Origin of the sequence: Acinetobacter sp. AS5 (assembly GCF_048957595.1) — a bacterium.
GTDB lineage: Bacteria > Pseudomonadota > Gammaproteobacteria > Pseudomonadales > Moraxellaceae > Acinetobacter.
On record NZ_JARDAL010000004.1, the window covers coordinates 1 to 57,671 of the forward strand.

57 protein-coding genes (1 of these 57 running past the window's edge) are annotated in these 57,671 nt (G+C 43.3%); 44 read left to right on the plus strand and 13 right to left on the minus strand.

What is annotated here, in order from left to right; genetic code table 11:
* Positions 1-335: 335 nt before the first annotated feature.
* From PV763_RS02435 to PV763_RS02445, 3 genes are all read left to right on the plus strand, one after another.
* Positions 336-2,342, plus strand: a complete 2,007-nt coding sequence (locus tag PV763_RS02435; protein ID WP_314136471.1) for a hypothetical protein — start codon at positions 336-338, stop codon at positions 2,340-2,342.
* Positions 2,343-2,432: 90 nt separating this feature from the next.
* Complete coding sequence (locus PV763_RS02440; protein ID WP_314136468.1) at positions 2,433-4,148, plus strand: AAA family ATPase; 1,716 nt, start codon at positions 2,433-2,435, stop codon at positions 4,146-4,148.
* A gap of 30 nt (positions 4,149-4,178) precedes the next feature.
* Positions 4,179-4,505 carry a gamma-glutamylcyclotransferase family protein gene (locus PV763_RS02445; protein ID WP_314136466.1) on the plus strand — a complete coding sequence of 109 codons (327 nt, stop codon included), beginning with the start codon at positions 4,179-4,181 and terminating at the stop codon, positions 4,503-4,505.
* A 259-nt stretch (positions 4,506-4,764) separates the two neighbouring features.
* Here the strand turns inward: PV763_RS02445 and PV763_RS02450 are convergent, their stop codons facing one another.
* Positions 4,765-5,217: a DUF441 domain-containing protein gene (locus PV763_RS02450; protein ID WP_004645490.1), complete on the minus strand. Its 453-nt coding sequence runs from the start codon at positions 5,215-5,217 to the stop codon at positions 4,765-4,767.
* Between the two features lie 140 nt (positions 5,218-5,357).
* On the opposite strand from PV763_RS02450, the gene PV763_RS02455 reads away from it, so the two are divergent.
* Positions 5,358-6,065 carry a pseudouridine synthase gene (locus PV763_RS02455; RefSeq protein ID WP_085064975.1) on the plus strand — a complete coding sequence of 236 codons (708 nt, stop codon included), beginning with the start codon at positions 5,358-5,360 and terminating at the stop codon, positions 6,063-6,065.
* Between the two features lie 43 nt (positions 6,066-6,108).
* On the opposite strand, the gene PV763_RS02460 is transcribed toward PV763_RS02455, so the two are convergent.
* From PV763_RS02460 to PV763_RS02470, 3 genes are all read right to left on the minus strand, one after another.
* Positions 6,109-6,552 carry a GNAT family N-acetyltransferase gene (locus PV763_RS02460; protein ID WP_004278907.1) on the minus strand — a complete coding sequence of 148 codons (444 nt, stop codon included), beginning with the start codon at positions 6,550-6,552 and terminating at the stop codon, positions 6,109-6,111.
* A 97-nt stretch (positions 6,553-6,649) separates the two neighbouring features.
* On the minus strand, positions 6,650-6,997 hold the full coding sequence (locus tag PV763_RS02465; RefSeq protein ID WP_114542513.1) for a type II toxin-antitoxin system RelB/DinJ family antitoxin: 348 nt from the start codon (positions 6,995-6,997) through the stop codon (positions 6,650-6,652).
* Between the two features lie 114 nt (positions 6,998-7,111).
* Positions 7,112-8,020, minus strand: coding sequence for a pseudouridine synthase (locus PV763_RS02470; protein WP_314136463.1), 909 nt, complete (start codon positions 8,018-8,020; stop codon positions 7,112-7,114).
* Positions 8,021-8,146: 126 nt separating this feature from the next.
* On the opposite strand from PV763_RS02470, the gene tsaE reads away from it, so the two are divergent.
* The 4 genes from tsaE (at position 8,147) to hfq (ending at position 12,151) form a co-directional block, all read left to right on the plus strand.
* Positions 8,147-8,626 carry a tRNA (adenosine(37)-N6)-threonylcarbamoyltransferase complex ATPase subunit type 1 TsaE gene (gene tsaE, locus PV763_RS02475; protein ID WP_004645485.1) on the plus strand — a complete coding sequence of 160 codons (480 nt, stop codon included), beginning with the start codon at positions 8,147-8,149 and terminating at the stop codon, positions 8,624-8,626.
* On the plus strand, positions 8,616-10,583 hold the full coding sequence (gene mutL, locus PV763_RS02480) for a DNA mismatch repair endonuclease MutL (RefSeq protein ID WP_314136461.1): 1,968 nt from the start codon (positions 8,616-8,618) through the stop codon (positions 10,581-10,583). Before tsaE ends, mutL begins: the two co-directional genes overlap by 11 nt.
* Before the next feature lie 6 nt (positions 10,584-10,589).
* Positions 10,590-11,534 carry a tRNA (adenosine(37)-N6)-dimethylallyltransferase MiaA gene (gene miaA / locus PV763_RS02485; protein ID WP_314136458.1) on the plus strand — a complete coding sequence of 315 codons (945 nt, stop codon included), beginning with the start codon at positions 10,590-10,592 and terminating at the stop codon, positions 11,532-11,534.
* 92 nt (positions 11,535-11,626) lie between these two features.
* Positions 11,627-12,151 (plus strand): RNA chaperone Hfq, encoded by a 525-nt coding sequence (hfq, locus tag PV763_RS02490; RefSeq protein ID WP_213687419.1) that lies wholly within the window; start codon positions 11,627-11,629, stop codon positions 12,149-12,151.
* 118 nt (positions 12,152-12,269) lie between these two features.
* Here hfq and PV763_RS02495 read toward each other — a convergent pair whose 3' ends face one another.
* Together PV763_RS02495 and PV763_RS02500 are read right to left on the minus strand one after the other, a co-directional pair.
* Complete coding sequence (locus tag PV763_RS02495; RefSeq protein ID WP_314136455.1) at positions 12,270-13,577, minus strand: peptidylprolyl isomerase; 1,308 nt, start codon at positions 13,575-13,577, stop codon at positions 12,270-12,272.
* A complete protein-coding gene (locus tag PV763_RS02500; RefSeq protein WP_314136452.1) occupies positions 13,577-16,030 on the minus strand; it encodes an LPS assembly protein LptD in 2,454 nt (817 codons plus the stop codon). Before PV763_RS02500 ends, PV763_RS02495 begins: the two co-directional genes overlap by 1 nt.
* Before the next feature lie 121 nt (positions 16,031-16,151).
* Here PV763_RS02500 and PV763_RS02505 point away from each other — a divergent pair, with 121 nt between their 5' ends.
* The 28 genes from PV763_RS02505 to pyrF all read left to right on the plus strand — a co-directional run bounded on the left by PV763_RS02505 (position 16,152) and on the right by pyrF (position 38,106).
* The gene (locus PV763_RS02505) at positions 16,152-17,165 is read left to right on the plus strand and encodes a phosphotransferase (protein ID WP_314136449.1); all 1,014 of its coding nucleotides are present in this window, start codon (positions 16,152-16,154) and stop codon (positions 17,163-17,165) included.
* Entirely contained in the window at positions 17,166-17,855 is a 690-nt protein-coding gene (gene murU, locus PV763_RS02510; protein WP_314136447.1) for an N-acetylmuramate alpha-1-phosphate uridylyltransferase MurU, read from the plus strand.
* Positions 17,856-17,940: 85 nt separating this feature from the next.
* Positions 17,941-18,573 carry a 16S rRNA (guanine(527)-N(7))-methyltransferase RsmG gene (rsmG, locus tag PV763_RS02515; RefSeq protein ID WP_004278890.1) on the plus strand — a complete coding sequence of 211 codons (633 nt, stop codon included), beginning with the start codon at positions 17,941-17,943 and terminating at the stop codon, positions 18,571-18,573.
* A 25-nt stretch (positions 18,574-18,598) separates the two neighbouring features.
* On the plus strand, positions 18,599-19,381 hold the full coding sequence (locus PV763_RS02520) for a ParA family protein (protein WP_004278889.1): 783 nt from the start codon (positions 18,599-18,601) through the stop codon (positions 19,379-19,381).
* On the plus strand, positions 19,378-20,265 hold the full coding sequence (locus PV763_RS02525) for a ParB/RepB/Spo0J family partition protein (protein ID WP_191112507.1): 888 nt from the start codon (positions 19,378-19,380) through the stop codon (positions 20,263-20,265). The genes PV763_RS02520 and PV763_RS02525 overlap by 4 nt, the downstream gene beginning before the upstream one ends.
* 33 nt (positions 20,266-20,298) lie before the next feature.
* Positions 20,299-20,937, plus strand: coding sequence for a MotA/TolQ/ExbB proton channel family protein (locus PV763_RS02530; RefSeq protein ID WP_314136444.1), 639 nt, complete (start codon positions 20,299-20,301; stop codon positions 20,935-20,937).
* Positions 20,938-20,947: 10 nt separating this feature from the next.
* On the plus strand, positions 20,948-21,370 hold the full coding sequence (locus tag PV763_RS02535; protein ID WP_004278885.1) for an ExbD/TolR family protein: 423 nt from the start codon (positions 20,948-20,950) through the stop codon (positions 21,368-21,370).
* A complete protein-coding gene (gene msbA / locus PV763_RS02540; protein WP_216986163.1) occupies positions 21,370-23,097 on the plus strand; it encodes a lipid A export permease/ATP-binding protein MsbA in 1,728 nt (575 codons plus the stop codon). Before PV763_RS02535 ends, msbA begins: the two co-directional genes overlap by 1 nt.
* 3 nt (positions 23,098-23,100) lie before the next feature.
* Entirely contained in the window at positions 23,101-24,105 is a 1,005-nt protein-coding gene (gene lpxK, locus PV763_RS02545) for a tetraacyldisaccharide 4'-kinase (RefSeq protein ID WP_253111992.1), read from the plus strand.
* 12 nt (positions 24,106-24,117) lie between these two features.
* Positions 24,118-24,879, plus strand: a complete 762-nt coding sequence (kdsB, locus tag PV763_RS02550; protein ID WP_314136439.1) for a 3-deoxy-manno-octulosonate cytidylyltransferase — start codon at positions 24,118-24,120, stop codon at positions 24,877-24,879.
* Positions 24,880-24,893: 14 nt separating this feature from the next.
* Positions 24,894-25,874, plus strand: coding sequence for a DNA polymerase III subunit delta' C-terminal domain-containing protein (locus tag PV763_RS02555; protein ID WP_314136437.1), 981 nt, complete (start codon positions 24,894-24,896; stop codon positions 25,872-25,874).
* 15 nt (positions 25,875-25,889) lie between these two features.
* Positions 25,890-26,231 (plus strand): PilZ domain-containing protein, encoded by a 342-nt coding sequence (locus PV763_RS02560; protein WP_004645468.1) that lies wholly within the window; start codon positions 25,890-25,892, stop codon positions 26,229-26,231.
* Between the two features lie 27 nt (positions 26,232-26,258).
* Complete coding sequence (locus PV763_RS02565; RefSeq protein ID WP_005106566.1) at positions 26,259-27,032, plus strand: TatD family hydrolase; 774 nt, start codon at positions 26,259-26,261, stop codon at positions 27,030-27,032.
* A 41-nt stretch (positions 27,033-27,073) separates the two neighbouring features.
* The gene (locus PV763_RS02570) at positions 27,074-27,688 is read left to right on the plus strand and encodes a TetR/AcrR family transcriptional regulator (RefSeq protein WP_004278873.1); all 615 of its coding nucleotides are present in this window, start codon (positions 27,074-27,076) and stop codon (positions 27,686-27,688) included.
* Between the two features lie 9 nt (positions 27,689-27,697).
* Positions 27,698-28,249, plus strand: coding sequence for a type II secretion system protein (locus tag PV763_RS02575; protein WP_216986160.1), 552 nt, complete (start codon positions 27,698-27,700; stop codon positions 28,247-28,249).
* The gene (gene gspI, locus PV763_RS02580) at positions 28,239-28,790 is read left to right on the plus strand and encodes a type II secretion system minor pseudopilin GspI (RefSeq protein ID WP_373687389.1); all 552 of its coding nucleotides are present in this window, start codon (positions 28,239-28,241) and stop codon (positions 28,788-28,790) included. The genes PV763_RS02575 and gspI overlap by 11 nt, the downstream gene beginning before the upstream one ends.
* Complete coding sequence (gene gspJ / locus PV763_RS02585; RefSeq protein WP_216986159.1) at positions 28,787-29,428, plus strand: type II secretion system minor pseudopilin GspJ; 642 nt, start codon at positions 28,787-28,789, stop codon at positions 29,426-29,428. Before gspI ends, gspJ begins: the two co-directional genes overlap by 4 nt.
* A 6-nt stretch (positions 29,429-29,434) precedes the next feature.
* Positions 29,435-30,406, plus strand: coding sequence for a type II secretion system minor pseudopilin GspK (gspK, locus tag PV763_RS02590; protein WP_216986158.1), 972 nt, complete (start codon positions 29,435-29,437; stop codon positions 30,404-30,406).
* Between the two features lie 152 nt (positions 30,407-30,558).
* Complete coding sequence (locus PV763_RS02595) at positions 30,559-31,155, plus strand: 6-pyruvoyl trahydropterin synthase family protein (RefSeq protein WP_044109536.1); 597 nt, start codon at positions 30,559-30,561, stop codon at positions 31,153-31,155.
* 46 nt (positions 31,156-31,201) lie between these two features.
* On the plus strand, positions 31,202-31,915 hold the full coding sequence (gene ung / locus PV763_RS02600) for a uracil-DNA glycosylase (RefSeq protein WP_004731474.1): 714 nt from the start codon (positions 31,202-31,204) through the stop codon (positions 31,913-31,915).
* Positions 31,912-33,033: an enoyl-CoA hydratase/isomerase family protein gene (locus PV763_RS02605; protein WP_216986157.1), complete on the plus strand. Its 1,122-nt coding sequence runs from the start codon at positions 31,912-31,914 to the stop codon at positions 33,031-33,033. Before ung ends, PV763_RS02605 begins: the two co-directional genes overlap by 4 nt.
* A 7-nt stretch (positions 33,034-33,040) precedes the next feature.
* A complete protein-coding gene (gene tadA / locus PV763_RS02610; protein WP_114541085.1) occupies positions 33,041-33,556 on the plus strand; it encodes a tRNA adenosine(34) deaminase TadA in 516 nt (171 codons plus the stop codon).
* A gap of 60 nt (positions 33,557-33,616) precedes the next feature.
* The gene (locus tag PV763_RS02615; RefSeq protein ID WP_216986156.1) at positions 33,617-34,048 is read left to right on the plus strand and encodes an SRPBCC family protein; all 432 of its coding nucleotides are present in this window, start codon (positions 33,617-33,619) and stop codon (positions 34,046-34,048) included.
* Positions 34,049-34,065: 17 nt separating this feature from the next.
* Complete coding sequence (gene cmk, locus PV763_RS02620) at positions 34,066-34,749, plus strand: (d)CMP kinase (RefSeq protein ID WP_216986155.1); 684 nt, start codon at positions 34,066-34,068, stop codon at positions 34,747-34,749.
* 110 nt (positions 34,750-34,859) lie between these two features.
* The gene (gene rpsA / locus PV763_RS02625; protein ID WP_004278854.1) at positions 34,860-36,536 is read left to right on the plus strand and encodes a 30S ribosomal protein S1; all 1,677 of its coding nucleotides are present in this window, start codon (positions 34,860-34,862) and stop codon (positions 36,534-36,536) included.
* Between the two features lie 163 nt (positions 36,537-36,699).
* Positions 36,700-37,005 carry an integration host factor subunit beta gene (locus tag PV763_RS02630; RefSeq protein WP_004278853.1) on the plus strand — a complete coding sequence of 102 codons (306 nt, stop codon included), beginning with the start codon at positions 36,700-36,702 and terminating at the stop codon, positions 37,003-37,005.
* 24 nt (positions 37,006-37,029) lie between these two features.
* The gene (locus PV763_RS02635; RefSeq protein ID WP_004278852.1) at positions 37,030-37,389 is read left to right on the plus strand and encodes a lipopolysaccharide assembly protein LapA domain-containing protein; all 360 of its coding nucleotides are present in this window, start codon (positions 37,030-37,032) and stop codon (positions 37,387-37,389) included.
* Between the two features lie 36 nt (positions 37,390-37,425).
* Positions 37,426-38,106 (plus strand): orotidine-5'-phosphate decarboxylase, encoded by a 681-nt coding sequence (pyrF, locus tag PV763_RS02640; protein ID WP_216986153.1) that lies wholly within the window; start codon positions 37,426-37,428, stop codon positions 38,104-38,106.
* Positions 38,107-38,541: 435 nt separating this feature from the next.
* Here the strand turns inward: pyrF and PV763_RS02645 are convergent, their stop codons facing one another.
* Positions 38,542-39,450, minus strand: a complete 909-nt coding sequence (locus PV763_RS02645) for a lysine exporter LysO family protein (RefSeq protein WP_216986152.1) — start codon at positions 39,448-39,450, stop codon at positions 38,542-38,544.
* Between the two features lie 68 nt (positions 39,451-39,518).
* Positions 39,519-41,015: an NAD(P)/FAD-dependent oxidoreductase gene (locus PV763_RS02650; RefSeq protein WP_314136423.1), complete on the minus strand. Its 1,497-nt coding sequence runs from the start codon at positions 41,013-41,015 to the stop codon at positions 39,519-39,521.
* Between the two features lie 144 nt (positions 41,016-41,159).
* Between PV763_RS02650 and PV763_RS02655 the strand changes: the two genes are divergently transcribed.
* From PV763_RS02655 to PV763_RS02675, 5 genes are all read left to right on the plus strand, one after another.
* On the plus strand, positions 41,160-42,167 hold the full coding sequence (locus PV763_RS02655) for an AraC family transcriptional regulator ligand-binding domain-containing protein (protein WP_314136422.1): 1,008 nt from the start codon (positions 41,160-41,162) through the stop codon (positions 42,165-42,167).
* A gap of 84 nt (positions 42,168-42,251) precedes the next feature.
* A complete protein-coding gene (gene zapE, locus PV763_RS02660) occupies positions 42,252-43,403 on the plus strand; it encodes a cell division protein ZapE (protein WP_005252217.1) in 1,152 nt (383 codons plus the stop codon).
* Positions 43,404-43,769: 366 nt separating this feature from the next.
* Positions 43,770-45,935, plus strand: coding sequence for a malate synthase G (locus PV763_RS02665; protein WP_004278846.1), 2,166 nt, complete (start codon positions 43,770-43,772; stop codon positions 45,933-45,935).
* Positions 45,936-46,063: 128 nt separating this feature from the next.
* On the plus strand, positions 46,064-47,512 hold the full coding sequence (locus PV763_RS02670; protein ID WP_005247307.1) for an aldehyde dehydrogenase family protein: 1,449 nt from the start codon (positions 46,064-46,066) through the stop codon (positions 47,510-47,512).
* Between the two features lie 92 nt (positions 47,513-47,604).
* On the plus strand, positions 47,605-48,267 hold the full coding sequence (locus tag PV763_RS02675) for an SOS response-associated peptidase family protein (RefSeq protein WP_071850115.1): 663 nt from the start codon (positions 47,605-47,607) through the stop codon (positions 48,265-48,267).
* Positions 48,268-48,345: 78 nt separating this feature from the next.
* Here the strand turns inward: PV763_RS02675 and PV763_RS02680 are convergent, their stop codons facing one another.
* Positions 48,346-48,810 (minus strand): MarR family winged helix-turn-helix transcriptional regulator, encoded by a 465-nt coding sequence (locus PV763_RS02680; RefSeq protein WP_004278843.1) that lies wholly within the window; start codon positions 48,808-48,810, stop codon positions 48,346-48,348.
* Positions 48,811-49,551: 741 nt separating this feature from the next.
* Between PV763_RS02680 and PV763_RS02685 the strand changes: the two genes are divergently transcribed.
* Positions 49,552-51,075 carry a TerC family protein gene (locus PV763_RS02685; protein WP_314136417.1) on the plus strand — a complete coding sequence of 508 codons (1,524 nt, stop codon included), beginning with the start codon at positions 49,552-49,554 and terminating at the stop codon, positions 51,073-51,075.
* A gap of 570 nt (positions 51,076-51,645) precedes the next feature.
* Here the strand turns inward: PV763_RS02685 and thiM are convergent.
* From thiM to PV763_RS02700, 3 genes are all read right to left on the minus strand, one after another.
* On the minus strand, positions 51,646-52,494 hold the full coding sequence (gene thiM / locus PV763_RS02690) for a hydroxyethylthiazole kinase (RefSeq protein WP_005263322.1): 849 nt from the start codon (positions 52,492-52,494) through the stop codon (positions 51,646-51,648).
* 32 nt (positions 52,495-52,526) lie between these two features.
* The gene (locus tag PV763_RS02695) at positions 52,527-53,687 is read right to left on the minus strand and encodes a hypothetical protein (RefSeq protein WP_314136415.1); all 1,161 of its coding nucleotides are present in this window, start codon (positions 53,685-53,687) and stop codon (positions 52,527-52,529) included.
* A 160-nt stretch (positions 53,688-53,847) separates the two neighbouring features.
* On the minus strand, positions 53,848-54,105 hold the full coding sequence (locus tag PV763_RS02700; protein WP_005263317.1) for a hypothetical protein: 258 nt from the start codon (positions 54,103-54,105) through the stop codon (positions 53,848-53,850).
* Between the two features lie 361 nt (positions 54,106-54,466).
* On the opposite strand from PV763_RS02700, the gene pepN reads away from it, so the two are divergent.
* On the plus strand, positions 54,467-57,073 hold the full coding sequence (pepN, locus tag PV763_RS02705) for an aminopeptidase N (RefSeq protein WP_253158793.1): 2,607 nt from the start codon (positions 54,467-54,469) through the stop codon (positions 57,071-57,073).
* A 215-nt stretch (positions 57,074-57,288) separates the two neighbouring features.
* Entirely contained in the window at positions 57,289-57,498 is a 210-nt protein-coding gene (locus PV763_RS02710; protein ID WP_004278836.1) for a hypothetical protein, read from the plus strand.
* Positions 57,499-57,531: 33 nt separating this feature from the next.
* Here PV763_RS02710 and PV763_RS02715 read toward each other — a convergent pair whose 3' ends face one another.
* Positions 57,532-57,671, minus strand: partial view of a universal stress protein gene (locus tag PV763_RS02715; RefSeq protein WP_253158795.1) — the end only. The gene runs 307 nt beyond the window's last position; only the last 140 of its 447 coding nucleotides appear in the window; its start codon lies beyond the right edge, outside the window; its stop codon occupies positions 57,532-57,534.

A 57,671-nucleotide genomic window follows, 5' to 3' on the forward strand; every position in this document is an offset into this window, starting at 1 on the left:
TGGTTGATCGACTCAGTCGATGAGTTATTTCGAGTTTTTTTCGAATCTTGTATGAATAATAAAGTAGTTTGACTATAGCTTGCAACAGCATATTTATACGGGTTTGGCAGCGCTCACTGTGCAGCGTCAGCAAGATCAGCAGGCAAACGAATCCTCGTTGTAAATCCAAGTTATGACATATTGAGATGCGCTATATTTAGAAGTCATCCTACAGTGCTGTTTTATTGTGCAAGTGATGCCATAATGTATTTTTAAGTGTTCATTGATTGGCGATCAAGGACTCAGCATGATCCAATATAAAAATAAGATGATTCTAAGATGACCGAGGTGTACGTATGGAACAGGAAAGCTTGGTAGCATCTTTAAGGTTATTGGCACAACAGTGTTTACGGATTTCTCCAGAGCTGAACCAACTTTATCTTGATCAGATGGCGATGATTGGTCATTTGAATGCACAAAATTTAATAAAAATTCAGCAGGATCAGTGCCGGATTGAATTGCTGGATGGTCTGTTTTATATCCAGTTTCATACTCCCTATGCACTAGACTCTGGAGCTGCACCTGCTTTGGTTGACAGTCATTTTTATTTTCAGCAATGTAAGGCAGAAGCCCTGGAGGAATTCTTTTTACAGGATATCTATTTCCTGACTGGCGATTTAAAACCACAGCATTCGCTGTATTTACGCGACAAAGCCAAACAGTTACGTCAGCTTATCCTGGCTCAGGTTTATGCGTGGGTTAATGGCCTGGAACGGGTGTCCGAATTTTTGCAGCAAATGTCGATTGTTCAAGCTGAGATTATCGACCAGCAGCTGATCAAGGCCGGGTTGTATACAGCACCTGTCATGCAAAACTTTATTCAGGATGAACAAGAGATTCCACAGCAGATTCTTGAAAGCTTGCAACAGGCTTTTTCTTTGGAGTGTCTACAGCAGGATGAATTCCTGTCGATCCAGTCATTGATGGACAGTCTGGATGAGTTCTGTTTTAGCGCCGCACAGTTTTTGCCTCCGGCACTGTTCCGGATTATGTCGCTGTCTTTTGAAGAGCGCTTTAATCTGCATGAATTGAATGATCATACTGATGATATCTGTTTGCTATATCGGCATGCTGAGGAGCAAAGTAATTTGCTCGGTTTTGTCCGATTGATGAACCGGGACGTGCGGCATCGGGATGATTTATTATCCAAACGGAATTTCCTGGAAAATCATCCGTATTTATGGCAGAAAAAAGTAGCCCGATTGCCACTATTTGATTGTCATCGTGCCGTGAACTGGATCTTCAAGCAACCGGCCGAGGTACTGGACTGGATCAGTAATAATATCCAGCATAGCAGTGTACGCGTTGCAGTAACTGCCTTAAGTTTTGTAGACAGCCATCATATTCATCCCCAGATTATTTTGGCGACTTTGCAATATTTTCAATATGTCTCGGCGCGACTGTTTATTCATAGCATGCATGAATATGCAATCCAGCATGACTGGTTTCAGCATCAGTATAATCAGGCGGTGGTATTAAAAGGCACACGCCAATCGATTGAGGATCAGCGGATTGCGATTAGCCCTTCAATTCTGTATCTGGACGAATGGATGGAGCTGCTGCGCAATGTGGTTAAAATGGATGATCAGCTGACTAAAAAGGTTTATCTGAACTTGAGCCGGATGATGCAGGCTTATATGCAGCATTTATATAAAATTACGGCGCATTTACCCGATGAGGTTCTGGTGTATATTCAGCCTCAAAGCCAGCAGAACCGTGATTTCTATAATGTTCTGCACCGCTATCGAATTCCTTTTACTGAGTTCAGGCAGCTATTTTATTTGCAAAGCGGGCATGTACGGGAGTCGCTCTTTGACAGTTATGTGCGTGACTATCTGGTAGAGTATTTTTCCAGCCATACAGAAATACCGAAAAATCTGAGCTGGACCAGTTTGTTTAATCAGGCGGTCGTCTGGCATGATCAGATTCAAAAGCAGGAAATGATCGCCAAGCTGAAAAAACAGTTTGCACTGGTGAACTGGACGCCAATCACTCAGGTTTCATTTTTACTGTATTTCAACTGGCGTTTTGAAGAGCTTAAAACTTTGGATCGGATTTTAGAGGAATCTAAAATTTTCAGGAACTGTCTGGCGGCAAGCTATGCTCAGCAAATTGTGGAAAGGCAGTATGTGGCCTTTCGTATGTCTCATCCTGCTGTGCGCCTACCCTTGATCTTGGGGTGTCAATTGGTCAATGGACAGGTGATCTTTGATCAGCTGGAATATCCGAACAATCAGAAAGCAGAAGCTGAATACAGCAATATCGCCATGCATTTTATTAACTGGCTCAACTTGCAAGCCTGACAGTTCAATACAGCTTGTTTTCCTCCATGATGCTTAACTTTTCCGCTAAAAATCGTTAGGCTATAGCCGTTCTTTTACGGTATTGCTCTTATGAAACAGGAAACTGCCCTTAAGTTACTCAAAGCAGGAGAAAATGTCTTTTTAACCGGTTCTGCCGGTGCAGGAAAAACCTATACGCTGAATCAATATATTAATTATTTAAAGGCACGTAAGGTCGCCGTCGCGATTACCGCATCGACCGGTATTGCAGCCACACACATGAATGGTATGACTATTCATACCTGGGCAGGCATTGGCATTAAAGACTTTTTGTCTGAAGAAGACTTAAAGCGGATGAAAGAGCGCAAATACTTAAAAGAACATCTGGAAAATGCGCAAGTCCTGATTATTGACGAAATTTCAATGCTGCATGCCAAGCAGCTGAATCTGGTCAATCAGGTATTGAAATATTTCAAAGAAAGTGATGAAGCTTTCGGTGGTATTCAGGTGATTGTAGCAGGGGACTTTTTCCAGTTACCGCCAGTCGGTAAAAATGATGAGCGCAACCGCGACAAATTCTGCTTTATGTCGGATGCCTGGGTCGAAGCCAAGTTTCGCGTTTGCTACCTAACTGAGCAGCATCGTCAGGGCAATGATTATTTGAATGACATTCTGAATGCGATCCGTGCGCAGGCGATTAGCCATGAACACCGCACTGCTTTACAGGCCACGCGACATCAAGAAATTGGTGATACCTATACGCGCCTGTATACGCATAATATGGATGTGGACAGTATTAACTTTAAACATCTGAATGAAATTGACAATGATCCGCGCCAGTTTGATGCGCAGTGTGATGGCAATGAAAAGCTGATCGAGACTTTAAAATCGTCAGTGCGAGCGCCTGAAGCCTTAACCCTGAAAAAACATGCCAAAGTCATGTTTGTGAAAAACAACTTTGATATGGGTTATATCAACGGCAGTTTGGGCGAAGTGATCAGTTTTGAAGAAGATGATGAATATGGTGTGCTGCCTAAAGTCAAACTGACCGATGGCACTACATTGGTGGTTGAGCCTGAAACCTGGTCGGTAGACAATGAGGCCGGTAAAACCATTGCCAGTTTCCAGCAGATTCCATTGCGTCTGGCCTGGGCGATTACCATTCATAAATCACAAGGCATGACCCTGGAAGCTGCCGAGATTGACCTGAGCCATACTTTTGAAAAAGGACAGGGCTATGTCGCGTTGTCCCGTTTGAAAAGCTTAAATGGCCTACGATTAAAAGGTTTTAATGAGCAGGCTTTGGAACTCGATAGTCTGGCAATTAAAGCCGATCGCCGTTTTCAAGAACTTTCTGATGAAGCCGAAGCGAATTTTGAAAATGTCGATTTGACGGCACAGCATAAGGCCTTTATCCGACATTGTGGCGGGACTTTGAATGAAGTTGAAATCCAGCGCAATGAGAAGAAAATTTCCAAGAATGGGGGTAAGCAAAGCTATGCCGCTGCAACGCTAGACGAAACGCGTGAACTGTTTGAAGAAGGTTATGAAATTGCCGATATCGCGACTGAACGTGGTTTGACCCCGGCAACCATCATCAATCATTTGGGGCGTTTGCATAAAGAGCAGGGGCTGGATATCTCGCTGGCACATCCGGGTGAGGAAGTGGTGGAACAGGTGCGCAAGATTTATAAACGCCTAACCAAGCGTCAAAACTTGGAACATTTTAATGATGACGGTTCAATTAAGCTGCGTCCGATTGTGGAATTGACCACGCCTAAAATGGCTTATGACCAGGTGCGTCTGGCTCTACTATTTGTAGAATAATCATCAAAATGATGTTTAAGAGTTCTTAAGATGCACAGTTTATTCGTATACGGCACGCTTCGTCCCCAGCAACCCAATGCCCCCGTTATGGAACGGATTGGAGGAAGCTGGAAAGCTGGTTATATTCGTGGGTATTTGCAGCAGCGTGGTTGGGGTGCTGAACTGGGTAGCCCGGGTATTCAGCTCAGTGATTCGGGAGAGATTGTTCCGGGTTATGTATTCATATCCGAGAATCTTCCCCAATATTGGAATGAGCTGGATGCATTTGAAGGCGATGAATATCAACGTATCCCGGTTAAAGTATATTTGGAAAATGGTCAGACGATAGAAAGTTTGGTCTATGCTTTGAAAGATTAGACTGGGGTGTGTCATTTATTGAATTTCAAATTTTTATCAGGTCAGAGCTTCAAAGATCATAACTTTCCTTTGACTTGGTTTCAAAAGATTGAATTAATAAAGTATTCCGTTGATCTGATAGTATCTTCTGAGCAAGCCTGAAGCATTGCTTTAGAGCTTAGCGCAAGATAATCAACGGGTGGTCTGCATATTTCCGGTCATGTGATGTATTTTTGAGAAATTATTGCATACTGGGAATACGCGCTGATGATTTGTACATTTATTGTGTACTAATCAATAACGATAAAATCCCAGCCGCAATTAAAGGACCGACTGGAACACCGCGTAATACTGCTACACCAGCCACTGTGCCTAATAACAGTCCGGCCACCACATCTGGCTGATTTGACATCAGCTTCACTCCACGTCCGCCCAGCCAAGCAACAAAAACCCCAATCGCGATTGCCAGCAAAGACTTCCAGCTCAGGAAAGATTTGAGAATACTTTCTCCTGAAATTTTGCCACTGGCAATCGGTGTCAGAACACCAATGGTCAGAATAATAATGCCGATATTTAAACCATGCGCCTGTACATAAGGCAATAAACTGCTGAGAGGCGTGATTTTCAAAACGATTAACACCGCTGCAGCAATGGTGACGGCGCTATTGTGACTGAAAATACCGCAAGCCAGTAAAACCAAAAGAACAATCAGATTCAGATCAAGTTGCGACATAAGCGGGAGAGAAAGAATGAAAAATAAAGCTATTGTAGAGCTTTTCAACGCATGATACCTAGAAAACAGCGGAAGAAACCAAATTCATGACTGTTTCAGGATAGAATGCACAGGTCTTCACTCGATACAGGTATAAACAGATGCTATTGGAAAAAATGTTGCAGTCACAAGGTTTCGGCTCCCGCAAGCATTGTCAGCAACTGATTAAAAATGGTGCTGTTTCAATTCAAGATGAAGTGGTTGACAATCCTAAATATAACCTGGATTTAAATCATTTAAATTTCGAGGTTTATGGTAAAAGTCATACCTATCGGGAAAAAGTGTATATCGCCTTAAACAAACCACAAGGCTACGAGTGTTCGCATCAGGCGACGCATCATTTTAGTGTATTTGACCTGTTTGATGACATTTTGCTGAATCGGGGGATTCAGTGTGTAGGCCGTCTGGATCAGGATACCACCGGACTATTATTGCTGACCGATGATGGACAGTTTCTGCAAGCGCTCACCCATCCGAAAAAGCATGTCGCCAAAGTTTATCAGATGCAAACTGCGGATGCCGTCACGGATGAACAGATTCAGCAACTAGAACAAGGTGTTGAATTAAGAAATGAAAAAGGCATTTTTTCAGCTACCGAAGTGACACGATTGGCTGAAAATCGTCTGCAAATGACCATTCATCAAGGCGTCTATCATCAGGTGAAGCGTATGCTGGCTGCAGTAGGTAATAAAGTTGAACAGCTACATCGTGCACAGATTGGTGCTTTGGCCTTACTTGAACTGGTTGAAGGGGAATGGCTGTATTTAAATGCAGAACAGGTGGCGCAGGCCAAATTCCGCTCAGAATAATAAATTTTTTATTCGCTTGAAATATGATTAAAAAGACTGGTGTTTATTTCAGGAAACAGTGATAGGTCTGAAATTCATCATCCTTGATAAATCCCATAGATTCGTACAATTTATGCGATTGATAATTATTTTTTTGGGTTTCCAAGGTAATTCTTAAGGCCTGTTCATGTTTGGCAAATAAAATCGCGGTATCAATCAGTTGTTTGGCTGCGCCCTGACGCCGAAAAACCGGCGTGATATAGACATCATCCAGAATATAATAGGTCGAGCAGGCCACTGAAGAAAAACCCAGATACAGGATAATAAAGCCGGTAAAAGTATCATCTTTGGTATTAATGAAAATGACAGTCTGCCCATCTTCAAAACGCTGTTTTAAAAATTGGTAAGAGAGTTCAGGGTTGGAAGACGTACCATAAAACTGTCGATATTCATCAAATAATACCGCCAGCTGATTCAGGTCTGCTGACTGGGCGCGTCGTACAAGCATTGCATACTCCATGCTAATTTTTTATTGATTATCAGCATCAAGCATAGCGAAGTTTATGAGTGGCAGGCTTTAGAAATTGTTCGGAAATGCAACAATGTTAAATTTTGTCGCTTTCACCCAAAATGGCATTCAGTTCTTCAAATAAATCAAGATGATCATCATCCAACTGGATATCCTGATCATCCAGCAGATTCAGGGCAGAACTGGAAAGCGCATTTTGCTCGGTTTTCGCTTCATTTTGTTTTAGCTTGCGCAGGCGAATCAGTTGTTCTAGGTTGATATTCTGGTTTTCAATCGAGAAGGGGATCGATTTGGTAATCACCACTTGCTTGAAAAAAAGACGCACGGCCTGAGCTGGCGTAATCCCCAATTGCTTAAATACTGCAAAGGCTTGTTTCTTCTCTTGCGAGTCCAAGCGAATTTGATAAACTTCAGTTTTTCTCATAATATTTTTAAAGCTTTAAATTACTTAACTTTTCGCCTTTATTCTAATCAATTACGTTTGAAATTCAATCTTAAAGCGACCGATTTTAGAAAATAATCTGTAATGACAAGCGATTTACAGTGTCAATTCAAGTTGCGAGCTGAAATTCATGCTTTTCTGCGTGATCGGATCGATGAATTGAATATGTTTGGCCAATAAACTTAAAGGGGCAGAAAAATCATCTTCCGCCTTGTGTGCTACCTGTGGATAAAAGGGATCATGACGGATCGGAATACCCAGATGATTCAAGTGCACCCGTAATTGATGCTGCTTGCCAGTATGCGGTTTCAACTCGTATTTGGCCCATTCTGTGTTGTGTTCCAGCAGGTCAATCGCTGTCTCGCTATTTGGCGTTCCGTCTAGCACGTGCATGATATAAAAAGGCTGTCCCTTTTCCATTCTTAATCGCGTGATCAATGGAAATTTTAAATCAGGTTGATAAGCTGCAATCGCATGATAAGTCTTCTGCACTTGACGTGTAGCAAACATCTGCTGATATAGGCCACGCGATTCCACGCATTTGGAAATTAGGACCACACCTGCCGTTTCACGGTCCAGTCGGTGAATAGGCGTTAAATGTTCATTACTAGTTTGTTTTTTAAGACGAACCAATAGCGTTTCCTGCACATATTGTCCGGTCGGATTCATGGTCAAAAAATGCGGTTTATCGACCACCATGAAATGCTCATTTTCAAATAAAATCTGATGTTGAAAAGGCACATGCACTTCATGTGCCAAAAAGCGGTAATAAAAACAGTGGCTATTGGGCTGAAATGGACTTTCTGTGGTTAATTGATTGCCCTGAGCATCATAGACCAGACCTTCGTTGAAACGGGACTGCCATTCATCTGCTGTGATATGCGCGAATTGTGTGCATAAATAAGCAAAAACTGTCAGGGACGCATCCGGACTGGCTGGCAAAAATACTTTACTGGCACTGACCCCATTGAGCATGGTCGGGTTAAATTCAACAGTTGGTTGCATGGCAGGCAGATTAACCTCTTAAGGAACAGATGCTGTGAAAAAATACAGTTTCTCACACGGGTGAATAGGCTTTTAAAGCGTGGCGATGCTATCATATTTATTCTTTTGCATCATGTCGTGAGTAATATGCCTTATTCATTTAATGTCACTTTAAATCATGAAGACGATACCCAAAAACTAGCCAAGGTTCTGGCGGAGAATTTCCCTGCGGGGGTCGTGTATCTGATTGGTGACCTAGGGGCAGGAAAAACGACGTTAACACGTTATTATTTGCAACAGCTGGGTCATAAAGGTTCAGTGAAAAGTCCAACTTATACACTGGTCGAACCCTATCAAATTAATGGTCAGGATATTTTTCATTTTGACTTGTATCGTCTGAATGATCCGTATGAACTGGAACTGATGGGCATCCGGGATTACCTGGAAACACCGAATGCGCTATTTTTATTTGAATGGCCATCTAAAGGTGGTGATGAAATTCCGCAAGCTGACCTGATTATTGAAATTTTAAAATCTGAAGATGAACTTACCCGTACTGCAAGCCTGATTTCATCGAATCTTGCTTTACGAGAGGCTCTGGAGCGTCAATTTTCACATGTCGAATGATTTAAGTCTGCGCCGTATTCGTGCCCTTGATCCTGCACTTGCCAACCAGATTGCCGCAGGTGAGGTGATTGAACGTCCGGCTTCTGTGGTCAAGGAGTTACTGGAAAACTCGATTGATGCGGGGGCGACAGAGCTGATCATTCGGGTCGAACAGGGCGGCAGTACTTTAATTGAAATCATCGACAATGGACGCGGAATTCATCATGAGGATTTACCGCTGGCCGTGATGCGTCATGCCACCAGCAAAATCCAGAGTGCTGATGAGCTGTATGCGATTAGCAGTCTGGGCTTTCGTGGCGAAGCACTGGCGTCGATAGCAGCAGTTTCACGCCTGACCATGATCAGCAGTCAAAGTGACGAGGGCATCGGTTATCAGGTCGAAGTCAATGGCACGGCTTTTGATCATCAGGAAATTCAGGCTGTTGCGGCCTCAAAAGGGATGCATATCCGGGTTCAGGATTTGTTTTTTAATGTGCCTGCACGGCGTAAATTCCTGAAAAAACCGGGCACTGAATTTGGTCATATCGAAGAAATTGTGCGCCGTATGGCACTGACGCATTTTGATATCCGTTTTGTGCTGGAACATAATGAAAGCATCAAACTGAATTTACCTGTAGCGGATAGTGGCGCTTTACGTTTTCAACGTGTACAGCAATTGCTTGGCCGCCAGTTTACTGAAAATGCCTACTGGATCGATGCAGACAGTATCAACATGCGGTTGTCTGGTTGGCTTGGCCATCCTTCAGATGCACGTGCGCAGGCTGATTTGCAGTATGTCTATGTAAATGGCCGGATTGTCAAAGACAAAACGATTTCCCATGCCTTGCGTATGGCCTATGATGGTATCTTGCATGGCCATCAGCATGCGGCTTATTTACTGTTTTTGGAAGTTGATCCGGAAAATCTTGATGTGAACGTTCATCCGACCAAGCATGAAATTCGCTTCCTGAATCAACGTGAAGTACATGAGTTTGTGCGGCATTATGCCAAGGAAACGCTGGCACAATTCCAGACTGCGACTGCGGATCTGGCCGAGGCGATGAAACAGGATCAACAGCCTAATTTTGTGGCGCCACAACCACGCTATCAGGAGCAGTTTAGCCTGCATCAGGCTGCGCATTCGCAGCAACAGGTAGCTAGAACGACATCTACTGCAGATGAAAACGAAGCTTCGGATGTACTGACCGATTTTGAATCTTCACATCCACAAGCTGTGAATTATGCCCGAGACTACAGTACATCCTATGCAGGTTCGCAGCAGCTAAATAATGCCCTGAAAAGTTATCTGGCTCCACTGAGAGAAAGTTTGGAAACCGAAGCATTCAGCCCTGAGCAGTCTTTTCAGACACATGTAAACACCAAAGTGGATGAACATCCCTTGGGTATTGCAATTGCCCAGTTACATGGCATCTATATTCTGGCGCAAAATACCGAAGGTCTGATTATTGTCGATATGCATGCGGCGCATGAACGTATCGTTTTGCAGCAAATGAAATCGGCCTGGGATAAACCTGAATTCTGGACGTCACAGCAGTTGCTGATTCCAAAGGTCGTAAATATTAGCCGGATGCAGGCCATGCGTGTCGAAGAGTTGAAAGAGCAGTTGGCGCGTTTGGGTCTGGAAATTGACCAGTATGGTGATGAGCAAGTCATCGTACGTGGTGTACCGGCTATTCTACACAAGGCTGATTTTGAGGCCCTGATTCCTGAATTATTGAATGATTTAGATCCGGGTGATCAAGCACAAAGCCTATTGCAGAAGCGTGACCAGATTCTGGCAGGCATGGCCTGTCATGGTGCAGTGCGTGCACATCGTATTTTAAGCTTGTCTGAGATGAATGCCTTGCTGCGTCAGATGGAGCAAACCGAATTTGCCAGTCAATGTAATCATGGCCGTCCGACTTGGCGCGCCTTTCCATTGGCTCAACTAGATAAACTTTTTGCTCGAGGAGAGTAGTTTTACATGTCCAATCAATTGCCGGTCATCAATTTAATGGGGCCAACTGCAAGTGGTAAAACCGCTTTGGCATGTGAACTGTATGAGCAAGGGAAATTTGAGCTGATTTCGGTCGATTCTGCGCTGGTTTATCGGGAAATGGACATTGGTACAGCCAAGCCCTCTAAAGAGGAGCTGGCGCGCTATCCGCATCATCTGATTGATATTATCAGTCCACTTGAAGTGTATTCTGCAGCCAACTTTGTCGAAGATGCTTGCCGTCTGATTGATGATATTCATATGCGCGGTAAAACCCCGATTCTAGTCGGTGGAACCATGCTGTATTTTAAGGCCTTGCTTGAAGGCTTGTCAGATAACCTACCAAGTGCAGACTATGCTATCCGGGCTGAGATCGAAGCCCAGGGTGAGCAGGAAGGCTGGGAGGCTGTTTATGCAGAATTATGTGCAGTTGATCCGATTGCCGGTGAAAAATTCAAGGTCAGCGACAAGCAGCGCATTATTCGTGCCTTGGAAGTTTTTAAATTGACTGGTGAGCCGATTACAAAACTACAGGCAGAACAACCTAAAAACTTACCATATCGTTACAGTTTCCATAATTATGCGCTGATGCCAGATCGGTTAGAATTACATGGGCGTATTGAACAACGTCTGGAAATTATGTGGAAAAGCGGTTTTTTAAATGAAGTTGTAAATTTAATTGAAAAATACGATTTTAATGAAAATTTACCTTCCATGCGTTCAGTGGGTTATCGTCAGGCTATAGAATTCTTAAAAAATGCTGATAAAACCAAGGAAAAGCAACTGGAAATGGAGGATAAAGCTTTATTTGCGACACGACAACTTGCAAAACGTCAATATACGTGGTTAAGGTCTTTGCAAGAAAAGCATAAATTTACAACATATTTTACGCTACAGCAAGCTCAAGAAGACTTGCGAAACTGTCACGGATAAAGCAAAATTTAGGGACTATCTTTTTTATAATTTTTAATTGAAAAATAGAGATAGTTTTTGCGCTGATTTTTAATTTTTTTTGGAGTTATAACATGTCTAAAGGTCAAACTTTACAAGATCCATTCTTGAATTCTCTCCGTAAGGAACGTATCCCAGTATCTATCTTCCTGGTAAACGGTATTAAATTACAAGGTCATATCGAATCTTTTGACCAATACGTGGTTTTATTAAAAAATACAGTAAGCCAAATGGTTTATAAGCATGCAATTTCAACTGTAGTACCTGCACGTAATCCACGTCCTGCTGGCGCGCCTGCTGGTCCACAAGGTGCGGGCTTCGGTGGTCAAGGTGCTGCAGGTGGCTTTGGTGGCGGTCAAGGTGCTGGCGGCTTCGGTGGTCAAGGTGGCTTCGGCGGTCAAGGTGGCTTCGGCGGTCAAGGTGGCTTTGGCGGTCAAAGCGGTGGCTTCGGCGGTCAAGGCGGCTTCGGTGGTCAAGGTGCCGGTTTTGGTGGTCAAGGCGGCTTCAGTGGTCAAGGTGCTGGCTTTGGTGGTCAAGGTGCTGGTTTTGACAACGATACTAAATTTGAAGACTCTTCAGACGATGAAAACAATCGTTAATTGAGTTTGAAAATTAAAAAACCTCTCAATGAGAGGTTTTTTTATATCTGTACGTTTTAAGCTGTTTAAATAAAAAAGCCAACGAGATGTCGTTGGCTTTTTAAGATTCTGGTAAGGCTTAACGGTTACGTTTAGGATCCAGTTGCGGATCTTTGATTTCTACATAAGCATTATTGCGCGTTTCACGTAACCAGCTGTCTAATTCGGCATCAAATTGACGTTCACCCAGTAATTGACGGGCCATACGTTCTTGATATTCTTGTGTCATATCTTGTTGACGTGTTTCACTCACTTGCAGAATATGCCAGCCAAACTGGGATTGAAACGGTTTACTGAACTGACCTACTGGGGTGCTTTTCATTTGCTGTTCAAATTCAGGCACCATCACACCTGGGCTAACCCAACCAAGACTTCCGCCATCACGAGCCGAGCCAGTATCATTAGAGAAAGTTGAAGCTAAAACAGTAAAATCTTCACCTTGTTTCAGGCGGTTATACAGACTGTCAATCATCTGCTTGGCATTTTCAGGACTTACCACTTCAGACGGTTGAATCAGAATGTGTCGTGTTAAGTATTGCGGAACAAGGGCTTTCTGCTCGCCACCTTTACGTTCCAAGAGCTTTAGAACATGTACACCATCAGCCACAGGAATCAGTTCAGACGTCTGACCCGGCTGCAGGGTGGTCACGCGTGCAGCCAGTTCTGCCGGAATTTCTGACAGGCTTCTCACACCCATATCAGCAGCTTCGACTTTAATGCCACCAGTGCTGTACTTTTTGCTGATCGCCTGAATGTCATTACTGCTAATTAATTCTTGCTTTACCTGTGTGGCAACTTGTTCAGCATTTTCACCGCTTACCCGTAAATGCAGTACATGGACCTGACTGCCAAGCAAAGCCTGACCTTGCGGGGTATTTAGGAAGTTTTTAACATCTTGGTCTGTGATCTGAATGCGTGAAGTCACGATTTGTTGACGTAAACGATTCAATGCCAGATCTTCAGCAATACGGTTACGTAAAGAAGCATAGGTATTCGGCGCCATGGCATCCAGTTTCTGCTGGAAAGCTTCCAGACTCGGTGAACCAGAATCACGGGCAACTTTCAGGACGGCTTCATTTAAAGATTTTTCATCTGGACGAATATTATAACGTTTAACTTGTTCAAGCTGTGCCTGACGAATAATTAGTTGCTCTAAGGCTTGTTGCTCAAGATATTGTTGTGGTGGAACGGCCTTTTTCTGTTTTTGCAGCTGATGTGAGATTTCGGCTACACCTTGAGCCAGGTCACTACGCAGAATAACACTATTGTCGACTACAGCTACAACTTCATCTTTAGGTTGGGCAACAGCAAAAGTCGTCATCGCTGAAGAAAGGCATAGCGCAAGTGCGGTTGCTTTAAAAATTTGTTTTAACTGTTTTGTCTTCATTAACGTTCTGTCCAAGTTTGATTGATATTGTTAAAACCTAGAATACGATTTTCTAGTAATGAGGTGAGTTTGCTGCTTAACCCACCTAAGCCTTTCAGGCTGACTTCGGCCATAATGGCGCGTTTGGCTTTGACGTTTGCATCATTAACGTCATCTAAGTCATTGTAATATGAGCGACCATAAACAGAAACTCCCCAACAGCATGACTCATAGTTCACGCCAAGTAAATATTCCCGTGTGATACTATTATCCAGGTCAAATTGCGCATGTCCAACCAGACGCCAGTTGTTGGCAATCGGCTGGATAAATGAACCCACGATCTGGTCATAGTTGTCCTGACGGTTCGGAATATCTTTACGATAGAAATAGCCTAAGTTATAAAGATTGCCTTGATCACCGGTATAATAAACCTGCACATCGCGTTGGGCATTCGATCCATTCGACATCCAGCTTGAGTTCAGATTAACGTGAACATTATTTGACAGTTGACTCGTCAGTTGAATAACAGGGCCGGTATGGCTTTCACGGTCAAATTCATCTGCGTCATTTTCCAGTGTCACACGACGATCTTCAAAGAAAAAGCTCTGTCCAATGCTGGCACGCAGACGCTCCAGACCTTCTTCATTAAATAGGCTATAGCTCAGACCTAAGGAGGCGAAGTTGTTGTCTTCCAGGCGGTCATTACCATAAAAGCGACGCGCACTGAAAAGTTGATCATAATTAATCGAAGCAACGACTGAATCAAAGTTCGGCTGATTCTGCTGGTTTTCATATGGTGAATAGGCGTAGAACAGACGAGGCGTTAAGGTCTGTAGATACGTACCTTCTTTTTCGAAAATTAAACCGGTGTCCAGCGTGAATTGTGGTACCACAATTGAATTATTTTCACTAGACGCGCTACGGCTTTGGGTTTTTTCATCATAGAAAGTATTGATGTTGCGTACAGTCGCCTGAGGAATGAAGAATGACCACGGGGTATAATGGTTATAACGCACGGAAAAGTCGTTATAGATTCGTGTACCACTTGGTTGATATACCTTCTCACCCGTTGGGTCAGTATCGGCGAAATTTCGTAGGTCTTTCTGGAAATAAGCCGTATCGTTATTAAACTCAAGCTGTAATCCCAATGGATTGCCAGTTTTATAATTGACTAAAAGCTGCGGCAAACGTGCATAAGGACGGTCTTCATCCAGTACGGTTGGATCTAGGGTTTGGAAATCTTCGACTTTGAATTGTGCCTTTAAGCCAGGAATACCATTTTTGTAATTGACTTCCCAGGCACGGCGTAAGTTCAGATCAGTTTTAGAGTTCGGGTTGTTATCCAGATCGGCGAAGTAATCTTTGTCTGAAGCGTAGTTATATTCAAGGTTGGTGGAGAGCTGATTATTGATCTGCCAGTTATGTAAGAAATGCAGGCTTTTACGGTCTTCATCGCTATAGCTTTCATCAGAAAGTAAATAACCTCCCCAAATACGGCCTTCACCATAATTCTCAGTCAAATAACGGAACTCGCCATCCAGCATTGCACCGCGATCGCCAATATAACGCGGCGTAATCGTCGCATCATATTGCGGTGCTAAATTCAGGTAAACCGGAACACCCAGTTCCAGACCACCATCATTGGTAAAGCCAAATGTGGGGGTTAGAATACCAGTAGTGCGGCGGTCATCAATCGGGAAGTTAAAATAGGGAACTGCCAAGACCGGAACATCTTTGACATAGAGTTTGGTATTACGGGTTTCACCACGTCCAGTTTCCTGGTTCAGCTTGATTTTTTCTGCCTGGATTTTCCAAGTCGGTTTTTGCTCAGGTGGACAGGTGGTATAGGTCGCATTTTCCAGTTCTACCGTCTCGGTCGAGGTTCTGGCGATCTTTTCAGCACGACCATGCGCATGTTGCTGTTCTGCGATATAGAAGCTGTTATTTAGATCGCCTTGCTGGGTTTTCAGATTATAGTTGATATCATCACTTTGCGAGATTAATCCACCTTGCGCAAGTTGTACTCGACCCTCTGCCTTGGCATAAGTCTGGGTTTGATCAATGGTTACGCGTTCGGCACGAATCTGGCGACCTTGCTGGTCAATGATGACATTGCCTTCTAAATAAGAGTCGCCTGCTGGATTGTAGTGACCATAATCTGCAGTAATGGTGGATGTAGCCTGATCTGGCGCAACGGTTGCTGCATCTGGGGCAATCGGGGTGACCCAGGCACCTTTACAGTAGGCAGAGCTTAAATATTGTCCCTGACGTTGCTGTGCTTCAGCAGAGGATTTATCGACATAATATTGCGAGAAGAATGCTTCACCTAGATAGGTCTCATTAATGCGCTGTTTGAGTTGTTCTGCGTTTACATCGGACGAGACATTTGATGCAGCATAGCCGGAGGCTGAGCTGCCACATAAAAGGGTTAAGATCGCAGTCGCTAGAGGATTTATTTTAAAGTGATGCTTCATTTGTCTCATTAACCAATCATGCTTTTATCGCAATTAATTATTGTCGCATCATAGAGAAAAAGTTGATAAGTAGCTACACTTAGCACTTTAAAAACTCAGCCTGTATTAGAATTAATTGCAAATGAATACACAACGCGAACAATTGATACAATCTTGGATTGCCTCTGTACTCGGTTCAGATCAATTTGAAACTCATTTTTTAGCAGGTGATGCCAGCTTCCGTAGTTATGCACGAATCAAACTGAATAATAAAACATTTATGCTGATGGATGCACCACCAGAAAAAGAAGATTGTGTGCCTTTTGTGACGATAGATGAGTTTTTTGATGCACATGGCGTGCGCGTTCCGCATATCGTGGCAAAAGACCTGGAAAATGGCTTTTTACTCCTTGAAGACTTTGGTGATGTGCTGCTGTCGAATCTGCTCAATGACGAGACTGTAGATGCCTATTATGAGCAAAGCTTTAAGCAGCTCATTCAGCTGCAATCGATTGCTGGAGAAGGGCATTTCCCGGCATATTCTTATGAAAAAATGATCTCAGAAATGGAATTGCTGACTGACTGGATGTTGCCAGCGTTAAAGGTTCAACCGACTGAATCAGAAAACACCTTGATCAAACGTACTTTTGCGATTCTGGCCAATGCCGCATTGGCACAGCCACAGGTGATTGTACATCGGGATTTTCATAGCCGTAACCTGATGAAAATCGACAATGAAACCGAACTCGGTGTGATTGATTTTCAGGATGCCGTGATTGGTGCAGATACTTATGACCTGATCTCGATTACCCGCGATGCCTATGTACAGTGGAATGCCGATCGTGTTTATCGCTGGTTCAAGACTTTCTATGATTTGTTGCCCGCAGCATCTAAACAAGATCGTGACTTTGTCCAGTTTAAAAAAGATGCCGATATGATGGCAATTCAACGCCATATCAAGATTTTAGGTATTTTTGTACGTCTGTTTGAGCGTGATGGTAAATCAGGTTATCTCAAAGACTTACCACGTGTGATGTGGTACTTGTTAGAAGAATCTAAGCCTTATCCGGAATTACAGCCATTTATGCAGTTTATGCATGAACGAGTAATGCCTACATTTGAAGCTAAATACGGTGCATACGAGGTGGCTGCGTAAATGAAAGCGATGATTTTGGCCGCAGGACTCGGCAATCGTATGCGCCCATTAACTTTGCATACTCCCAAGCCTTTGCTTGAGGTAGGTGGCAAACCGCTTATCGTCTGGCATATAGAGAAACTGGCTGCGATCGGTGTCACTGAAATTGTCATCAATACGGCTTGGCTCGGTGAGAAACTCGCAGAAGCTTTGGGTGATGGTTCACGATTTGGCATCAACATCCTATGGTCACATGAAGGTGAAGGTCTGGAAACAGCAGGTGGCATTATCAATGCCTTGCCGTTACTCGGTGATGAGCCTTTTATTTTATTAAATGGTGATGTCTGGACCACGATGGATTTTGCACCTTTACTGGATATTGATCTAAAGGATAATTTGGCGCATCTCGTACTTGTGCAGAACCCTGAACAACATCCAGAGGGTGATTTCACGCTTGCGGAAGGGAGAGCTTATACTTTTGATCAGCAAGTCGAAGGTGAAAACCTGACTTTTAGTGGTGTATCAGTACTTGATCCGAAGATGTTCCAAGGCTTAGAAACTGGCAAGCGTCCTTTGGCTCCGTTGCTAAAAGCAGCAATGCAGAATCAGCAGGTTGCAGCTTCTAAACTTGCAGGTATTTGGGTTGATGTAGGAACCCCGGAGCGTTTAACGGCACTGGATACGGCGATCCGTGAAGGGAAGTTTGCTTAAGTGAATATTCGCTAAGCACTGCCTACTGTGCCAATATAGAGAAAACGGTATACTTCCACCTAACTTTTTCGAGCGTAGATTGTTTATGCACATGTTTTTTCAAGAACTAAAGCAGGGTAGCCAGGCTTTGGGTTTAGAGCTATCTGATGAAGCTTTAAATTTATTACTCAAGTATCAGGATGCTTTGGTGTTGTGGAACAAAGCATACAATTTGACTGCAATCCGTGATCCTAAAGAAATGCTGGTCAAGCATCTGCTCGACAGTTTAAGTATTTTAAAGGACTTGCCTGTAGGCAGACTGCTGGATATCGGTACAGGTGGCGGTATGCCGGGCATGATCATTGCTTTATGTCAGCCTGAGCGTGAATGTGTATTACTGGATTCTAACGGTAAAAAAATTCGTTTCCTCAAGCAGTTTATTGCTGACTTAAAACTTAAAAATGTTATTGCCGTGCAAACGCGTGTAGAAAACGAAGACAGCATCAATGAGCTGGGTCAATTTGATGTGATTACCAGTCGTGCCTTTGCATCATTAACAGACTTTGTCGATGCTTCTAAGCCATATATGCACGAACAAACGATTATTGCCTCAATGAAAGGCTTAATTCCTGAAGATGAAGTTGCTACTTTAAAAAATGAATTTAGTTGTGAGATTATTGAACTTAAAGTTCCGCGCTTAGACGAACAGCGTCATTTACTTCTATTAAAACGTATTTAAGATTTTTAAAGGGATTGGGGGCAACATGGCACAAATTATTGCGATTGCAAACCAAAAAGGTGGTGTAGGTAAAACCACAACCGCAGTAAATTTGGCGGCATCTTTAGCTGTGTTAAAAAAACGTGTTTTGCTGGTCGATATGGATTCGCAAGGTAATGCGACCATGGGGTCTGGCATTCAGAAGAATGACCTGCTGTATTCGGTTACCGATGTGTTGCTGGGTGAAGTGCCGATTGAAACGGCGATATCTAAGGCGGAAGTCGGTTACAAGGTACTTGGGGCAAACCGTGATCTGGCTGGGGTTGAGTTGGCGATTGCAGAGCAGGAAGGGCGCGAGTTCATTTTACGGGATGCATTGCAGGAAATTGAATCCTCATTTGATTATATTATTGTTGATTGTGCACCGAGTCTTAGCCTGATTACTGTCAATGCTTTGGCAGCCGTGGATGGTGTGCTGATTCCAATGCAGTGTGAATATTATGCACTGGAAGGTCTGGCGGATTTAACCCAAACCATCGATCGGATTCAGCAAGCATTGAATCCGGACCTGCAAATTGTCGGTGTATTACGCACCATGTACGATGCACGTAATGCCTTAACCCGTGATGTCTCTGAAGAATTAGAACAATATTTCGGTAAAAAACTGTATGAAACCGTAATTCCACGAAATATTCGTCTGGCTGAAGCGCCAGCACACGGTTTGCCGGTGATTTATTTTGAAAAAAGCTCAAAGGGTGCAGTTGCTTACTTAAATCTGGCAGCTGAAGTATTAAAGAAAAGCAAAGTGAAAAAAGGAAGTAAAGCATGACCGTCAAGAAACGTGGACTCGCTAAAGGTCGTGGCTTGGATGCCTTGCTAGGCTCAATTCAAAAAGAAAAATTACAGATGGAAGCCCAAGGCATTGATCATGGTCAGCTAAAACAGATTGATGTGAACTTGCTCAAGCGTGGTGAATATCAACCGCGCCGTTATATCAATGAGCAGGATTTGCAGGAACTGGCAGCATCGATTGAAAAGCATGGCATCATGCAGCCCATCGTGATTCGTCCGGTTGACGATGAGCGCTATCCGTATGAAATTATTGCAGGTGAGCGTCGCTGGCGTGCTGCACAGCTGGCGGGTTTGACCGAAATTCCTGCGATTGTACGGGATCTGAATGATCAGGTTGCCATTGCACTGGCGCTGATTGAAAACATCCAGCGTCAAGATCTGAATCCGATTGATCAGGCGATGGCCTTGCAGCGTTTTCATGAAGAATTTGGCCTAAGCCATCAGGAAATTGCCGATACCGTGGGTAAAGCGCGTACGACAGTGAGTAACCTACTTCGCCTGCTTAGCCTGGCAGAAGAAGTGAAAGACTTTATGCAACAAGGTTTGCTGGATATGGGGCATGCACGTGCGATCTTAACCTTAAAAGCTAAAGATCAGCTCAAAGTTGCAGATATCGTAATTGAAAAAAGTCTGTCTGTGCGTCAAACCGAGCAGTTAGTCCGTGATTTCAATACACCTAAACAAGAAAAAGTAAAAGAAGCGGTAGCACCAGATATTCAGCAATTGACCCAGCGCCTTTCAGAGCGTTTCAGTGCAGATGTTAAAATTGACTATAACAAGCAAGGTAAAGGGAAACTGGTTATTAGCTATCACTCTTTAGAAGAACTTGATGGCATTCTTTCTATTTTAGAAGATGAATAATTTATATATTTTTTTTATTGGGGAATAAATTAGATGTGGGAATTGGTTAAAGCAGGTGGTTGGCTCATGCTGCCCCTGGTCTTGTGTTCTATCTTTATGCTGGCGATTTCGATCGAGCGCCTGATCCGCCTGAAAAAGAACGTAGTACTTCCGTCGATCCTGTTGATGGGGCCTTCGCAAAATACAGCACAAGTCATACAAAAAATGAATCAAAGTGCGGCCTTAAAGCAAAGCACTTTGGGCCGGGTATTGGCTGCGGGCTATACTAGTAAGCCGCAGGGTGAGCAGTATGCTCGCGCGCAGATGGAAGTGGTGGCGTCACAGGAAATCGGTTATCTGGAAAAAAATATTAATTTTCTGGGCACGTTGAGTGCAGTTGCGCCTTTACTCGGTTTGTTGGGGACCGTACTTGGGATTATTGAGTCTTTCCTGATGATCGATGTGGGAACTGGAAGTGATCCGGTCTTGATGATGCCCGGTATTTCCAAGGCTTTAATTACCACGGCAGCCGGTATGCTGATTGCAATTCCTGCACTGTTTGCGCACCGTTATTTTCAGCGTCTTGTTCAGGAATATGTGGCTGAACTTGAGCAGCAAGCGACTTTGTTTCATGCGGATCTTTTTTATCGTAATCATGCAGACATAGATCAAGACATGCAAAAAGCCAGCTAGGAGGCGGATGATGAAATTCAAACGCAACCAGGTGGAAGATGTACATATTAATCTGACACCGATGATTGATTGTCTGCTGTTTATTCTGGTCTTTTTGCTGTTATCGACGACTTTTAGCCAAATGAGCCGAATGAATCTGACCTTGCCTGATGCGCAGGGTGTACCGCCTAAAAGCTATGATCAAAAAGTCGAAGTGATTGTGGATGCCAATGGTCATTACGCAGTCAATGGTCAATCCTTGGCCAGTAAGGAAGTCGCGGATTTAAATACTGCAATTAAACAGATTTCTAATGAACGCCGTGATTTAATGTTTGTCATTGCAGCTGACGCAAAAGCCAGCCATCAGGACGTGATTCGTGTCATGGACGTGGCCGGTCAGCTCGGATTTGTAAATATTAATATCAGTACCAAAGTACCCACCCGAGGTTATTAGTGAAGCACGATTTTAAGGTCTATCTTCGCCTTTTAAGTTATTTAAAACCGTTTTGGGGCATTGCATTGCTTGTCCTGTTGGGTTTTTCTATTAATGCGGCTACGGAAGTTTCTGTCGCTAAATTACTGGAATATATTATTGAGGCGATTCAAAATAAAGACCAGAGTTTCACATCACTTTTCCCGTTTTTAGTGGTCATACTCATGTTCTTCCGGGGCTTGGGTTTGTTCATGGGTGGATATTTTACTGCGGTAATTTCCCGGAATCTGGTATTCAATATCCGTCAGGAAGTTTTTGCAAAATTGCTGCGTTTACCTTCCCAGTATTATCTGGACAATACCAGCGGGCATATTACTGCCAAAATCATGTATAACGTTGAACAGCTAACCGCTGCTTCAACTGAAGCCCTAAGAACCTTGTTGCAACAAGGTTTGATCACCCTGGCATTATTAGGCTACCTGTTGTATACCAACTGGCGTCTGACCATGTGTATCCTGATTTTTGCACCCGTCATAGGTTTTATTATCAGTAAAGCTGCAAGACGGATGCGTAAATTATCGCAACAAGTACAAGACACCATGGGTGATGTGAACCATGTAGTGCAGGAAACGGTGAATGCCAACCTGATCGTCAAGGGTTTTGGCGGGCAAAGTTCTGAGCAGGAACGCTTTAAACAGAACTCGCTTGAAAACTTGCGTCGTGGCTTGAAAATGGTCGCTGTGCAACAGTTGAATAGTCCTGTCGTTCAGTTGATCATGTCCATTTCACTGAGTATCGTGATGTTTATTGCCTTGCGCCCACAAATCTTGGGTGACACCTCTGCCGGTGAATTTGTTGCTTATATTACTGCGGCGGGTATGCTGGCAAGACCAATCAAAGCCTTGACGGATATCAATGAAAAGATTCAACGGGGTATGGCCGCAGCACATTCAGTATTTGAATTGCTGGATATGCCTGAGGAAAAAAATACCGGGACGTTGACTGATAGCCTAAAAGGCGATATCGAGTTTAAAGATGTTAACTTGATTTATGATGATGGCCATCATGCTATTCATGACTTTAATTTGCAGGTCAAGGCCGGTGAAACAGTAGCGCTGGTAGGACGTTCTGGTGCAGGAAAAAGTTCTCTGGTGAATCTGCTGGTGCGTTATCAGGATGCAACTTCTGGGCAGATCTTGCTGGATCAGAAACCGATTGAAGATTTTGAAATTACCGCCTTGCGAACCCAAATTGCCATGGTGAACCAGCAAGTAGTACTGTTTAACCGAACTGTGCGGGAAAATATTGCTTATGGTCAGCTTGAAGGTGCCTCCGATGAAGATATTATCGCGGCAGCAAAAGCAGCCTATGCACATGATTTTATTATGGCATTGCCGCAAGGTTATGATACTCAGCTGGGTGCCCAGGGTTTAAACCTGTCTGGTGGCCAGCGTCAGCGCATCGCCATCGCACGCGCAATTTTGAAAAATGCCTCTATCTTGATTCTGGATGAAGCAACCAGTGCGCTGGATAACGAGTCGGAATACTTTATTCAGCGTGCCTTTGATAAAGCCATGCAGGACCGTACCACCATCGTAATTGCACATCGTCTATCGACGATTGAAAATGCGGATCGTATTGTGGTCATGGATCAGGGCCGTATTGTTGAACAGGGTAGTCATGCAGAACTGATTGCGCTACATGGTGCTTATTATCAGTTGCATCAGCGTAACTTTGAGGAACAGTAACTTATGGCACTGGCACAAATCATTCAGGATGCTTGGAATGCACAGGCAAAGTGGCTGGTGGTGCTGCGTCCTTTGTCATGGTTGTATCGCCTGGGTTTTGTCAGCAATCACTGGCTTTATCAAAAAGGCATTAAAAAAAGTTATAGTGCGCCGATACCCGTTATGGTGATTGGCAATATCACGGTCGGTGGTAGCGGTAAAACACCTTTGCTGATTCATCTGGTGGATTATTTAACCGAGAAAAATGTTCGTGTAGGCGTGATCAGTCGAGGCTATGGCGGCCAAGGTCCATTTCCGGCCTATGTCGACTTTAATACCTTGCCGGAGATTGTCGGAGATGAGCCTGCCTTGATTGTGCAGGCAACAGGCGTGCCGATGGCAGTTGGCCCCAACCGGCAGAAAAGTATCGAGCTATTGCTGCACAGACATGAGCTGGATCTGATTATCTGTGATGATGGATTACAGCACTGGGCCTTGAACCGCCAGATTGAGTGGATTGTGCTGGATAATAATCGCGGTCTGGGTAATCAGAAACTGCTTCCAGAAGGTTATCTACGTGAACCAGTGACCCGTTTGAAAACGGGAACCGTAATTGAGCATGCAGCCCATCCAGGTTCTGAACTGAATATGCATCTGGCTGCATCACAGCCTTATTTGCTCAATCAGGACGGCACTAAAATCTTTAATCCTCAAGCGGCTTTTTATGCGGTAGTCGGCATTGGCTTTCCACAGCGGTTTTATCAGACCTTGCAAAATTTAGGCATAGAACAATTTCAGTGTCATGAGTTTCCAGACCATCATGACTATGACATTGAAGATTTACAGTTCGATGATAACAATCCGATTATTACCACTGAAAAAGACGCAATAAAAATTATGGCGCTACTTAAACAATATCCAGATTTTAAACAGGATATCTGGGTGGTGCCAGTCGATGCAGTCCTATCGCCAGCCTGCTATACAGTCTTGCAGCAACAGTTACAACAATACGGTATTCAAATTTCTTAAGGCTCATTCATTATGAAACACATTGTTATTCCTGCACGTTTCGCCAGTTCACGTTTGCCGGGTAAACCTTTGCTGGAAATTCATGGTCGTCCCATGATTCTGCGGGTAGTGGACCAAGCCAAAAAAGTGCAAGGTTTTGACGATCTGTGTGTGGCAACTGATGATGAGCGTATTGCAGCCGTTTGCCGTGCTGAAGGCATTGATGTGGTGATTACCTCAGCGGATCATCCTTCAGGCACAGACCGCTTGAGTGAAGTGGCTCGAACTAAAGGCTGGGCCAGTGATGACATCATTGTCAATGTACAGGGGGATGAACCTTTACTGCCGGCGCAACTGGTAAAACAGGTTGCTCAACTCTTGGAAGATCAGCCTGAATCTTCCATGTCGACGCTATGTGAGCCGATCCATCAACTGGATGAATTCAAACGCGACAGCATTGTAAAAGTCGTAATGTCAAAACAGCAGCAGGCACTGTATTTTAGCCGTGCTACCATTCCTTATGACCGTGATGGCGCGAAACTGGCTGAAGCAAAACTGCATAATCAGGCCTATCGTCATTTAGGTTTATATGCTTACCGTGTAAAACTGCTTCAAGAATATGTCACCTGGGAGATGGGGGTTCTGGAAAAACTGGAATCCCTAGAGCAATTGCGGGTATTGGAAAATGGTCACCGTATTGCGATTGCCGTGGCTGAAGCCAATTTGCCACCGGGTGTGGATACTCAAGAAGATCTGGATCGCCTGAATCAGATGGATCTTTCCCATTTTGCCTAAGAAGAGTCAAATACATGCCTTTTGATGTCAATGCACATATCTATCCATGGCAGCAACAGGTTTGGGAAACCCTGACCGGGCGCTTTCCCAAGCTTGGACATGGTTTATTGTTTTATGGAAAAAAAGGCTGTGGTAAAGAAGCGTTTACCCAACAGTTTCTGGCTTGGGTGTTATGCCTGAATCGTCAGCCTGCCGGGCCATGTGGTGAATGCAGTAGCTGTCAATGGTTAAAGGCAGACACCCATCCCAACTATGTGCATATCAGTACCGATGACGACAATAAAAAACAGAATGCCAAAATCAAGATCGAGAAGATTCGCGATCTGCTGCCTTTTGTGCAACAGACTGTAGATGGCTGGCGCGTGATTGTGATTGAGCCGGCAGAAGCCTTGAATATTGCCTCTGCCAATGCCTTACTCAAAACACTGGAAGAACCCGGTGATAATACGGTCATTATTTTACTGGCGAATCATTATTTAAAATTGCCCGCGACTATACGCAGTCGTTTGCAGCATTTTGCTTTGGACCGGATTTCCGCAGAACAATTTAGCGATTATGTCCAGAATCAGCTCCCAGATGCAGGTGCTAGCCAACAACAGTTATTGATGAACCTGTCCAATCAGATGCCGTTACAGGCACTAGAGGTTGCACAAAGTGCCTGGCTGCCACTACGTCAGGAATTCCTGCAAGACTGGCAAAAACTGGTCATGCAAAAAAATATGCCGATGGCAATTGCGACCAAATGGAATAAAAACCTGAATTTTGGTGAATTTGCTCAAATATTTGAATACTTGTTGTCCGATTTAATTTGTGTCAAGCTAAATCAGACGGTGAAAAACATTGACCTTGAATTCAATGTACTTGCCGAACAATATTCATTAGAAGCACTTTTTAAAATTTATGAGGATTTTCAGCAAGCCAAGCAATACCTCGAACAGAATGTCCAAAGCAATCTGGTCATCGATGAATTGTTTATCAGGCTGATGAATCTTTAATTAAGGGGAAATCACATGCAACCACGTATGGGCGGTATTATTCAGGCTACTATTCCTGACATCGAAACACTGTTTGCCAGCTATATGCCTTATGTTGTGGGTGGTGGGCTTTTTATTCCTTCCAAGCAACCGGTCAAATTGGGCGAAGAGGTTTTTGTATTGACGACTTTGCCTGACCAGACCCAGAAAATTCCTTTAACCGGTAAAGTCATCTGGGTCTCGCAAAAGCAGAATGGCATCAAGCCACAAGGCTTTGGCATCCAGTTAAGCGGTGAAAAAGGCGTTTATTTTAAAAATGAAGCAGATCGTCTGGTTGCAGGTCTTAAATCTGAAGGACGTAAAAGTTACACTATGTAGTTAATTTACCCTTGGTAGGAACGCATCGTGTTTGTAGATACTCATTGTCATTTAACCCTGCTTGATTTGACACCATATCATGGTGATCTGGATCAGGCATTGGCTCAGGCTCGTGAAGCCGGTGTTTCCAAATTCATGAGTATCTCGGTCGATCTGGATGATCATATCGAGCTGGCCAAAATTGCCGCGCGTCATGCAGATGTCGGATATACCGTTGGCGTACATCCTTGCGAAGATGCTGCAACCATGGCGCGTGCCACGACTGAATATCTGGTCGAACTGGCGCAACCGGAGAAAGTCTGGGCACTCGGTGAAACAGGTCTGGACTACTATCACAGTACCGATTTTATTGCAGAGCAAAAAGCCTGTTTCGCCCGGCATATCCATGCGTCACAAATCACCAAAAAACCTGTAGTCGTTCATACCCGTTCCGCCAAGCATGATACCGTCGATATTATTCGCGCGGAAAAATCTACGCATGGCATCCTGCACTGTTTTACCGAGGACTGGGAAACCGCTAAAGCAGTACTGGATTGCGGCTATTATGTGTCATTTTCCGGAATTGTTTCATTTAAAAATGCGCAGGATCTGCGTGATGTCGCCAAACAGGTTCCGCTGGATCGTGTGCTGATTGAAACCGATAGTCCTTATCTTGCGCCAATGCCGTATCGTGGCAAATCTAATGAGCCTAAATACGTTCCTTATGTAGCCAAAGCGCTTTGCGATGTATATGATAAGTCGCTAGAAGAAATGGCTTTTATCACAAAGCAGAACTTTGAAAATCTTCTGAATTTAAAGTAAATAAAGTTATATAAAGTACAAAGAGAGTTTATAGGGTGAAGATGGATCGTCAGGCTCAGTTTCGAGCAAGAGAAACCTTGATTTTTCAAGTTGCAGAACAGCTCCTGTTGGAAAATGGTGAAGCAGGAATGACGCTAGATGCGCTGGCTGCCGAGCTTGATCTGGCCAAAGGGACACTTTATAAACATTTTCAGAGTAAAGATGAGCTGTACATGCTGCTGATTATCCGTAATGAGCGCATGTTGCTGGAAATGATTCAGGATAGCGATAAAGCCTTTCCTGAACATCTGGCCTTCTTTATGCTGCATCATTTACATCATCCGGAACGAACCGTGCTGTTTCATCAGATTGAAGAACGCCTGTCGACGACTGGGGTTGGAATCCAGCACCTGTTTAGCGAACTTTATCAGGTGCGTAAACAGCGTTTACGCCTGATTATCCGTATGACAGAAACTTATCTGGCATCGATCAACAGCCGCATGTCGGTACGCGATTATCTAGCGTCGATCTGGTCGCTGACCCATGGTGCAGCCGCAATTCTCAATTCCAGTTTCTATCAGCGTTACTTGGGTTCACGCGATACCTTGCGTGTGGCCTATATCGATCAGGCGCTGGCTTTGCCCAAGCAGGTGCATTCTGCCGACCAGTTTGTCTAAGGTTGTCCTATGATCAGATCACCTCACAGTGCAGTTCGTGGCTTTACCTTAATCGAATTGATGGTGGTGATTGTGATTATGGGGATTATGGCTTCACTAGTGCTACTCAATACCAGTGGTGTCGATCAGCGCAAAGCAATGCAGGCACGGGAAATTTTATTAGTAGACTTGCAACGGGTGCTACGCGAGGCCAATGACCAGTCTAGAATACTCGCGCTTGACGTTCAGCCAGCAACAGATGTCACGCCATTTCGTTATGGAATTATAGAATATCGTTCAGCAGCGCAGACTGAACAGAACCTGCAAAATGAGAAATGGCAAAGTTATGCAGATTTTAAATTGCGCAGTTTGCCTGATCATGTTTCCTTTCAGATTCAGGCACTGGAACAGCAGCGTTACGCCAAGGCACAAAACCGTGATCTGACTCAGGCAAATTCACCTCAATTGATCTGGCTCGGCAATGGTGAAGTCAAACCGGTGCGGATTCAGTTCTTTTTAGAAGACCGTGAAGTGGGTGCTGCGATTGAGATTGATCATTTGGGTAAAATCAATGAAATCTAGATATTTCAAGCAGAGCGCTGGGTCTGGTGTAATCAAGTTGTTTAAGGCGAGTGTTCATGGATTTGATCATGTGTGCTGCAAGCATAGGACTTCGTCTTGCGCTGCTATCGGACTTTCTTGCGCGACAATGTCGCTCAGGTCGAGTGTTACTCGACTTAATCGTGCCTCAGGTTTTACTTTGTTGGAAGTTATGGTGGCCTTGGCAATTTTTGCGACCGCAGCCATGACCCTGACCAAAGTCGCAATGCAATATACCCAGTCGACCTCGAATGCTATTCTACGTACCAAAGCACAGTTTGTTGCTTTAAATGAAGTGGCACAAATGGAAATCAATCAGGAATGGATGGAGGGTACGGCTTCTAAACAGCTGACCCAGCAAGGTGAAACTTGGCAGATTGACAAGCGCAGCGAACCGACGGTCAGTCCCAATGTGCAGCGAATCGAATTGCAGGTGAGTCTGGTTAATCAGGACAGTGGTCAGGTTGAGTCTGGCATCAGTAACCTGATGTTCTTTAATCATCGCATGAACAATACTCCATGAAGCCTAAAGGATTTACCCTGGTTGAATTAATGGTCGCAATTGCGATCTTTGCGGTGCTGTCTGCTTTGGGTTGGAAAGTTTTTGATTATATTGTCAAAACCAAAGATCAGAATGTGATTCATGAGCAGCGTTTAGGTCAGCTACAGCAAACCTATCAGCAGATTCTGCGAGATACCGTACAGGCAGTGCCCTTAACGGCCAATATCAATGGGGATATTCAACCGGCTCTGGTGCTGCAGAACGGACGCTTTAATTTCAGTAAAACTGGGGTAACTGACCCTTTGGAAGAAGGAATTTCCCCAGATGAACGCATTGAATATCAGTATCGAGCCGATGAGCAGAAACTTTATCGCTTGAAATACCGGAATCTGAATCAGACCGGTCAAGATCAGCCCGAATCCAGTGTTTTATTGTCGGAAGTCGAACAATTCCAGATCGTCGTACTTAATCCGAATGAACTCACGCAATGGCCGGATACTTCTGCTGATCTGAATCAGTTAGAGCATAAACAGCGTTTGCCTAAAGGGATTAAAATCAATTTAACTGTGAATGGCGTCAGTTATGAATGGATGTTTAGTTTATTAAATACTGACTTTTTGCTTGATACTCAGAACACCGTTCAACCCAGCTCAGAATAATAAGAAATGAAAATGAAGAAAGCGATCATGATCAAGCAGCAGCAGGGCATTGCACTGATTACCATTCTGGTGATGGTAGCGCTAGCGACTATTTTGGCTGCCACGATTGCCCAACGTCAGGCTGCAACTGCTGAAAGCACTGCTTATTTGATGCGACAAAACCAGTCCCTTATGTATGCCAAAAGTGCCGAGGCCTTTTTTTCTGAATTGCTGGTCGATGATGCTGAAAATGCCGCAGAGGTCGACCATCTGCAGGAAACCTGGGCGCAGCCCATGCCAGCTTTTCCGGTAGATGACGGTTATGTCTCCGGAATAATACAGGATGAATCAGGCAAGTTTAATTTAAATAGCCTGATTACTGCCGAAGGCGCAGTCAATGAAAATGCCAAAGCATGGTTCGAGCTGATTCTAAAACGTGCCAGTTTGCCGGAACAGCTCAGTGAAGCAGTCATTGACTGGCAGGATGCAGACGAGCTGGTCAGTGGGGGCATGGGCGCCGAATCTAACTATTATCAGAGCTTGCCCAATGCTGCTTTGCCACCGAATGCAAAATTTCACAGCGTAGAAGAATTAAAGCTGGTACGCGGTTTTGAAGAGAATAAATATAAGCTGATAGCACCTTATCTGAGTACTGCACCGGTGCAGGAGAGCCTGGTCAATATTAATACCGCTTCAGCTTTTCTTTTGGCTAGTATGGATGAAAAGCTGGATGTGAATGCAGTGCAGCAATTGCTGGATCAGCGTCAGGCCAATTTGGAGCACTTTTCCAATGTGACTGATCTGTGGTCACTGGAGCCTTTCGCTCAGGTCGATGCGGACAGGCGTAATTTGTTTAACAGTCTGCTTGGGGTGCAATCCAATTATTTTAAAGCCCGAATCGAAGTGGTTTTAAGTGAGCGTAAGCGCCAGTTTAGCAGCGATCTGGTTCGTCAGGACAAACAGGTTTATGTCGCTTACCGTAGCATGGCGCCATTTTAATTTTAGCTCATGAGTTGTACAGGCTGGATAAGCGCAAATGCCGGGCTGATGCCTTTTTCCTATCATGCTAAACAGCAAAATTAATCCTCAAAGCTTTACTTTTGCTTTATAATCAAAATTAATTCACCTATTTTTTGACGACATTACGGCATATGTTAATTCGTAAGTTATTTAAGTTTGAGAATGCTCATATTGTGCGTAACTGCACGTCAGATCGCTGTAAGCGTTCGATCCATGGCCATAGTTATAAAGTCGAGTTATTGCTAAAAGCCTCGAAGCTAGATCATGGTCAAATGGTCTATGACTTTGGTCTGCTTAAAGGTGTGATTAAGGATTTCTTTGATTCTTTCGATCATGCCATCTGCTTTTGGAAAAATGACGATCCGGAATATATTCAGGCCTGCAAGAATTTCAGTGCGCGCTGGGTGTCTTTGCCGGTATCGCCATCAGCAGAACAGTTTTCACGTATTTTCTTCTTTCTGGCACAGCAGGTGCTGGCATCGACCGTGACTCAAAATGGTGAAGGCGATGTCGAAGTCTATTCTGTGATTGTGCATGAAACCGACACCGGCTATGCACAAAGCTTTTTAGAAGATATTCAAAATGAACAAATGGGCATCCTTAGTCTGGAGCAACTTGAGTTCTCTGAACAAGTGCAGGCTGAATGGACAGATCCGGACATGTTTGCCAAGCTCAAACAGGGCACACCATTTCATAACCCTACAGTAGATTTACAGGTACAGATTTAAAGTCTGCGTGACTTTAAATCCATTGACATAGATTTAGGATTGAAGAATGTCTTTAAATGAACAGCAACTGGCCAAGCTGAATAAAGTTCAGCTGGATGAAAGCTGGAAATATGGATTGAGTGAATTTTTGCTCAGTCCGAAAATGGATGAATTAAAAGCATTTCTCGTTGAAGAAAAAAAAGCAGATAAAATCATTTATCCTCCCAATCATCTGATTTTTAATGCGTTAAATACCACGCCGCTAGATCGGGTAAAAGTGGTAATTTTAGGGCAAGATCCTTATCATGGCCCAAATCAGGCGCATGGATTAAGCTTTTCCGTGCAAAAGGGGGTTGCATTACCACCATCTTTGCGTAATATTTTTCATGAGTTACATGCTGATCTCGGGGTTGAAAGACCGAAGCATGGTGACTTGACACATTGGGCAGAGCAGGGTGTGCTTCTGTTAAATGCAGTACTGACCGTAGAAGCAGGTCAGCCGACTTCGCATCAAAAGCGCGGTTGGGAAGAATTTACCGATCACGTCATTGATGTATTAAATGAACAGCGTGAACATATTGTCTTTATTCTTTGGGGCGCATACGCACAGCGTAAAGGACAGCGCATTAATCAAGACAAGCATCTCGTGTTAAAGGCAGCACATCCATCGCCTTTGGCAGCAAACCGTGGTGGTTTTTTTGGTTGTAAAGTATTTTCAAAATCGAATAACTACCTCAAACAACATGGCATTGAGCCTATAGATTGGCAGCTGGACGCATGAAATATTCTCCCCTTACTAAACATTATCATCCGGATTTGATTGTTGAAGAAGCGCACAATGGTTGGCGTATCGTTCGTTTAAATCGCCCGAAATCTTTGCATGCTCTCGATGAATCGATTGCTTCCGCACTTCTGGAAGTATTTCAGGACTTTCATCATGATGATAGCGTCAAAGCCATCTGGCTGGATTCAACCACACCGAAAGCGTTCTGTGCGGGTGGGGATGTGCGTAAGCTGCGTCAGTTAGTGATTAATGATGAAGTCGCGGCTGCCAATAAATTCTTTGAACAAGAATATGCACTCGATCTGTTACTGCATAATTATGCCAAACCCGTTTTAGTCTGGGGTGAAGGTTATGTGATGGGTGGTGGCTTGGGCTTGTTTATGGCGGCGCCTTTCCGTTTAGTGACGCCATATTCACGTTTGGCAATGCCTGAAATCAATATCGGTTTGTATCCAGACGTGGGTGCAACCCGCTTCTTAGCAGATCGTGGTGCGATTGGTCTATTTACTGGCTTGACCGGTTCGATCATGACCGCTGCGGGCGCTTATGGGATTGGCTGGGCAACGCATATTTGTGATGCACAGCGTGATTCAGTTTTGGATAAAGTGATTAATATCGACTGGGAGCATTATCCTGCAGGTGACTTTCGTGCCATTGATGATACCCTGAATAGTATGCACCGTCCGGTCGGCCCGGGACCGTTGCAAAACTCCTTGGATGTGATTCATAGTGTTTGCCGTGGTATCAACTTTGAGCATGATTATGAGTCGATTATTGGCCTGAGTGATGCGCGTAGTGACTGGTTGCGTCAGGCCAGTGAAAACCTGAAAAAAGGTTCGCCAACTACTGCAGCCTTGACCTGGCTATTGTGGCAATGGGGTAAGCAGATACATTCCTGGAATGAAGTTTTCGAACTGGAAGTTCAGATCTCAGACTGGAAAATCCGTCATCATGACTTTGTCGAAGGTGTGCGCGCACGTCTGGTGGATAAAGACCTTTCTCCTGCATGGAAAAAGGGTGCAGATATGAGCTTAAAAGGTATTTTGTCTGCAAACCCTCCGGTGACCAATATTGAAAGCTGGAATGCCTTGCTAAAACAGTATGGTGTGATTTAAGTTTTACATGTCCGAAACACAATTGAGCGATGAATACTGGATGCAGCTTGCCTATGCGCAGGCTGCACTTGCTGCCGCACAGGGCGAAATTCCGGTGGGTGCGATTATTGTTAGTCAGAATCAGATCATTGGTCAGGGCTTTAATGCGCCGATTTCTTTAAATGATCCGACCGCGCATGCCGAGATTGTGGCGCTGCGTGATGCCTGTCAAAATATCCAGAATTATCGTTTACCTGATGATGCAGTGCTTTATGTGACTTTAGAGCCGTGCACCATGTGTGTTGGTGCGCTGGTGCATTCACGGGTTTCACGGGTAGTATTTGGCGCATTTGAAGCGAAAGCAGGTTCACTGGTGAGTGCGCGTCAACTGTTTGAAACCGGTTATTATAATCACGTATTTTCTTTCCAGGCAGGCTGCATGCAGCAGCAATGCTCTGAACAGCTCAGTGCATTTTTTAAGTTGCGTCGCGAGCAGAAACGACAATTCAAGTTACAAGAAAAGTTATTAAATACGCAGAAGTAAATTTACTTTATCCGCTAAAATTTTCCCACTTTCAAATATCTGCAATCTTCAGGAACAATAATGAACAGCATCCAAGTAAAAAAAGAATTCCCAGCAGCCCTTGATGATGTCTTCAATTTGATGTCCAAGCATGCCACCTATAATATTGCCTTCGCACCGATGCAGGTCGAACGAATCAAGGATTCTGCGGATGCTGAATATCCTGATGGACTCGGTTCAGTACGTGCAATGGGTATGGGGCCAGTGAAGCCGCTGAAAGAACAAATTACCTTGTTCGAGCCAAATAATCGCATCGAATATCAGATTGTTAAAAATCCATTGATCAAGCATCATTTAGGCATTATTGAATTTGAAGCACTGGCTGATAACAAAACGTTAGTAACTTATACGATTGAATTGCAGGCACGTGCGCCTTTTGTGAGTAAATTAATCCTTGCACAGTTACAGGCAGCGATTAAACTAGGCCTGACAAAACTCGCAAAATCTGTTTAAACAACAACGGGAAAGCAATGACAGTTCAAATTATTACCATTGATGGTCCAAGTGGGTCTGGCAAGGGCACGTTAGCAGCGAAACTGGCTGCACATTATCAGTTTCACTTATTGGATTCTGGTGCTTTATACCGCCTTTTGGGTTTGTCATTGCATCACCATGATTTGCTGGATTCGCTAGACACGAAATTGCCAGAATGCGTACAAATCGCAACAAATTTAGATATTCAGTTTGTCAGTACCGACACTGGGGTGCAGGTATGGCTGGATGGTGAAGACGTGTCCCAAACCATTCGCACTGAACGAGTAGGAGAGTTTGCTTCAAAAGTTGCAACAATTCCTGAGCTTAGAACAGCGATGGTTTCACGTCAGCATGCCTTTGCACAGGCGCCTGGTCTGGTGGCAGATGGACGTGATATGGCAACAAGTATCTTCCCGCAGGCCCAGGCAAAAATATATTTGACGGCCTCGGCTGAATCACGCGCGCAAAGACGTGTAAAGCAGTTGCAGGGCATGGGACTGGATGTTAAAATAAGCGACATTTTAGCTAATATCATCGCTCGCGATAAACGAGATACGGAACGCGCCGTCGCTCCACTCAAGCCTGCGGATGATGCTTACATTATTGATAGTTCAGATTTGAATATCGATGAAGTATTCCAGCTGATGACCACTTATGTGGATCAGCAGTTAGCAAATTAACCCAATTTTATCAGCAAACGCATAGCTTGATCAGTTTTATATGGACTATGTAGATGCTTAATTAAACCGGCCTTGTCTGATCCAAGACCGCTGACTTTATCGGAAATATCATGACCGAATCTTTTGCAGCCCTCTTTGAAGCAAGCGAATTAAACCTCAACGTTGAAAAGGGTGCAGTTATCCAGGGCGTTGTAGTAAGCATTGACTCTGATTGGGTAACTGTTGACACTGGCCTTAAATCTGAAGGCGTTGTTGACCGTGCTGAATTCTTAAATGAACAGCGCGAACTTGAAGTTCAAGTTGGCGATACTGTAGACGTAGTTGTTGAAGCACTTGACAACGGTATGGGTCAAACAGTTCTTTCTCGCGAAAAAGCTAAACGCGCAGAAACTTGGACTAAACTTGAAAAAATCTTTGAAGACGGCGAAATCGTTACTGGTGTTATCTCTGGTAAAGTTAAAGGTGGTTTCACTGTTGACATCGGTCCAGTACGTGCGTTCCTTCCAGGTTCTTTAGTTGATACTCGTCCTATTCGTGATACTACTCACCTAGAAGGCAAAGAGTTAGAATTCAAAGTAATCAAACTTGACGCTAAACGTAACAACGTTGTTGTTTCACGTCGTGCTGTTATGGAAGCTGAATCTTCAGCTGACCGTGAAGCTCTTCTTGCTCAGCTTGAAGAAGGTCAAACAGTTACTGGTACTATCAAAAATCTTACTGACTACGGCGCATTCGTTGACCTTGGCGGTATTGATGGTCTTCTTCACATCACTGACATGGCTTGGAAACGTATCAAGCACCCTTCAGAAGTTGTTGAAGTTGGTCAAGAAGTTACTGTTAAAGTACTTAAATTCGACCGCGAACGTAACCGTGTTTCTCTAGGTCTTAAACAACTTGGCGAAGATCCATGGTTAGCGATCATGAACCGTTACCCTAAAGGTTCAATCGTTAAAGCGCGCGTAACTAACCTGACTGACTATGGTTGTTTCGCTGAAATCGCTGAAGGCGTTGAAGGTTTAGTACACGTTTCAGAAATGGATCACACGAACAAAAACATCCACCCATCTAAAGTTGTTCAGATTGGTGACGAAGTTGATGTTATGGTTCTTGAAGTTGATGAAGAACGTCGTCGTATTTCTTTGGGTATCAAACAAACTCGTGCTAACCCATGGGAAGAGTTTGCTAAAGATCACGACAAAGGCGAAAAAGTTTCTGGTACGATCAAATCTATCACTGACTTCGGTATCTTCATCGGTTTACCAGGCGGTATCGACGGTCTAGTTCATTTGTCTGATATTTCTTGGAACGAACAAGGCGAAGAAGCGATTCGTCGTTACAAGAAAGGCGACACTGTTGAAGCGGTTATCCTTTCTGTAGACGCTGAAGGCAACCGTATCAGCCTTGGCATCAAGCAAATGAACAACGATCCGTTCAATGACTTCCTTGCTGCTAACGAACGCGGTGCGTTGGTTAAAGGTACTGTAACTGCAGTTGACGCTAAAGGCGCTACTGTTAAGTTAGCTGACGAAGTTGAAGCGACTTTGAAAGCATCTGAAATCAACCGCGATCGCGTTGAAGATGCAACTAAGTTCCTTGAAGTTGGTCAAGAGGTTGAAGCGAAGATCATCAACGTAGATCGTAAATCTCGCGCAATCAACTTGTCTATCAAAGCGAAAGACGAAGCTGAAGAGAAAGAAGCAGTTGCTAACTTGAAAACAGCTCCTGCTGGTCAAGACAATGGTCCTAAGACAATTGGTGACCTGATCAAAGCTCAAATGGGCAACTAAGTAAGCGTTTGAATTGTATTGTTAATGTAAGTTAACTAATACTTTTTATACAAATACTGTAAACGGTAGCGTAGTATTTAATTATTGCGCTACCGTTTTGTATTTAAACAGGTTATTATCGGGAAATAGATCCCAAGTAGCTTGATAATTAAAGAGGTCGCAGATGACTACTGAAGCACTTAATAAGTCTGACTTAATAGAGCGTATTGCGTTAAAAAATCCGCATTTGGCTGAGCCTTTAGTGGAAGAAGCAGTTAAAATTATGATCGATCAAATGATAGAAGCTTTATCAACTGACAATCGTATCGAGATTCGTGGATTTGGTAGTTTTGCATTGCATCACCGTGAACCGCGCGTAGGCCGTAACCCTAAAACTGGTAAATCTGTAGAAGTTGCTGCAAAAGCAGTTCCACACTTTAAACCAGGCAAGGCACTTCGTGACGCTGTGAACGAGTCTGCACAAAAATAATTGTAAATATTTTACGGGGTGTTCATGCGTTACGTTCTGGTCATTCTTTTATTGGTACTGTTTGGTTATTCATTAGCTTTAGTTCTGCAAAACGGTACCGAATTGTCAGTGGACTTGTTATTTACTCAAGTTCCCGCAATGCGCCTGGGATTATTACTTCTCCTCACGTTATCTTTAGGTGTCGTTTTAGGCCTCTTATTGGGCGTTCAGATCTTCCGGGTTTTTCAGACGAATTGGGAAATTAAACGACTGCGTAAAGACATTGAACATCTACGTAAGGAACAGTTGAATACAGCCAAGTTAATGGCCGCTGAAGCAGCAGCCCATACCCGGCATGAAAAAACTGTATTAGATATTACCAATGAAAATCAAAGCCCATTATAATGGGCTTATTTTTTGCCTATATGAAGGGGTAATCTCTTGAGTATCATCGTCGCACTAGATGCCAAAAGCCAATTTGATGCCTTAGCCATTGCAGAACAGCTAGATCCTGCCTTGTGTCGACTAAAAGTTGGTAAAGAGTTATTTACCCATGAAGGTCCAATCATTGTCAAAGCGCTTCAAGATAAGGGCTTTGATGTATTTCTGGATCTGAAATTTCATGATATTCCAAATACAACAGCACAGGCTGTATGCGCAGCAGCAGATTTGGGTGTATGGATGGTGAATGTACATGCCTCAGGTGGCCGTAAGATGATGGAAACCTGTGTAGAGCGTTTGCAAGCAGGTAATTATAAGACTCAGTTGATTGCCGTCACAGTTCTTACCTCAATGGGCCGTGAAGACTTAAAAGATATTGGTCTGGATATTGAGCCAAATGAGCATGTAAAACGTCTGGCACAACTGACCAAAGAGAGTGGTCTCGATGGTGTGGTGTGCTCAGCTCAAGAAGCGAAAATGTTACGTGAAACGATTGGAAAAGACTTTGCATTGGTGACACCCGGCATTCGTCCAGAAGGGTCGAATGCAGATGACCAGAAACGTATTGTGACACCGAAACAGGCAATGCTAGATGGCTCAACACATCTGGTAATTGGTCGCCCGATTACCCAGTCTAAAAATATGCGCCAAACCTTAAAAGATATTCTGGCAACGCTTTAATATGGTTTGAATGACAAAAAGCCTTTCAGTCGAAAGGCTTTTTTTATATATTGAAAAAATGGTTATAAAATAAAAAGGAAAAATGATGACTTCATCTGAACCACAATTAGAAAAAGTACAGAATGACGTGATTCAAAATATTCAACAGGCAGAACAGCTTAAGCAACAAGAATAGCAACAACAGCAGGCAAGCTCAGCAGATCGGACAGCGGGGATCGATGTGGTCAGTTTGGCATCTGATGCCATCAGTCTTGCTTCGGATGTTATTGAAACAGTAGGCGATGCCTTAAGTGATATTGATTTAAGTTTTTAGTCAGCCCTCTCGGCCTACTTGCTTGTGCTTCGTTTTAAAATTCTGCTTTTAAACTGAATCAGGGAGGAGAGTTCCTCTTTATAAAAGAGGAATTTAGTGAGATTGAGAAAGTGATAAAGTAATTAAATCGCTGCCAGTACACTCACCATGACTGGTGCTAACAGTGACAAAATAAAACCACTGACCATGGCATGTGGAATAAAATCATGCCCACAGGCCTGTTTAACCATCGGTAGAGTCACATCCATCGCAGTTGCACCCGCTGCGGAAATGGCGGATCTTGGGTATCTCCAGCCCATACAATACATGAGTAAGATGGCAAAAATTTCTCTAAAGAGGTCATTCATTAGCGCGATACTGCCGAGTTCTGCATTTCTGAGTTCTGTTACGACAACACCTGACATTGAGTAAAATCCATAGCCTTGTGACAGCATGATCAAATCTTTTAGACTGATGTCTGTATTCCAGAATGAATAAAGCATGACTGCAAATAATGAACCAAAAATACAACCAATCGGAACTAAGAGAATTTTAAAATTTAACCAGGAACGATCTAAAGGTGAATAAGCCAGATCCAGGCCAATCATGAACATAAATACCAGCAACAAATGCCAGGTGCTGATTTGCAAGGATAGATCAAACAGATTCAAGCCCGCATGTAAACAATATCCACCTGCGAGAGCCAAAAAGGCATAGCTCATATTCAGCAAGGATTTAAGTACCAGGTCGACGGAGACTCGGCCTGAACTCGGAAGATAACCTGCCCATTTAAATAGTAGATAACAAAATGCAAAAGCACCGAGCGAAGTCAGAAAGGCAATACTGATCGACGTACTTAGAATCTGTAGGGGATGCTGTAATTCATCTACCAGTTGTGAAAATTCAAAGGCAATCGCAATCAATAAAACATAGCTAAAATAGGGCAATAGCTTGAAACAGATTTTAATAATCGAAAGTGGAATTCGTTTTGCCATGGCAAAACCGAGTGCTAGACAGAATAGAAGCTGAAAGATAAGCCAAAGCGATTGCATAAGTTTAATGGATTGAAAAAATTACCTATAAATTATGCCACCGCTTGATGTCAGATGGTAAAAAGCTTTTAGGCGACTTTATTCAATAATCGATAATCTGCGGCATTTGGCTTTTTTGTTTTGAGCCAGTATTTCCAGGTATAAGTTGGCCATAAGGCAAAGTTCTTGCTGCCTTCCTGCTGATACCAGCTGACACAGCCAGATTGCCACACGGTCTTTTCAAACATGTGTTGCACCTGCTGATTAAATGTATTTTGTGCCTGATCTTTGACCATGATGGCATCGCTTTGGGATTGATCGACCAGTTGCATCAACTGCAAAATATATTCGACTTGTGCCTCAATCATAAAAATCACAGAGTTGTGCGCCAATAGGATATTTGGTCCCAGTAACTGAAACAGGTTTGGAAAGTCTTTCATGCAAATTCCATAATAACTTTCAGCGCCTTGTTTCCAGACTTCATTCAGTTCTAAGCCATGGAGCCCGGTACATTGAAAATTCTTCATATAGATGCGTGGATCGGTAATGAATCCGGTGCCATAAATCAGGCAGTCAATCGGCCGTTCTTTTCCATCTTGTGTAATGATACTGTGTTCAGTCAGTTCCTGAATCTTCTCGGTCACCAGTTCTACATTGGTACGGTTAAAAGTCGGGAAGTATTTATTCGAGACCAGAATGCGTTTACAGCCCATGATGTAGTCGGGGGTCAGTTTTTTGGCCAATTCAGGATTTTTTACCTCATATTTAATGAATAGTTCCGCCAGTTTTTGGGTGAATTTCATAATGCCAGGTTTGACAATCGGTACCACACGCGATTCATTTGACCAATACAGGCGGGCACGGTGTAGCTTTCTAAACCAGTCATATTTTTTAAAGAGCTTCTTTTCAAGATTCGGATAGGCACGTTCATCTCGGGGAATGATCCAGGCTGCAGTACGTTGCATGACATACAGATGTTTGCATTGCGGGGCAATTTCCGGAATATATTGAATGGCACTGCCACCTGTCCCGATTGAAGCAACATTTTTGTCAGTTACATCATAAGTGTGATCCCATTGCGCAGAATGAAAGACTTTACCCTGGAATTTCTCAATACCGGGAATATGTGGGATTTGGGGAATATGCAATGGCCCAGAAGCGAAGATAACGAACTGGGCTTCAAGGATACTTTGATCCTGAAGCTGTAATTGCCATAGACAGCGTTCTGCCTGGTAATGTGCTGCCAGAACTTCAGTATTTAAACGGCAAAAAGCACGCAGGTTATAATCGGTCGCCAGATCCTGAATATAAGAAAATATCTCGGGTGCTTCTGCATAACGCTTGGACCAATTGCTTTTCGGTGCAAATGACAAGGAATATAAATGTGATTGCACATCACAGGCTGCTCCAGGGTACTGATTGTCCCGCCAGGTTCCACCAAAATCGCTCCCTTTTTCCAGAATAATAAAATCATCAATACCCTGTTGCTGTAAACGTATTGCCATGGCAATACCGCCGAAACCGGCTCCAATAATGGCAACTTTGGTATGAGCGTGGGAGCGTGTGACAGTGGCATGATCTAGCATTCGTACATTCCTTGTTTATTTTAATGTTGGATATTTATCGTAATTCGCTCCTTGATGATTAGATAGAAAATTGATCTAAACGGCAATAGCCGACACATTATTTTTATAGTACAACTAGTGCAAGCACATTGTATTTGTATGGTTATGAAACGTTCTGTTCTCAGTCTGATGTATTTGATTCAAGGGATGCGTAAGGCTGGCATGCAGGTCGATCAGAAACTGCAAAACATTGGGTTGCGTGTAGATGCCTTTGATCCAAGCTCGGTGATCCATCCGAGTCTGGAACATGATGTGCTTAAGGTGGTGGGACAGGAAATCCAACCTGAACAGGGATTATTGATTGGTCAGCATTATGCCTTGGCAGGTTATGGTCCCTTACTCATGTTGCTGGTGACCAGTCCTACAGTACGCGATGCACTGAATCAGGTGATCCGTTTTCAGCAGTTGACGCATTTGACCGGTCAGTTGGCCTTGCAGCAAAGCGAGCATCATAGCGCGCTGTGTTATCGAGCAAAGCAGCAGGATGATCATTTGGGGATGCTGCTGGCACAGGCGGAGATTTCCGGAACGTTTAAGTTTATCCGGGAAATTTACAAATTGATGGGCTTATCCAAACCTGATTTGCGGATCGAGTTGCCATTTGCCTATCCAGAAGATCTGAATACCTTAAAGGTCTATCATGATTATTATGGAACACAGGTACAGTTTGATGCATCTCGGGCAGCATTCTGGTTTGATGAAGCAGTGTTGGATATTAAAATTCCTTCTGCAGATGCGGTCACTTTTGCCGTCTATGAAGCCAAATGTCTGGCTGAACTGGAGCGTTTGCAACAGGATGAGCAGACGCCGACTGTGGTGCAGCGTGTGCAGGATTATCTGGAAATCCAAAGCGGCCTGATGCCGAGCATGGCTGAAACGGCACAGGCGTTGAATATTCCGGAAAGAACCTTGCGGCATCAGTTACAGCAGTGTGATACCAGTTATAAGCAGATTCGCGAAGAAATTATTAAAGATAAGGCTTTGCGACTGATTGAATATAAACAGTATTCGATTGAAATGATTGCAGAATTATTAGGCTATTCCGAGCCGGCCGCTTTTAACCATGCCTTTAAACGCTGGTTTGGGCAAAGTCCTCGGCAATATATAAAATAGCCTAAGTTAGTTTATGCCAAAGTGTTATAGCGTGTTGATTAAACTCCGCTATAATTAAATTGATCCCAAATAGTACGAAATTCTATGTCCGATTTTAATTCACAGCACAGCACCGCTTTTAGTCCGATTTCTCCTGCAGAACGTTATGCGCAAGCGATCTCTTCAGGACAGTTTATGCCTGATGAAGCACAGGCAATGGCAGTACATGAACTGAATCGTGTCTGGCTGGAATTGATTCAGCGTTTTAAGGCATCAAAAAAAGCATTTCGCCGCTTTCGCCGTCAGACGTCTCCGAAAGGCGTCTATATGTGGGGTGGAGTAGGGCGTGGCAAAACTTGGTTGATGGATCAGTTTTACGATTCGATTCCGTTTCGTCGTAAAACCCGGATGCATTTTCATCATTTTATGCAGCATGTGCATCGTGAGTTAAACAAATTATCCGGACAGCGTAATCCGCTAGATATCGTGGCGGATCGAATTTATAAAGAAGCGGTCATCATCTGTTTTGATGAATTTTTTGTGTCTAACGTGACGGATGCAATGATCCTGAGCGATCTGTTCCAGAAGCTGTTTGAACGTGGTATCACCTTGGTCGCTACTTCGAATATCGCACCGGACGGTTTATATAAGAACGGCATTCACCGTGACCGTTTTATGCCTACCATCGAACTGGTCAAGAAAAACTGTGTGGTCTTAAATGTCGATGCCGGAGTCGATTACCGTCTACGGGTTTTGAAACAGGCACAACTGTTTAAATTCCCGTTAACACATGATCATAAAAACTGGATTGCTCAACGTTTTAGCGCTTTGACCCAGACTCAGACCTGTTCTGAAGAGCCAATTATTATCAACAACCGTATTGTTGAAACCGTGTCACATACTGAAGATGTATTGTGGTGTGAATTTTCTGAACTGTGTTTAAAGCCACGCAGTCCGGCTGATTTTATTGAAATCGCCAATATTTATAATACGGTTTTGGTGAGTAATGTACCGCATCTGACCGATTTCCTGAATGATGGAACGCGCCGTTTTATTTATCTGGTCGATGAATTTTATGACCGTGGCGTCAAGTTACTCTTAACCTCAGAAGATAATATCGTGGATATTTATCAAGGTGAAAAACTGGCCTTTGAAATTGAACGGACCCGTTCCCGTTTGCTGGAAATGCAGTCGGATGAATACCTGAATTCTGAACATCGCCAGATTGAGAAAATCGCCTCCGTGAACGGAGAGTAAGAATAAAAGCGCTGGTTATTTACTGGCGCTTTTTTTATAAAAATAGGTACTTAAATTATCGACAAGCCTGATCAAACATGGCTTAATCTTGATCTAAATATGATCGTGTATAACTAGAATGCATAATTTTTACTCGAAAATCTGAACTTAAGTCTAATTTCTACATTTCGAAAACTTTATACACTGTCATTAGGGTATTTAGCAGAATGATATCTATTTGTAACTGAGAAATATCAAATATGTTTATGAGGGTATTCATATTGGAAAAAATGCTCAGTATTTAGCAATGTGATAATACTATTCAGCTAGATTTTAATCGGTATACTAGAATCTCTTGTATAAAAAGTAGCAATATCAGGAAAGACAATGACTGCACGTATTCAAAAAGGCAAGTTAGCGATTGCTAAAGAACTTTACGATTTCATCGAAAATGAAGCACTACCAGGTTCTGGTTTAGACAGCGAAACATACTGGAAAAACTTTGAACAAGTCGTTGTTGATCTTAGCCCTAAAAATAAAGCACTTTTGGCTAAGCGTGATGACATTCAGGCGAAAATTGATGAATGGCACCGCAATAACACATTTGAATTACAAGCTTACAAAGCTTTCTTGACTGAAATTGGCTACTTGTTACCAGAAGTAGAAGATTTTCAAATCAGCACTGAAAATGTAGATGAAGAAATTGCAATACTGGCAGGTCCACAGTTGGTGGTACCAGTACGTAATGCACGTTACTGCTTGAACGCTGCAAACGCACGTTGGGGTTCTTTGTACGATGCACTTTATGGCTTCGATGTCATCTCTGAAGAAGATGGCGCGGAAAAAGGCAAAGGCTATAACCCGAAACGTGGTGAAAAAGTTGTCGCATTTGCAAAGAATTTCCTCGACGAAACTTTCCCATTGGCACAAGGTTCGCATGCAGATGCAACTCAATACGCAGTTGAAGCTAATGCACTGGTTGTTACCCTAAAAGACGGTTCAAAAACAACTGTGGCAGATGCAGCTAAATTCGTTGGCTACAATGGCGAAGCTTCAGCACCGACTGAAATCGTATTTAAAAATAATGGCCTGCACGCTATTGTGCAAATTGATGCCAGCAGCCCGATTGGCCAAACTGATGCCGCTGGTGTAAAAGATGTAGTTCTTGAAGCTGCGGTTACGACCATTCAGGACTTGGAAGACTCGATTGCAGCTGTTGATGCTGAAGAGAAAGTAGAAGGCTACCGTAACTGGTTAGGCCTGATGAAAGGTACTTTAGAAGAGTCTATTGAGAAAAACGGTAAAACTGTTACCCGTAAACTGAATGAAGACCGTACTTTCAAAAATGTAGAAGGTGGTGAAACTAAAGTTCACGGCCGTTCATTGATGTTGCTGCGTAATGTTGGTCATTTAATGACAAACCCTGCGATTCTGGTAGATGGCGCAGAAATCTATGAAGGCATCATGGATGCATTGGTTACGCCATTGTTGTCTTTTGCAGACATCAAAGGTGAAAACACGATCAAGAACTCGCGTCAAGGTTCAATGTATATCGTTAAGCCGAAAATGCATGGTCCTGAAGAAGTGGCATTTGCCGTTGAATTGTTTGAACGTGCAGAACAGGCACTAGGCTTACCTGCAAAAACTTTAAAAATCGGGATTATGGATGAAGAACGCCGTACTTCTGTGAACTTGAAGAACTGTATTGCACAAGCCAAAGATCGTACCATCTTCATCAATACAGGTTTCATGGACCGTACCGGTGATGAAATCCATACCTTTATGGAAGCTGGTCCATTCGTTCGTAAAGGCGAAGTAAAAGGCCAAATCTGGTTCCCGGCTTATGAAAACCGTAACGTGATGATCGGTCTGCAAGCAGGTTTACGTGGCAAAGCACAAATCGGTAAAGGCATGTGGCCAAAGCCAGACATGCTGCTTGACATGTACAAAACCAAAACTGAACATCCTGAAGCAGGTGCGAGCTGTGCATGGGTTCCATCACCTACAGGTGCGGTGATTCACGCGATTCACTATCATCAAATTAATGTTGCAGACCGTCAGCAAGAACTATTGTCGACTCAGCCTTTATCTCTAGATGATTTGTTGACACCGCCATTGGCGAAAGACACTAACTGGTCAGAAGAAGAAAAAACCAAAGAACTCGAAAATAACTGTCAAGGTATTTTAGGTTATGTGGTTCGCTGGGTAGATTTGGGTGTAGGTTGTTCTAAAGTTCCAGACATCAATGATGTCGGTTTAATGGAAGACCGTGCGACTTTACGTATTTCTTCACAACATGTTGCGAACTGGTTGCGTCACGGTATCGTAAGTCGTGAACAGGTAGAAGAAGTCATGCAACGTATGGCGAAAATTGTGGATGAGCAAAATGCCAATGATCCACTGTATACGCCAATGTCTGCTGACTTTGCCAACAATATTGCATTCCAGGCAGCATCTGACCTGATCTTTAAAGGTGGTGAGCAGCCATCAGGTTATACCGAGCCGCTTCTACATGCAGCGCGTTTAAAGTTAAAAGGTTATACAGGTGATTAATCCTGTCTAGCTTAAAAAAGCCTCTTCGGAGGCTTTTTTATTGTCTAATGGTAAGCCGCTGTCGTTCTGACTAGAAATTTTCCAGCCGAACTTTTAAAGTGGGGCAAAGCATGCGAGGAAACAATAAAATGACAACGGTATATCAAAATTTAGACCAGCAGTTTATTCATGGTCAGTGGCAAGCCGGTACTTCAACCAGAACAATAAAAAATATCAACCCCTATACCCAGAGCGAAATTTTTAGTATGCCAGCTGCCAGTTCTGTCGATGTCGACAGTGCTTATACCGCAGCAGAGCAGGCTTTCCAGCAGGGGGGCTTGAAATCCATTGAAGTACGTAAAACAGTGCTGCAAAATTTAATCGCGATCATTCAGCAGCGTCGGGACGAAATCATTGACTGGCTCATTATTGAATCAGGCAGTACGCGCATTAAAGCCGGCGTTGAGGTGGATGCTGCTCTGGGCATCATTCAGGAAAGTCTGGCTTTTCCAGACTGGATCCAAACAGAACAGCTGGAAAGTAAGGATCCGGCACGTAAAAGTATGGTTTTGCGCAAGCCCTTAGGCGTGATTGCTGTCATTAGTCCATGGAACTTTCCATTTCATTTATCCTTACGTTCAGTGGCAACTGCAATTGCCTGTGGTAATACCGTTGTGCTGAAGCCAGCCAGTGATACACCAGTGACTGGCGGCACCTTAATCGGTAAATTATTTGAAGAGGCAGGTTTGCCTGCAGGTGCACTGAATATTGTTGCCGGGGCTGGTAGTGAAATCGGGGATTATTTTGTTGAGCATTCAGTGCCGAAAATGATTTCATTTACCGGTTCGACTGAAGTGGGGAAAAGTGTCGGCAGTAAAGCCTTGGCCAGTTCCCGAATCAAGCGTCTGGCACTCGAACTGGGTGGCAATGCACCTTTGGTCATTCTGGATGATGCCGATCTTGATCTTGCGGTTGAACTAACGCTGATGGGGCGTTTTATGCATCAGGGACAAATTTGCATGAGTACCAATCGGGTCATTGTTGATACCTCTATTCATGATGCTTACGTAGATAAGCTTCTGGATCGGATCAAAATGATTCCGGTGGGTGATCCAAATCTGGAAGATACCGTGATCGGTCCGATCATTAACCAGAGTCAGGTTGAAAAGCATCAACAGATCATTCAAACAGGCAGTGAGCAGAGCGCGCAACTGGTGTATGAAGGAGGAATTGAAGGGAATCTGGTCTATCCACATATTTTTATTGATGTCGCGGAAGATTCCGATCTGGCGCAGCAAGAAAGCTTCGGTCCAATTTTACCTATCTTAAAAGCCCGGGATGAAGCACATGCTTTAAATTTGGCCAATGCGACCGAGTTTGGTTTATCCAGCGCAGTATGTACTTCAAACATCGAGCGAGGCACTGCTTTTGCCGCACAACTGGATATTGGTATGACGCATATTAATGGTATTAGTGTTGCAGATCAGTCAAATGCACCCTTTGGCGGCGAGAAAAATTCAGGATTGGGTCGTTTTAATGGCCGCTGGATTTTTGAGGAATTTACCCGGACACATTGGTTGACTGTCCCGAATTCATAACAGTCAACGCGCCTAAAACTATAGAAATACGACAGGCTTCGACTTGGCATCACGGTATAATCTGATGGTCGAATGATTTACATATATGAACCATGTGCGCCAATTTTAAGCCTTTAACCTTAGAGCAGTTGCATAATCTGGGATTGCCAGAAATTCCTTTTGAATATCCAGAGGAGGTCTATCCCAATTATGCTACACCGCTTTTATTTCATTCAGCTCAAGGACTGGAATGGCGTTCTGTGAATTTTGGACTCATTCCGAAATGGGCAGAAGACAAAACTATAGGCACCAAGACCTATAACGCCAGAAATGAAACCTTACTGCAAAAGCCCACTTTTGCTGAGGCCACTGCCAAATGTCATTTTGGCGTCATTCCGGTATCGGAATTTTATGAGTCCAAATATTTTGACAATAAACCGCAGCGTTGGGGTGTAAGACGTAAAGATGGTCAGGCGACTTTTATTGCAGCTGTGTATGAGATTGCTCGGGTACAAGGTGAAATTGTACGCTCTGCCAGTATGATTACCATGGATGCAATTGACCATCCCATGATGAAGGAGTTTCATGAGCCGGGTAATATCAAACGCTCGGTTATTGTGATTCCACAGCAGCGACTGCAAGAATGGCTAACGCTAAGGCATCCGGATATTCGTAGCTTTGTAGAGGGCTTTCCGGTAGAAGAGTTTGAATGTTCACATGTACCAAAAGAAAAAATCAAAAAAGTCAGTCCACAACTGAACTTTTTTGATTTTTAGAAAGCTCTGGCGAATTATTTATTATTGTAAAGTATGCGCCAATTCGCCAGCGTCTATTTAAAATAAAAAGTAGGTCTCTTAACGAGCTAAATTTTTGAAAATATGACGTAAACTTTCCATGGTTTTTTCAATTTGCAAAGGCGTCAGGCCTTCAAATGACTGTTCCAGTACCACATTTGTCAGATCATTGATCTTATGCGTCATTTGCATGCCTTTGTCGGTCAAAAATACTCGGGTAATCCGTGCGTCATCCTCACATGAATAGGTTTCAACCAGACCTTCGTCTTTTAAGCGGTAGACAATTTTAGTCGTGGTCGACATTTTAGAAACAACCATCTCTGACAAATCAGAAACACTGGCATGCGGTTTGGCTTTTAGTGCAAGAAGGATGCGGCGGCGGGAATTGTCAACACCATACTTTTTTAGTGCATGATCGACATTAACGACGTATTGAGCATGAACCTGAGTTACCCAATAATATGGAAAGTTTTCTAAATTAAATTCTTCCGTACACGGCAAAAATTTTGCATATTTCTTAGTCATGAAATGTTCCTTGTATTTATTTTTCTAGGGCCCTTTCATTTTATGAAAAAGTTTATGCATATTTCAACCTTTATTTTAAAAATGTTAAAGCGCTAACACTTTTAGTTTTGCTTAACATCCCAAGGAGTTGATCAGTTCTGCATGTGGGCCTTATCTGGCGCGGAGACTGTTCTTTAAAATCGGATGAAAGGCGATAATATTTTGTATAAATTTAATTCCTCATTATGTATTTCGTGAGTAGAAATGTTTTCCAAGACTTTTTATTGTTCTTAAGCAGCCTGTCTCAATAGGTTTTAATGCAAATAATTGTATTTCAATAAATTAATCGATTTAAGAAATATAGGGTGATTGAGTGGTTTTAGTCAATATAGTAAATGATTATTTACAGCTATATTTTTAAGTGATTGTTCTTTTAATAAAAAAATAGTTTATGCTCTAATCTTTAAGTGACCTTAAAAGTAATGGTCTAATCAAACTAAATTCTGTTTATTTTTAATTCAATTCGAATAAATGATGTAGAAAAAATTAAAATTAATCAGCTTCAGCATCAATCAGTTGATCATAAAAGTCTCAATAAAATCATGATCATGTAATTTTTTTGTAAATTAATACATTACAAAATACTCAGTTTATGCATAATGGAATAGTCTTAAGTTGCATAGGTTAAATTTTAATGGATCCCTCGCCGTGCGTTGATCTTCCATCTCTATTTCTAGCTTACTCGAACGGGGTCATTCTCTAATGGAATTTTTATTAGATCCCGGAATCTGGGTAGGTTTAATTACTCTTATTATTCTTGAAATTGTTTTAGGTATTGATAACCTAGTCTTCATTGCCATTCTGGCTGAAAAACTTCCTCCTGAACAACGCGATAAAGCACGTGTTATTGGTTTGTCTCTCGCATTATTCATGCGTCTAGGCCTGTTATTTGCCATTGCCTGGTTGGTCACTTTGACACAACCATTGATTACTGTGTTTAACTGGACCTTCTCTGGTCGGGACCTGATCTTGTTATTTGGTGGCTTGTTCCTGGTGTATAAGGCCGTTACTGAGCTGCATGAAAAGATTGAAGGTAAACCTGAAGTCACAGTGTCTACCAATGTGGTATATGCAAGTTTCACTGCTGTTGTTGCACAGATTGTTGTTTTAGATGCTGTTTTTTCTTTAGATTCAGTAATTACCGCCATTGGTATGGTCGACAACATTTATGTCATGATGGCTGCAATGATTGTTGCAATGGGCGTGATGCTACTGGCATCGAAACCATTGACCAACTTTGTGAACCGCCATCCAACCGTGGTGATTCTGTGTTTAAGCTTCCTACTTTTGATTGGTATCAGTCTAATTGCAGAAGGTTTTGGTTTCCATATTCCTAAAGGCTATATCTATTCAGGTATTGGTGTTGCGATCATAATTGAAGCATTTAACCAGTTTGGTCAGCGTAATGCTGCTAAACATGAATCTAAGATTCCTTTGCGTCATCGTACGGCTGACTCGATCCTGAAGTTAATGGGTGGCAAGCTAGAGACGACCGACAGTCAAAATAATCAGGCACAAGAAACCTTTGCAGATGAAGAACGCTATATGATTGGTGGGGTGCTTACCCTTGCAGAGCGTTCAGTCGCTTCGATCATGACGCCGCGCGGTCAGATTTCATGGGTTGATCTGGAAGATAGCCCAGAACAGATCCGTGAAAAAATTCTGTCTGTTCCACACAGTCTGTTCCCGGTATGTCGCGGTAGCCTAGATAAGGTGATTAGCGTAGTACGTGCCAAAGAATTACTGGATGTACTGGAAGAGCCGGAAGAATTAAAAGCACTGATCAAACGTCATCGTCCAATTTATATCTTTGAAAAGATGAAGGTTATTGATGCAATCAATACCTTGCGTACTTCTAAAGGTTCTTTGGTCTTGGTCAGTGATGAGTTTGGTAATGTGCAGGGTCTGATTTCACCGCTAGATGTGTTTGAAGCAATTGCTGGTGAATTCCCGGATGCTGATGAGCAGCTAGATCTAGTTAAAATCGATGATACACACTGGATCGCATCGGGCATGTTAGATCTTTATCAGCTTGAGCTGGAACTTGGCATGATTGATCTGATTGATGAAGATGCGGGTTATATCAGTGTTGCGGGTTTGATTCTGGATAAAACCAACAGTACGGTTGAAGTTGGCACCGAGTTAAATTATCAGGGTGTACAGTTCAAAGTCACTGAAATTGAAAGCAATCGTATCAAGTCGGTCAGCATTCATTACGCAGGTTAAACAGGTGTTTTAAACACTTTGTTTGTTCAAATCTTAAAAGTCAGTTGCTTTGGTGACAGCTGGCTTTTTTAATGCATATTTATAAAGCTGATTCATTGAAATGAAAGTTAGCTCATTGTTTGAACGGATTTTTATCAGTCTATTCATACTATTAGTCATGTTCCCGATTGAGCTGAATATCCGGGTATTGTGCTGAGATTTTGAAACCGAAAAAGTCAAATCAGCAATCAAAAGTAAGCATGATCAGGCTTCAAATATTGATTCATGTAACCTGTTAATCAAAACTTAAAGGTCATGTTTAAATACCGACAAAAAATTGAACTACAATTCACATGAACTAGATTTGCATGATGCAAACAGATCTTAAGTAAAATGGAAACCGTTTGTATGAAAATCATTAGATAAGTTGTATGAAGCCTGCTCAATCCGGAATAGAATTACTCAAAAATGATCTCCGAAAGAGCTAGACAGAACATTTCTAAGGAGATCAATAGAGCAAATGAGCAGGATCAATCTAAATAGGGGCGTTCACCTATTTAAGCCTAAACACCCCGTAAAGCAGCCAATAAACTAAATGAATTCCGGCAGAATTTTGAAGCTGGCATATTGTCGGATTGTTTCAGTATTAAGCTGATGGATTTCATCTAGAAAGGCGACATTAAAACTGCCTAACTGTTGTGCGCGTTCGAATGCCAATTGTCCGGCAATGGCAAAATGTACATGTGCCGTTAATGCAGCGAGGGTTGGAGAGGTCACCGCACTATAGGCAGCAATCAGTGCACCGAGTGCACATCCCATTGCCGTGATTCGGGGCTGTAAAGCAGAACCACCTGACACCTGTATCACAGGATAGTCTCTAGAAATAATGTAATCGGATTCACCGGAGATCGCGATACATTCACAATCATCCAGCAAAGTTTGCGCCTGTAAATAAACATCTGCGCTGTCTACCGTGCTGTCTACACCCTTGGACTCAATCTGCTTACCGGCCAAAGCGCCAATTTCAGAAGCATTGCCTCGTAAAATCGTAGGTTGGGAATGCATCAACTGATCTACGATGCCAGAACGCCAGTGCAGAACTGTTCCATAACCGACCGGATCAAGCACCCACGGTTTTTGCAATTGATGTGCAGTTTTCGCAGCAATCTGCATCGCCTGAACCTGCTCTGTCGTCGGTGTACCCAGATTCAGACTGATTGCTGCTGCAATCTTGGCAAAACTTTCAGCTTCAAACGGATTGTCGATCATGGCCGGAGACGCATGTGCAGCCAGTACAACATTGGCGACATAATTGCTGGCCACGGTATTGGTCATGATATGTACCAAGGGCTGCTGTTGCTGTAGCTTTAACCAGGCCTCACAGATCTGATCTAGAAGCGTTTGCTGTAGTGCTTGCGTAGAAGTCGTCATAATGATCATTTATAAAAGTGGAAGATAAGTTGTCTATTCGGTCAGCGGGTAAAATAATGGTCTTGATGCTTGCAGCTACGACAGAACAGGCTGACATAGTCACTGGCATCATAATCTACCGACAGTTCCTGTGAGCCGCAGTGCATACAACGTTTCTGGGAATAAAATTTCAGGCGGGGTTCGATCTTGTGCCACGAACGCCACACTGGCTGGAAGAAGATATTTTCATCATAGCCCAGAAAACGATAAAACAGGATTTCGCTCATCTTGCTGAATGCCAGTTGCGATGGACGTGGCAGGGTAGAGGTTTCCCATTTTTCTGTCACTGAACGTTCGCGATACTGCTGCAAGGTTTTATTCAGCAGATTGGTATTAATAAAGTTTTCATTGCGTGGCTTAAGGGCTTTTTGTTTGTACAGATATTCAAGTCCCGTTTGTACCAGATAATAAATCTGGCCCACAGCCAGTACATCCAAAAGACGATAGCAAAAAGTCTGAAAGCCCTGATTTCCGGCAATCTGCACATTCCAGCTACGGCAATAGAATTGGGCAAACTGAATGATTTCTTCATACAGCAGGCAATAGAGTGCATCTTTGACTTCATCTGCACTTTTAAAGGGCACACCCTGACTCAGGTTTTGATAAAACCAATTGCGCAGCTGCTGGGTAATGCTGAACAGGGTCGGTTCAGAATAGCCATCCAGTCGGACATTAATATAATAATGCTGATTTTCCTGCTGGAGATCTTTGGGAATCAGAACCTGATCCCTGATCAGGCTTTTCACCAGACCATGTTGGAACAGATAGTTGGGACTGATGGAGTAATATCGAATTTGATGCCAGTCAATATATTCGCGGTGCTGGCTATATTCCTGAACCTGCTCATCCAGAATCGCGAGTAAAAACAGTTTATTAATAAAACTGAGCTGATTTAGCTCAAGAACCGGTCGATCCTGTTTTTTATGATATTGACGATTTTCCTGTAAACGGACTTCCTTGAGCATGCGTTTACGCTGCGCCAGACATCGTTCACAATAACAATTGTGTTTTTGATCAGAATAAAGCTGATGCTGGCAATGGCTGCATTCATGATAGCTCAGTTCCTGATCATATTGCTCTGCCTCAATCCAATACATCGATGCCTTACACAGCGGGCAGTGGGTACTTTCATCAAGCTGTTTTTGCAGAACACTGAATACCATGGTCGCGGGCAACTCTAGAATGGACGGGCATTTGATTATACACGGCTGATGAGATGCAAACGTAGTGGACTGGTGCAATTTTTCTAAATCAAAAATAGTCACCCAAACAGAAGAAGAGCTACCGAAGTAGCTCTGATTTTAAAACATGAAATGATGCTTTTTAAACCGGGCAGGGTAATGTGTCGTCCTCCTCGCCGCGATGTTTAGCATGAATTAAGGCCTGAACCTTTTTAGAGGGCACTTTTTTGGCACCGAGTGCATCGTAGCTGTTGAGAATGGCAGTTACTTCATGGGCCTGAAGTGGAATTCCTTCACAGCTCATCAACAGTGCAATCACTTTATGGTCAATATTGGCCTGATCCAGGGTCTGCAAAGTTTTGATATTTTCGATCCGTACAACATGCTGTTTTAAATACATGGCTCACCTCATCATCGTTATCATTATTCTTTCATTGGAAGTGTGGAAAAACACAGTTTAACTGTAGCAAGAAGTGTGCTCATTTTTTAATCAGAATTTATGCGGTACTCTGCAAATAAAATTATATATTTTTAAATCAGTAATTTATTAAAATGTAAGAAATTATGATCCTGACTATTTTTATGGCATAGATATTTCTTATGTAGAGCCGGGTGCTGCTCAATTAGGCAGAATGCATTGAAAGTGGTGCACGAAATGCCCATATTAGATCTAACAATACAAATGCACAGACAGCGTTTCAAACTTGGCGTATGATTTTGACATGAACAATGTCGAACACGATAAAAGATTAGGACAGGACATGAATATTGCGGCAAACCCGGTGATCGAAGCGGATCAAACCATTTATTTAAAAGACTATCAAAAACCTTCCTTTGTTGTTGATTCCATCGACCTGAATATTCAAGTCTACAGTGACCACAGTCTGGTCAGCAGCAAGCTGGAGATGCAGCGTCAGACTGCTGGCGATCTGGTTTTGCTTGGCCGCGATCTGGAACTGCAATCGATCCGGTTAAATGGTCAAACCCTGAATGCAACTGACTACAGTCTTGATGCTGAACAACTGGTCATTGCCAATGCGCCTGATCAAGTGTCGCTTGAAATTGTGGTTAAAATCCATCCTGAAAGTAATACTATGCTGGAAGGTTTATATCAGGCCAGTTCAGATCTGTTTGTGACCCAAAATGAACCAGAAGGGTTCCGTAAAATTACTTTCTATCCAGACCGTCCTGATGTGTTGTCGGTCTTTACCACACGTGTAGAGGCAGACAAGAAATATCCGGTCTTGCTCGCAAATGGTAACCTGCTAGAAACCGGTGAAGTGGATGAAAATCGTCACTATGCCGTGTGGCAGGATCCGACCAAGAAACCGAGCTATTTGTTCGCCTGTGTCATTGGTGACTTGGCAGTGATGAAAGATTCCTATGTCACATCGGAAGGCCGCAATGTAGCTCTGGAAATCTACGCAGAAGAAAAAGATATTCCAAAATGCAAGATCGCCATGGAAGCGCTCAAACATTCTATGCGCTGGGATGAAGAGCATTATGGTCTGCCTTATGATCTGAATAATTACATGATTGTGGCGACCAGTGCATTCAACATGGGTGCCATGGAAAATAAAGGTCTGAATATCTTCAATACTTCATGCGTGCTAGCCGATGAAGAGTACACCACTGATGCCGCCATCATGCGGGTGCAGTCAGTCATTGCCCATGAATATTTTCATAACTGGACCGGTAACCGGATTACCTGTCGTGACTGGTTCCAGCTGTGTTTGAAAGAAGGCCTGACTGTATTCCGTGACCAGTCTTTTTCGGAAGATTTACAGTCGGCTGCGGTACAACGTATTGATGATGTAGCAGTTCTGAAAGCACATCAGTTCCCGGAAGATTCAGGGCCGCTATCACATCCGCCGCGTCCAGATCATTTTGTAGAAATTAACAACTTCTATACTGCCACTGTTTATGAAAAAGGGGCTGAAATTAACCGCATGATGGCGACCTTGCTCGGTAAGGAAAAATTCCGTCAAGGAACCGATGAATATTTCCGCCGTCATGATGGTCAGGCGGTAACGGTTGAAGACTGGGTGGCCGCGCTTACAGCAGGTTCAGGTGTAGATCTATCTAACTTCCTGACCTGGTATAACCAGCCGGGTACACCCAAACTTCAAGCAAAAGCTGAATATGATGTAGAGACGCAAATCTATCGCCTCAGCTTTAAGCAAAGCCTGAAAATGCATGCCAAATATCCAAATCTGAAAGCCGTACCCATTCCAGTCGCTTTGGCATTGTTTGATGCTGAAAGCGGTGAGCAGCTAACGCTGAACTCTGAGGCACTCTTTGAAAATGGCGTCAAAGATGGCGTGTATCTGTTTGATCAGGATGAAGCCACGATTGAATTTAGCGGTGTGACAGCAAAACCGGTGGTATCCTTGCTGCGTAATTTCTCTGCACCGGTGAATCTGGACTTTGACTATTCAGAAAAAGAACTGGCTTTCCTGTTGCAATACGAGACCAATGGTTTTAACCAGTGGCAAGCAACTCAGACCTTACTCGAGCGTATCTTGCTGGATGACCAGCCTGCAGAAATTTATATCGAGGCTATGCTCAATACCTTGCCGGATGTGATTGAGAAAGATCCGCTGTTGGCATCACGTTTGTTTGATGTACCATCGGAAGGTTATTTGGGTAGCCGTATTGATCAGGATTATCAGCCAGCCATGATTCAGGAAAAGCGTGAGGCTTTGCTGCATACCTTGGCCCGTGCCTTTGGGGAAACAGCGAAAGAAACTTATCTCAATCTGGATCCTGATCTGCAATCTGAGTTTTCGCAAGCAATGGGTGTGCGCGCCTTAAGAAATATCATGCTGACAATGATTGCCCGTCAGGGAGATGCATTTGCCTTTGATTTAGCCTATGAGCAATATCACACGGGCAATATGTCTGAACGTTTGGGTGCGCTGAAAGTCTTGGTCTGGAATGATGCACCACAAGCAGAAGAAGCTTTGGCAGATTTCTATAGCCGCTTTGAAGATGAGGCCTTGTCTTTAGACCAATGGTTTATGGTTCAGGCAGCGCATCCAAAAGCAACGGACGAAACCATTGCGTATCTGACCCAGCATCCGGATTATGATCTGGCGGTGCCTAACCGTATCCGTGCAGTGAGTGGTGGTCTGAATGCCAACCCGGTCAATACCTGGAGCTTTGGTGTGCAGCATTTTATTGGACTGGCAAAATATCTGGACGAGAAAAACCCGATTGTAGGTTCACGTTTGCTACAGGTATTGTCACGCTGGTATACCTTGGCAGAACCGCAACGCAGTGAAGTAAAAGCACAGCTTGAAACCTTAAAGCCACTGGTTAAATCTAAAAATGTGTCTGAGACACTCAATAGTATGCTCAGCGTATAACATCAATATTCATAAAAAACCGGATCGACCTGATCCGGTTTTTTATTTCCTGTGTATTTCAAACGCTGGCTTTAAATACAGTTGAATTTCTCTAAAGGCCTAGGTAAGTACCAAAGGGTGTTACAGTATGATTATACGGAAAAGAGTATTTGTTTATTAAGCTGTAAGCTAGGTAAAGGGATCTACAGATTCGCTTACTAGAGGTTGTCCAAGATATGTTAGTGAAAATTGAAGATGGTTTTTATTTAAATAGCCAGCATATTATTGCCGTACATGTCAGCAAGAATCCTGAAAATGGCTTACTTGAAATCTCCATTCAATATACGCCGCATTCCATTCAGCAGGTCGGAGAATACAAAAAAGTATTTCAAAGCCAGCTTGATGCTGAAATTTTCTTAAGTGAACTCAATCAAAAGCTCCGTTAAAAGCCTGCATCATGCAGGCTTTGATCAAGCATATTATTGTCTGACAATGAGTACTGGAATAGAGGAAAGTGCCAGAACATTCTGAGCGACACTGCCCAGCATGAGTTTTTGCAGGCCTTTACGACCATGTGAACCCATAATGATCATATCGGTCGGTGATTCATTTGCAGCCT

What these genes read in the sequence shown, in the direction of transcription:
- PV763_RS02450 (WP_004645490.1), bottom strand. Translation starts at nt 5,217, where the DNA reads ATGTCGCAACTTGATCTGAATCTGATTGTTCTTTTGGTTTTACTGGCT.
- PV763_RS02560 (WP_004645468.1), top strand. Translation starts at nt 25,890, where the DNA reads ATGCAACCACGTATGGGCGGTATTATTCAGGCTACTATTCCTGACATC.
- ung (WP_004731474.1), top strand. Translation starts at nt 31,202, where the DNA reads ATGTCTTTAAATGAACAGCAACTGGCCAAGCTGAATAAAGTTCAGCTG.
- PV763_RS02505 (WP_314136449.1), top strand. Translation starts at nt 16,152, where the DNA reads ATGAATACACAACGCGAACAATTGATACAATCTTGGATTGCCTCTGTA.
- PV763_RS02495 (WP_314136455.1), bottom strand. Translation starts at nt 13,577, where the DNA reads ATGAAGACAAAACAGTTAAAACAAATTTTTAAAGCAACCGCACTTGCG.
- PV763_RS02635 (WP_004278852.1), top strand. Translation starts at nt 37,030, where the DNA reads ATGCGTTACGTTCTGGTCATTCTTTTATTGGTACTGTTTGGTTATTCA.
- PV763_RS02630 (WP_004278853.1), top strand. Translation starts at nt 36,700, where the DNA reads ATGACTACTGAAGCACTTAATAAGTCTGACTTAATAGAGCGTATTGCG.
- lpxK (WP_253111992.1), top strand. Translation starts at nt 23,101, where the DNA reads ATGGCACTGGCACAAATCATTCAGGATGCTTGGAATGCACAGGCAAAG.
- tsaE (WP_004645485.1), top strand. Translation starts at nt 8,147, where the DNA reads ATGCCTTATTCATTTAATGTCACTTTAAATCATGAAGACGATACCCAA.
- PV763_RS02595 (WP_044109536.1), top strand. Translation starts at nt 30,559, where the DNA reads ATGTTAATTCGTAAGTTATTTAAGTTTGAGAATGCTCATATTGTGCGT.
- PV763_RS02670 (WP_005247307.1), top strand. Translation starts at nt 46,064, where the DNA reads ATGACAACGGTATATCAAAATTTAGACCAGCAGTTTATTCATGGTCAG.
- PV763_RS02685 (WP_314136417.1), top strand. Translation starts at nt 49,552, where the DNA reads ATGGAATTTTTATTAGATCCCGGAATCTGGGTAGGTTTAATTACTCTT.
- cmk (WP_216986155.1), top strand. Translation starts at nt 34,066, where the DNA reads ATGACAGTTCAAATTATTACCATTGATGGTCCAAGTGGGTCTGGCAAG.
- PV763_RS02530 (WP_314136444.1), top strand. Translation starts at nt 20,299, where the DNA reads ATGTGGGAATTGGTTAAAGCAGGTGGTTGGCTCATGCTGCCCCTGGTC.
- mutL (WP_314136461.1), top strand. Translation starts at nt 8,616, where the DNA reads ATGTCGAATGATTTAAGTCTGCGCCGTATTCGTGCCCTTGATCCTGCA.
- PV763_RS02645 (WP_216986152.1), bottom strand. Translation starts at nt 39,450, where the DNA reads ATGCAATCGCTTTGGCTTATCTTTCAGCTTCTATTCTGTCTAGCACTC.
- PV763_RS02695 (WP_314136415.1), bottom strand. Translation starts at nt 53,687, where the DNA reads ATGGTATTCAGTGTTCTGCAAAAACAGCTTGATGAAAGTACCCACTGC.
- PV763_RS02570 (WP_004278873.1), top strand. Translation starts at nt 27,074, where the DNA reads ATGGATCGTCAGGCTCAGTTTCGAGCAAGAGAAACCTTGATTTTTCAA.
- PV763_RS02525 (WP_191112507.1), top strand. Translation starts at nt 19,378, where the DNA reads ATGACCGTCAAGAAACGTGGACTCGCTAAAGGTCGTGGCTTGGATGCC.
- tadA (WP_114541085.1), top strand. Translation starts at nt 33,041, where the DNA reads ATGTCCGAAACACAATTGAGCGATGAATACTGGATGCAGCTTGCCTAT.
- PV763_RS02500 (WP_314136452.1), bottom strand. Translation starts at nt 16,030, where the DNA reads ATGAAGCATCACTTTAAAATAAATCCTCTAGCGACTGCGATCTTAACC.
- PV763_RS02460 (WP_004278907.1), bottom strand. Translation starts at nt 6,552, where the DNA reads ATGCTTGTACGACGCGCCCAGTCAGCAGACCTGAATCAGCTGGCGGTA.
- pepN (WP_253158793.1), top strand. Translation starts at nt 54,467, where the DNA reads ATGAATATTGCGGCAAACCCGGTGATCGAAGCGGATCAAACCATTTAT.
- PV763_RS02465 (WP_114542513.1), bottom strand. Translation starts at nt 6,997, where the DNA reads ATGAGAAAAACTGAAGTTTATCAAATTCGCTTGGACTCGCAAGAGAAG.
- PV763_RS02535 (WP_004278885.1), top strand. Translation starts at nt 20,948, where the DNA reads ATGAAATTCAAACGCAACCAGGTGGAAGATGTACATATTAATCTGACA.
- PV763_RS02680 (WP_004278843.1), bottom strand. Translation starts at nt 48,810, where the DNA reads ATGACTAAGAAATATGCAAAATTTTTGCCGTGTACGGAAGAATTTAAT.
- PV763_RS02440 (WP_314136468.1), top strand. Translation starts at nt 2,433, where the DNA reads ATGAAACAGGAAACTGCCCTTAAGTTACTCAAAGCAGGAGAAAATGTC.
- PV763_RS02700 (WP_005263317.1), bottom strand. Translation starts at nt 54,105, where the DNA reads ATGTATTTAAAACAGCATGTTGTACGGATCGAAAATATCAAAACTTTG.
- PV763_RS02655 (WP_314136422.1), top strand. Translation starts at nt 41,160, where the DNA reads ATGAAACGTTCTGTTCTCAGTCTGATGTATTTGATTCAAGGGATGCGT.
- PV763_RS02615 (WP_216986156.1), top strand. Translation starts at nt 33,617, where the DNA reads ATGAACAGCATCCAAGTAAAAAAAGAATTCCCAGCAGCCCTTGATGAT.
- PV763_RS02445 (WP_314136466.1), top strand. Translation starts at nt 4,179, where the DNA reads ATGCACAGTTTATTCGTATACGGCACGCTTCGTCCCCAGCAACCCAAT.
- PV763_RS02710 (WP_004278836.1), top strand. Translation starts at nt 57,289, where the DNA reads ATGTTAGTGAAAATTGAAGATGGTTTTTATTTAAATAGCCAGCATATT.
- zapE (WP_005252217.1), top strand. Translation starts at nt 42,252, where the DNA reads ATGTCCGATTTTAATTCACAGCACAGCACCGCTTTTAGTCCGATTTCT.
- murU (WP_314136447.1), top strand. Translation starts at nt 17,166, where the DNA reads ATGAAAGCGATGATTTTGGCCGCAGGACTCGGCAATCGTATGCGCCCA.
- PV763_RS02455 (WP_085064975.1), top strand. Translation starts at nt 5,358, where the DNA reads ATGCTATTGGAAAAAATGTTGCAGTCACAAGGTTTCGGCTCCCGCAAG.
- PV763_RS02665 (WP_004278846.1), top strand. Translation starts at nt 43,770, where the DNA reads ATGACTGCACGTATTCAAAAAGGCAAGTTAGCGATTGCTAAAGAACTT.
- thiM (WP_005263322.1), bottom strand. Translation starts at nt 52,494, where the DNA reads ATGATCATTATGACGACTTCTACGCAAGCACTACAGCAAACGCTTCTA.
- PV763_RS02605 (WP_216986157.1), top strand. Translation starts at nt 31,912, where the DNA reads ATGAAATATTCTCCCCTTACTAAACATTATCATCCGGATTTGATTGTT.
- hfq (WP_213687419.1), top strand. Translation starts at nt 11,627, where the DNA reads ATGTCTAAAGGTCAAACTTTACAAGATCCATTCTTGAATTCTCTCCGT.
- PV763_RS02675 (WP_071850115.1), top strand. Translation starts at nt 47,605, where the DNA reads ATGTGCGCCAATTTTAAGCCTTTAACCTTAGAGCAGTTGCATAATCTG.
- PV763_RS02650 (WP_314136423.1), bottom strand. Translation starts at nt 41,015, where the DNA reads ATGCTAGATCATGCCACTGTCACACGCTCCCACGCTCATACCAAAGTT.
- PV763_RS02470 (WP_314136463.1), bottom strand. Translation starts at nt 8,020, where the DNA reads ATGCAACCAACTGTTGAATTTAACCCGACCATGCTCAATGGGGTCAGT.
- PV763_RS02555 (WP_314136437.1), top strand. Translation starts at nt 24,894, where the DNA reads ATGCCTTTTGATGTCAATGCACATATCTATCCATGGCAGCAACAGGTT.
- kdsB (WP_314136439.1), top strand. Translation starts at nt 24,118, where the DNA reads ATGAAACACATTGTTATTCCTGCACGTTTCGCCAGTTCACGTTTGCCG.
- miaA (WP_314136458.1), top strand. Translation starts at nt 10,590, where the DNA reads ATGTCCAATCAATTGCCGGTCATCAATTTAATGGGGCCAACTGCAAGT.
- PV763_RS02520 (WP_004278889.1), top strand. Translation starts at nt 18,599, where the DNA reads ATGGCACAAATTATTGCGATTGCAAACCAAAAAGGTGGTGTAGGTAAA.
- rsmG (WP_004278890.1), top strand. Translation starts at nt 17,941, where the DNA reads ATGCACATGTTTTTTCAAGAACTAAAGCAGGGTAGCCAGGCTTTGGGT.
- rpsA (WP_004278854.1), top strand. Translation starts at nt 34,860, where the DNA reads ATGACCGAATCTTTTGCAGCCCTCTTTGAAGCAAGCGAATTAAACCTC.
- gspJ (WP_216986159.1), top strand. Translation starts at nt 28,787, where the DNA reads ATGAAGCCTAAAGGATTTACCCTGGTTGAATTAATGGTCGCAATTGCG.
- gspK (WP_216986158.1), top strand. Translation starts at nt 29,435, where the DNA reads ATGAAAATGAAGAAAGCGATCATGATCAAGCAGCAGCAGGGCATTGCA.
- PV763_RS02435 (WP_314136471.1), top strand. Translation starts at nt 336, where the DNA reads ATGGAACAGGAAAGCTTGGTAGCATCTTTAAGGTTATTGGCACAACAG.
- PV763_RS02575 (WP_216986160.1), top strand. Translation starts at nt 27,698, where the DNA reads ATGATCAGATCACCTCACAGTGCAGTTCGTGGCTTTACCTTAATCGAA.
- gspI (WP_373687389.1), top strand. Translation starts at nt 28,239, where the DNA reads ATGAAATCTAGATATTTCAAGCAGAGCGCTGGGTCTGGTGTAATCAAG.